This window comes from Malikia spinosa (genome assembly GCF_002980625.1).
GTDB lineage: Bacteria > Pseudomonadota > Gammaproteobacteria > Burkholderiales > Burkholderiaceae_C > Malikia > Malikia spinosa.
Genome location: NZ_PVLR01000024.1, coordinates 1 through 55,969 on the forward strand (window position 1 = coordinate 1; position 55,969 = coordinate 55,969).

53 protein-coding genes, 4 tRNA genes and 1 riboswitch (1 of these 58 cut by a window edge) are annotated in these 55,969 nt (G+C 65.7%); of the genes, 11 read left to right on the top strand and 46 right to left on the bottom strand.

From position 1 onward, the window contains the following. The 11 genes from C6P61_RS18055 to thiO all read right to left on the bottom strand — a co-directional run. Nucleotides 1–203, bottom strand: a 203-nt coding sequence (locus C6P61_RS18055; protein WP_211296954.1) for a hypothetical protein, incomplete at its 3' end; no start/stop codon positions are given. A 4-nt stretch (nt 204–207) separates the two neighbouring features. Next, nucleotides 208–283: transfer RNA gene (locus C6P61_RS09080), tRNA-Gly, on the bottom strand. A 486-nt stretch (nt 284–769) separates the two neighbouring features. Continuing rightward, a complete protein-coding gene (locus C6P61_RS09085) occupies nt 770–1,855 on the bottom strand; it encodes an HNH endonuclease (RefSeq protein WP_105729616.1) in 1,086 nt (361 codons plus the stop codon). Between the two features lie 92 nt (nt 1,856–1,947). Further along, nucleotides 1,948–2,283, bottom strand: a complete 336-nt coding sequence (locus tag C6P61_RS09090; protein WP_146115013.1) for a hypothetical protein — start codon at nt 2,281–2,283, stop codon at nt 1,948–1,950. Between the two features lie 410 nt (nt 2,284–2,693). Beyond that, nucleotides 2,694–2,769, bottom strand: a tRNA-Gly gene (locus C6P61_RS09095). 9 nt (nt 2,770–2,778) lie between these two features. Then, a tRNA-Asn gene (locus tag C6P61_RS09100) sits at nt 2,779–2,854 on the bottom strand. 47 nt (nt 2,855–2,901) lie between these two features. Then, nucleotides 2,902–2,977: transfer RNA gene (locus C6P61_RS09105), tRNA-Asn, on the bottom strand. A 46-nt stretch (nt 2,978–3,023) separates the two neighbouring features. Then, on the bottom strand, nt 3,024–3,944 hold the full coding sequence (locus C6P61_RS09110) for a thiamine phosphate synthase (RefSeq protein WP_105729618.1): 921 nt from the start codon (nt 3,942–3,944) through the stop codon (nt 3,024–3,026). A gap of 7 nt (nt 3,945–3,951) precedes the next feature. Then, nucleotides 3,952–4,758: a thiazole synthase gene (locus C6P61_RS09115; protein WP_105729619.1), complete on the bottom strand. Its 807-nt coding sequence runs from the start codon at nt 4,756–4,758 to the stop codon at nt 3,952–3,954. A 50-nt stretch (nt 4,759–4,808) separates the two neighbouring features. Continuing rightward, complete coding sequence (gene thiS, locus C6P61_RS09120; protein WP_105729620.1) at nt 4,809–5,006, bottom strand: sulfur carrier protein ThiS; 198 nt, start codon at nt 5,004–5,006, stop codon at nt 4,809–4,811. Between the two features lie 8 nt (nt 5,007–5,014). Continuing rightward, nucleotides 5,015–6,136, bottom strand: a complete 1,122-nt coding sequence (thiO, locus tag C6P61_RS09125; RefSeq protein ID WP_105729621.1) for a glycine oxidase ThiO — start codon at nt 6,134–6,136, stop codon at nt 5,015–5,017. A 61-nt stretch (nt 6,137–6,197) separates the two neighbouring features. Here thiO and thiD point away from each other — a divergent pair, with 61 nt between their 5' ends. After that, nucleotides 6,198–7,052, top strand: coding sequence for a bifunctional hydroxymethylpyrimidine kinase/phosphomethylpyrimidine kinase (thiD, locus tag C6P61_RS09130; protein ID WP_105729622.1), 855 nt, complete (start codon nt 6,198–6,200; stop codon nt 7,050–7,052). A gap of 14 nt (nt 7,053–7,066) precedes the next feature. On the opposite strand, the gene C6P61_RS09135 is transcribed toward thiD, so the two are convergent. The 17 genes from C6P61_RS09135 to C6P61_RS09215 form a co-directional block, all read right to left on the bottom strand. Continuing rightward, a complete protein-coding gene (locus tag C6P61_RS09135; RefSeq protein ID WP_105729623.1) occupies nt 7,067–7,840 on the bottom strand; it encodes an SDR family oxidoreductase in 774 nt (257 codons plus the stop codon). Then, on the bottom strand, nt 7,837–8,874 hold the full coding sequence (locus tag C6P61_RS09140; protein ID WP_105729624.1) for an ABC transporter substrate-binding protein: 1,038 nt from the start codon (nt 8,872–8,874) through the stop codon (nt 7,837–7,839). The genes C6P61_RS09135 and C6P61_RS09140 overlap by 4 nt, the downstream gene beginning before the upstream one ends. A 38-nt stretch (nt 8,875–8,912) precedes the next feature. Next, nucleotides 8,913–9,653 (bottom strand): ABC transporter permease, encoded by a 741-nt coding sequence (locus tag C6P61_RS09145; RefSeq protein WP_105729625.1) that lies wholly within the window; start codon nt 9,651–9,653, stop codon nt 8,913–8,915. Beyond that, a complete protein-coding gene (locus tag C6P61_RS09150; protein ID WP_105729626.1) occupies nt 9,650–10,408 on the bottom strand; it encodes an ABC transporter ATP-binding protein in 759 nt (252 codons plus the stop codon). Before C6P61_RS09150 ends, C6P61_RS09145 begins: the two co-directional genes overlap by 4 nt. After that, complete coding sequence (locus C6P61_RS09155) at nt 10,398–11,858, bottom strand: acyl-CoA reductase (protein ID WP_105729627.1); 1,461 nt, start codon at nt 11,856–11,858, stop codon at nt 10,398–10,400. Before C6P61_RS09155 ends, C6P61_RS09150 begins: the two co-directional genes overlap by 11 nt. After that, nucleotides 11,855–12,931, bottom strand: coding sequence for a LuxE/PaaK family acyltransferase (locus tag C6P61_RS09160; RefSeq protein WP_105729628.1), 1,077 nt, complete (start codon nt 12,929–12,931; stop codon nt 11,855–11,857). Before C6P61_RS09160 ends, C6P61_RS09155 begins: the two co-directional genes overlap by 4 nt. A 55-nt stretch (nt 12,932–12,986) precedes the next feature. Continuing rightward, a riboswitch (TPP riboswitch) is annotated at nt 12,987–13,089 on the bottom strand. Between the two features lie 26 nt (nt 13,090–13,115). Beyond that, nucleotides 13,116–14,168, bottom strand: coding sequence for an NAD(P)/FAD-dependent oxidoreductase (locus C6P61_RS09165; RefSeq protein ID WP_105729629.1), 1,053 nt, complete (start codon nt 14,166–14,168; stop codon nt 13,116–13,118). 12 nt (nt 14,169–14,180) lie between these two features. Continuing rightward, nucleotides 14,181–14,510 (bottom strand): ferredoxin FdxA, encoded by a 330-nt coding sequence (gene fdxA, locus C6P61_RS09170; RefSeq protein ID WP_105729630.1) that lies wholly within the window; start codon nt 14,508–14,510, stop codon nt 14,181–14,183. Nucleotides 14,511–14,655: 145 nt separating this feature from the next. Continuing rightward, nucleotides 14,656–15,957 (bottom strand): sulfate adenylyltransferase subunit 1, encoded by a 1,302-nt coding sequence (locus C6P61_RS09175; RefSeq protein ID WP_105729631.1) that lies wholly within the window; start codon nt 15,955–15,957, stop codon nt 14,656–14,658. Nucleotides 15,958–15,989: 32 nt separating this feature from the next. Further along, nucleotides 15,990–16,898 carry a sulfate adenylyltransferase subunit CysD gene (cysD, locus tag C6P61_RS09180; protein WP_105729632.1) on the bottom strand — a complete coding sequence of 303 codons (909 nt, stop codon included), beginning with the start codon at nt 16,896–16,898 and terminating at the stop codon, nt 15,990–15,992. A 135-nt stretch (nt 16,899–17,033) separates the two neighbouring features. Further along, nucleotides 17,034–17,807, bottom strand: a complete 774-nt coding sequence (locus C6P61_RS09185) for a phosphoadenylyl-sulfate reductase (RefSeq protein WP_105729633.1) — start codon at nt 17,805–17,807, stop codon at nt 17,034–17,036. Between the two features lie 11 nt (nt 17,808–17,818). Continuing rightward, the gene (locus C6P61_RS09190) at nt 17,819–18,199 is read right to left on the bottom strand and encodes a DUF934 domain-containing protein (RefSeq protein WP_105729634.1); all 381 of its coding nucleotides are present in this window, start codon (nt 18,197–18,199) and stop codon (nt 17,819–17,821) included. 29 nt (nt 18,200–18,228) lie between these two features. Further along, nucleotides 18,229–20,019: a nitrite/sulfite reductase gene (locus tag C6P61_RS09195; protein WP_105729635.1), complete on the bottom strand. Its 1,791-nt coding sequence runs from the start codon at nt 20,017–20,019 to the stop codon at nt 18,229–18,231. A 24-nt stretch (nt 20,020–20,043) separates the two neighbouring features. Then, a complete protein-coding gene (locus C6P61_RS09200; protein WP_105729636.1) occupies nt 20,044–20,859 on the bottom strand; it encodes a sulfite exporter TauE/SafE family protein in 816 nt (271 codons plus the stop codon). Nucleotides 20,860–21,040: 181 nt separating this feature from the next. Then, nucleotides 21,041–21,517: an Lrp/AsnC family transcriptional regulator gene (locus C6P61_RS09205; RefSeq protein WP_105729637.1), complete on the bottom strand. Its 477-nt coding sequence runs from the start codon at nt 21,515–21,517 to the stop codon at nt 21,041–21,043. Between the two features lie 287 nt (nt 21,518–21,804). Continuing rightward, nucleotides 21,805–23,703, bottom strand: coding sequence for an FAD-dependent 5-carboxymethylaminomethyl-2-thiouridine(34) oxidoreductase MnmC1 (mnmC1, locus tag C6P61_RS09210; protein ID WP_105729638.1), 1,899 nt, complete (start codon nt 23,701–23,703; stop codon nt 21,805–21,807). Between the two features lie 7 nt (nt 23,704–23,710). After that, nucleotides 23,711–23,986, bottom strand: coding sequence for an oxidative damage protection protein (locus C6P61_RS09215; protein WP_105729639.1), 276 nt, complete (start codon nt 23,984–23,986; stop codon nt 23,711–23,713). A gap of 303 nt (nt 23,987–24,289) precedes the next feature. On the opposite strand from C6P61_RS09215, the gene C6P61_RS09220 reads away from it, so the two are divergent. Together C6P61_RS09220 and C6P61_RS09225 are read left to right on the top strand one after the other, a co-directional pair. Further along, nucleotides 24,290–25,066: a ferredoxin--NADP reductase gene (locus tag C6P61_RS09220; protein WP_105729640.1), complete on the top strand. Its 777-nt coding sequence runs from the start codon at nt 24,290–24,292 to the stop codon at nt 25,064–25,066. 98 nt (nt 25,067–25,164) lie between these two features. Next, nucleotides 25,165–25,662: a disulfide bond formation protein B gene (locus C6P61_RS09225; RefSeq protein WP_244908852.1), complete on the top strand. Its 498-nt coding sequence runs from the start codon at nt 25,165–25,167 to the stop codon at nt 25,660–25,662. An 86-nt stretch (nt 25,663–25,748) separates the two neighbouring features. On the opposite strand, the gene C6P61_RS09230 is transcribed toward C6P61_RS09225, so the two are convergent. The 6 genes from C6P61_RS09230 to C6P61_RS09250 all read right to left on the bottom strand — a co-directional run bounded on the left by C6P61_RS09230 (nt 25,749) and on the right by C6P61_RS09250 (nt 31,001). Further along, complete coding sequence (locus C6P61_RS09230; protein ID WP_211296955.1) at nt 25,749–26,210, bottom strand: HNH endonuclease family protein; 462 nt, start codon at nt 26,208–26,210, stop codon at nt 25,749–25,751. A 188-nt stretch (nt 26,211–26,398) separates the two neighbouring features. Beyond that, entirely contained in the window at nt 26,399–27,691 is a 1,293-nt protein-coding gene (locus tag C6P61_RS09235) for an AAA family ATPase (RefSeq protein ID WP_105729643.1), read from the bottom strand. Beyond that, on the bottom strand, nt 27,685–27,852 hold the full coding sequence (locus C6P61_RS17950; protein ID WP_170067355.1) for a hypothetical protein: 168 nt from the start codon (nt 27,850–27,852) through the stop codon (nt 27,685–27,687). The genes C6P61_RS09235 and C6P61_RS17950 overlap by 7 nt, the downstream gene beginning before the upstream one ends. 225 nt (nt 27,853–28,077) lie before the next feature. Next, entirely contained in the window at nt 28,078–29,268 is a 1,191-nt protein-coding gene (gene ppk2, locus C6P61_RS09240; RefSeq protein ID WP_105729784.1) for a polyphosphate kinase 2, read from the bottom strand. A gap of 61 nt (nt 29,269–29,329) precedes the next feature. Next, entirely contained in the window at nt 29,330–29,941 is a 612-nt protein-coding gene (locus C6P61_RS09245; RefSeq protein WP_105729644.1) for a LysE family translocator, read from the bottom strand. Between the two features lie 4 nt (nt 29,942–29,945). Continuing rightward, on the bottom strand, nt 29,946–31,001 hold the full coding sequence (locus tag C6P61_RS09250; RefSeq protein ID WP_105729645.1) for a quinone-dependent dihydroorotate dehydrogenase: 1,056 nt from the start codon (nt 30,999–31,001) through the stop codon (nt 29,946–29,948). A 65-nt stretch (nt 31,002–31,066) separates the two neighbouring features. Between C6P61_RS09250 and rpiA the strand changes: the two genes are divergently transcribed. Further along, complete coding sequence (gene rpiA / locus C6P61_RS09255; protein ID WP_105729646.1) at nt 31,067–31,753, top strand: ribose-5-phosphate isomerase RpiA; 687 nt, start codon at nt 31,067–31,069, stop codon at nt 31,751–31,753. 77 nt (nt 31,754–31,830) lie between these two features. Then, on the top strand, nt 31,831–32,421 hold the full coding sequence (locus tag C6P61_RS09260) for a rhomboid family intramembrane serine protease (RefSeq protein WP_170067357.1): 591 nt from the start codon (nt 31,831–31,833) through the stop codon (nt 32,419–32,421). Here the strand turns inward: C6P61_RS09260 and C6P61_RS09265 are convergent. The 7 genes from C6P61_RS09265 to C6P61_RS09295 form a co-directional block, all read right to left on the bottom strand. Beyond that, complete coding sequence (locus C6P61_RS09265) at nt 32,332–34,065, bottom strand: S8 family peptidase (protein ID WP_105729647.1); 1,734 nt, start codon at nt 34,063–34,065, stop codon at nt 32,332–32,334. The genes C6P61_RS09260 and C6P61_RS09265 overlap by 90 nt on opposite strands. 88 nt (nt 34,066–34,153) lie before the next feature. After that, entirely contained in the window at nt 34,154–36,235 is a 2,082-nt protein-coding gene (locus C6P61_RS09270) for a M3 family metallopeptidase (RefSeq protein WP_105729648.1), read from the bottom strand. A 263-nt stretch (nt 36,236–36,498) separates the two neighbouring features. Beyond that, nucleotides 36,499–37,191, bottom strand: coding sequence for a M48 family metallopeptidase (locus tag C6P61_RS09275; protein ID WP_105729649.1), 693 nt, complete (start codon nt 37,189–37,191; stop codon nt 36,499–36,501). Then, nucleotides 37,191–40,508 carry a type I restriction endonuclease subunit R gene (locus tag C6P61_RS09280; protein ID WP_105729650.1) on the bottom strand — a complete coding sequence of 1,106 codons (3,318 nt, stop codon included), beginning with the start codon at nt 40,506–40,508 and terminating at the stop codon, nt 37,191–37,193. The genes C6P61_RS09275 and C6P61_RS09280 overlap by 1 nt, the downstream gene beginning before the upstream one ends. Before the next feature lie 96 nt (nt 40,509–40,604). After that, nucleotides 40,605–42,269, bottom strand: coding sequence for a DNA glycosylase AlkZ-like family protein (locus C6P61_RS09285; protein WP_105729651.1), 1,665 nt, complete (start codon nt 42,267–42,269; stop codon nt 40,605–40,607). Next, entirely contained in the window at nt 42,266–43,579 is a 1,314-nt protein-coding gene (locus C6P61_RS09290) for a restriction endonuclease subunit S (RefSeq protein WP_105729652.1), read from the bottom strand. Before C6P61_RS09290 ends, C6P61_RS09285 begins: the two co-directional genes overlap by 4 nt. Continuing rightward, nucleotides 43,572–46,076: a type I restriction-modification system subunit M gene (locus tag C6P61_RS09295; protein WP_105729653.1), complete on the bottom strand. Its 2,505-nt coding sequence runs from the start codon at nt 46,074–46,076 to the stop codon at nt 43,572–43,574. The genes C6P61_RS09290 and C6P61_RS09295 overlap by 8 nt, the downstream gene beginning before the upstream one ends. A gap of 173 nt (nt 46,077–46,249) precedes the next feature. On the opposite strand from C6P61_RS09295, the gene C6P61_RS09300 reads away from it, so the two are divergent. Further along, nucleotides 46,250–46,777 (top strand): HD domain-containing protein, encoded by a 528-nt coding sequence (locus C6P61_RS09300; RefSeq protein WP_105729786.1) that lies wholly within the window; start codon nt 46,250–46,252, stop codon nt 46,775–46,777. Nucleotides 46,778–46,895: 118 nt separating this feature from the next. On the opposite strand, the gene yhbY is transcribed toward C6P61_RS09300, so the two are convergent. After that, nucleotides 46,896–47,372, bottom strand: coding sequence for a ribosome assembly RNA-binding protein YhbY (gene yhbY / locus C6P61_RS09305; RefSeq protein ID WP_105729654.1), 477 nt, complete (start codon nt 47,370–47,372; stop codon nt 46,896–46,898). A gap of 105 nt (nt 47,373–47,477) precedes the next feature. On the opposite strand from yhbY, the gene C6P61_RS09310 reads away from it, so the two are divergent. The 3 genes from C6P61_RS09310 to folP all read left to right on the top strand — a co-directional run bounded on the left by C6P61_RS09310 (nt 47,478) and on the right by folP (nt 51,152). After that, nucleotides 47,478–48,146, top strand: coding sequence for an RlmE family RNA methyltransferase (locus C6P61_RS09310; protein ID WP_105729655.1), 669 nt, complete (start codon nt 47,478–47,480; stop codon nt 48,144–48,146). 127 nt (nt 48,147–48,273) lie between these two features. Further along, entirely contained in the window at nt 48,274–50,187 is a 1,914-nt protein-coding gene (gene ftsH / locus C6P61_RS09315; RefSeq protein ID WP_105729656.1) for an ATP-dependent zinc metalloprotease FtsH, read from the top strand. Between the two features lie 89 nt (nt 50,188–50,276). Further along, on the top strand, nt 50,277–51,152 hold the full coding sequence (gene folP / locus C6P61_RS09320; protein WP_105729787.1) for a dihydropteroate synthase: 876 nt from the start codon (nt 50,277–50,279) through the stop codon (nt 51,150–51,152). A gap of 77 nt (nt 51,153–51,229) precedes the next feature. Here folP and C6P61_RS09325 read toward each other — a convergent pair whose 3' ends face one another. Further along, complete coding sequence (locus C6P61_RS09325) at nt 51,230–51,736, bottom strand: arsenate reductase ArsC (RefSeq protein ID WP_105729657.1); 507 nt, start codon at nt 51,734–51,736, stop codon at nt 51,230–51,232. 14 nt (nt 51,737–51,750) lie between these two features. After that, nucleotides 51,751–52,677 (bottom strand): polyphosphate kinase 2, encoded by a 927-nt coding sequence (gene ppk2, locus C6P61_RS09330; protein WP_105729658.1) that lies wholly within the window; start codon nt 52,675–52,677, stop codon nt 51,751–51,753. Nucleotides 52,678–52,819: 142 nt separating this feature from the next. On the opposite strand from ppk2 (C6P61_RS09330), the gene C6P61_RS09335 reads away from it, so the two are divergent. Then, complete coding sequence (locus C6P61_RS09335) at nt 52,820–53,437, top strand: ParA family protein (RefSeq protein ID WP_105729659.1); 618 nt, start codon at nt 52,820–52,822, stop codon at nt 53,435–53,437. A gap of 4 nt (nt 53,438–53,441) precedes the next feature. Here C6P61_RS09335 and C6P61_RS09340 read toward each other — a convergent pair whose 3' ends face one another. Next, nucleotides 53,442–54,572, bottom strand: a complete 1,131-nt coding sequence (locus tag C6P61_RS09340) for a glycerophosphodiester phosphodiesterase (protein ID WP_105729660.1) — start codon at nt 54,570–54,572, stop codon at nt 53,442–53,444. A 206-nt stretch (nt 54,573–54,778) separates the two neighbouring features. Here C6P61_RS09340 and C6P61_RS09345 point away from each other — a divergent pair, with 206 nt between their 5' ends. Then, nucleotides 54,779–55,771 carry a hypothetical protein gene (locus tag C6P61_RS09345; protein ID WP_105729661.1) on the top strand — a complete coding sequence of 331 codons (993 nt, stop codon included), beginning with the start codon at nt 54,779–54,781 and terminating at the stop codon, nt 55,769–55,771. Between the two features lie 84 nt (nt 55,772–55,855). Here the strand turns inward: C6P61_RS09345 and C6P61_RS09350 are convergent, their stop codons facing one another. Next, on the bottom strand, nt 55,856–55,969 hold the 3' portion of the coding sequence (locus C6P61_RS09350; RefSeq protein ID WP_105729662.1) for a GNAT family N-acetyltransferase. It continues 366 nt past the right edge of the window; only the last 114 of its 480 coding nucleotides appear in the window; its start codon lies off the right edge, out of view; the stop codon is at nt 55,856–55,858.

The following is a 55,969-nucleotide window of genomic DNA, read 5'->3' on the forward strand; positions in this document are numbered from 1 at the left end:
GCCCAAGGCCGTAGTGCTCCTTGGCGCCGGACAAAGTTCATAACACGCTCTAGATAGACCAGGAATCGATAACCGATCAAAGTGCGACCAGAAGCCCGTCGGGTGATGGCCCGCGTCACGTAGCGCGGATCCAGCCGATCGAAGGGATCAAACAGTGCGGCGCACAAACAAAAACGCCCGTCGCGGGTAGCGACGGGCGTCATGTATTGGAGCGGGATAAGAGACTCGAACTCTCGACCTATACCTTGGCAAGGTATCGCTCTACCAACTGAGCTAATCCCGCATCTGAATCTGGCTCCTCGACCTGGGCTCGAACCAGGGACCTACGGATTAACAGTCCGGGTGAAGGCCTGCTTTGCGCTTGGATGACGGGGCGGGAACCGTTGCCGGAGGCCGATTCAGGTCAGGGCGTTGTCCCGATGGCACGTCACCAGATCGTGACCAGTAGCCCGCGATGGCTCAGTCTAGCGCGGTCTCCCGACCGCACCTAGATCATTTGCCTGAAGTGCGGTTCATGATCGTCGTAGCCGCCTTGTTGACGCGCTCCATGCGGTTGGTGGCGCGGGTTTCAAATGCCTTGGCAGATCGAAGCGCGCGCCCATGCTTTTCCTCTTCTAGATCGGATTGCTCAAAAATTCTCACCTGGCCGACCCAACTAGCTCTGGTCGCCACAAAACTAGAACGACTTATCCGGACACGCTCTGCCGTAGACCTTGATCATTTCGGCGCGTATGGCCACCCAGTCGAAAGCCATGGAGTCTCCTTCCGCTCAGTCAGCCTCGGGCTCTGCGTCCGGCACTGCCACGATGTCGGGTTGGTCGATGAGCTGGTCGTAGTTGAAGGTCATGAGAGTGGACTCGCCGCGAACGAGCTCGGTCCCACTCATGTCGAAGTCTTTGTGGCCGGTCCTGCCGTATCGCAGTTGATGCTCGACATTCGCCCAGGTGTTCGGCCACAGGGCTGTGGTGAACTTTCCCACCTCGAGCTGTTTGCGATCTTCAATGTGCATGGGCAGCGCGATTTGGAAGACGTGATTGCTGAGCTGCAAGATGAACTGAATGTAGAGGCAATCGTCGGGGCTCCCCAGCTTGCGCCGTAGCAGCCAGCAGGCTACCCCGTCGTTGGGCACTGGGCCTGGCGCGAATTGGTAGAGGATGCTGAGCGGCCGGTAGGGATAGCTCTCAAACGTGTGGGTCGGCAGAAGAATCCACTTCTTCAAGTGAGCGCACCGATACTCCACGTCGGGAGGCATCACCGCAATTGCCATTTTCACCAAGCATTTGAAGACGCCCATTGGCACGTAGGCTGGCCGGTCGAGCGTGAGTTTGACGGTCTTGGTCGCTTCGTCGAGCTCGTGGCGGACATCGTTGGCTCCCATGAGGATCTTGAGGTCATGGCGCACGGCGCCCGAGCCCGTCTCGGCCGGCGTGGAGGCGACAGTAGCGTCGATACGGAACTTCTTATCGTTGGACTTGATGGAGGGGACGCCTTCCTTACCCTTGATGCGGCCCAAGCTCCGCCAAGGCAGCGTCCACTTGCCGAAGTCGTCTTCGATCCGCTTGGCGAAGTCCCCATTGCAGGTGTCGCACTCCTCGTAATCGAAGAGCCAGTCGTTGCCCACTTGGTCCGGAATGGCATGGGCGAGCTTCTTGAACTTGACCTCCGGCGCGGCCCGCCCGCAGTAGCGGCAAACCTGCTTGGCCTTGTCGCCGAGGTAGACGCGCTCGCTGTCCGGCCGGAAGGCGAACATGTTGGCGATTTTGTACCGAGTATCGAACCATTCAAGGCGCTCGACCATGGCTTTTTTGATGTCTGCACGGAGCTGCACGGCGTTTATTTCGGCAGACTGCGTCATGGCTTCCTCCTTGATCTGGCGTGCGACTGTTCAGCGCGAGCTGCCACTATACTCACAGCGACACCCATGTGCAGCTCATGGTGTCAAACCATCTACCTATACACCCCCATGCCAGGTTTGACACCGACTTGACCGACGGCCATGCGCAAGGCCCGATCGGTTCCCGGCTCCAGCAGCGTGATCTGGTGCGCTCGCCCGGGCAAACGGCTGACGTTGACCAGGCGCAGTTCCTCCAGCCGGACCAGACCATCGTAGAGGGCGTCGCGGCTGACGCCGTCGAGCATCCGGCGCGTCATATGCACGAGAGGCAGGCCACGGCGCGAGCACAGGGTGTAGAGCAGCAGCGCGATGTGAAGCGACTTGCCCGGCAGGATGGCGGCGGCCTGGAGCCAGTCGAGCCGCACAGGCGTCAGGGTGGGAGAGTGCATGGGGGTTGTGGCGCAAGGCGATAGGGAGATATCGGACTGTTGCCGGACCTGCCAGGGACCGGGCATTCGGGGCCGCGTGATGGCCACAGCTCGGAGCGACCGGGTGACGCTGGTCCGGGCGGATGGCGGGGCTGGAGCGGAACCGATCAGGACAGCGAAGCAGGCCACTAAGGCCGCATTGACCGGTTTCTGGTCGGGGGAAGGGCGCGATACCACACGGCGATGTCCCACCCTGGCCGGCAGCGGACCTGGGATGGACCAGGAGGAGACAAAAGACCAGATCGTGACCAGCAACCACCCGCACGATGGCCCCCGCGTCACGCTGCGCGAATAGGGCCAATAGGACGACGTGAAGGTGCGGGACGGACAAACAAAAACGCCCGTCGCTTTGGGCGACGGGCGTCATGTATTGGAGCGGGATAAGAGACTCGAACTCTCGACCTATACCTTGGCAAGGTATCGCTCTACCAACTGAGCTAATCCCGCATCTGAATCTGGCTCCTCGACCTGGGCTCGAACCAGGGACCTACGGATTAACAGTCCGGCGCTCTACCGACTGAGCTATCGAGGAATCTACCCGTGATGAGGGTGTCATCACAGGCATCAGTATCAAATTGTTGGCTCCTCGACCTGGGCTCGAACCAGGGACCTACGGATTAACAGTCCGGCGCTCTACCGACTGAGCTATCGAGGAACAGCCTTGAATTATAGCCAGGTTTTTGCGGTTGTTGCAGCGCGGCTCAAATTTTCTGCAGTGCCTCCCAGCGCTGCAGCAGCGCGGCGGCGCTGGCCTCGGGTTGTTCGGCGCCGGTGATGGCGCGCACGACCGCGACCGAGCCGACGCCGCTGGCGGCGATCTCAGGCAGCTGTTCGGCGCTGATGCCACCGATCGCGACCAGGCTGCGCGTGCGCATCAGCCGCGCGTAGGCCTGCAGCCGGCCCGTGCCCTGCGGCGGCGTGACCATGGCTTTCAGCGTGGTCGGGAACACCGCGCCCAGCGCCAGGTAGCTCGGGTTGACCGCGTCGGCGCGCAGCATTTCAGCGTAGCCGTGCGTGCTGAGTCCCAGCCGCAGGCCGGCGTCGCGGATCTCGCCCAGTTCGGCCGCCGACAGTTGGTCGAGGTCTTCCTGGCCCAGGTGCACGCCGTAGGCGCCAGCCGCGATGGCTTCGCGCCAGTGGTCGTTGATGAACAGCAGGCTGGCCGTTCCCTGCACGGCGGCGACCGCGGTGCGGATCTCGGCGCGCACGGCGGCGCCATCTTGCGACTTGAAGCGCAGCTGCACCGTCGGCAGGCCGGCGCGTGCTATGCGGCCGACCCATTCGGCGCTGGGCAGCACCGCGTAGAGGCCGAGCTCGTGCGGGCAGGGGGCAAAGGCCGGACCCGCCACTCCCTGGCCTGGTTGTTCGGCGATGCCGAAATCCAGCGGGTCGCAGGGCCAGCACTCAGTGGCGAAGCGGCCGGTGCGTTCGCTCTGGCGTTGCCAGGCGCTTGCCACTACCTCGGCATCGGTCGGGATGAAGCCGAGCCGGCGCGCGGCGGCGTAGCAGACCGCGTAGGGGCTGGCGTCGGCAGGAACAGCCTGCCGATCGGCGTTGCTGTCCAGGCCGAGCGCGGCGTGGTGCCGCAAGATCTGCTGCATCAGTTCGAGGGGGGTACTCATGGCGGACTCAGGGCTGGTGCCAGAAGGGGGTGCCGAGCACCGGGGTGCTGGGCTGGGCGGCGTCCTGCGCGGTCATCGCACCGGCCAGGAAGGCGCTGCGGCCGGCCTGCACCGCGTCGGCAAAGGCGCCGGCCATGGTGACGGGTTCCTGCGCTAGCGCGACCGCGGTGTTGAGCAGCACGGCGTCATAGCCCCATTCCATCACCTGGCAGGCGTGCGAGGGCAGGCCCAGGCCGGCATCGACGATCAGCGGTACGTCGAGGCGCTCGCGCAGCGTGCGCAGCGCATAGGGGTTGATCGGGCCGCGGCCGGTGCCGATCGGCGCCGCCCAGGGCATGACGGCCTGGCAGCCGATGTCGACCAGGCGCTGGCACAGCACCAGGTCGTCGGTGCTGTAGGGCAGCACCTTGAAGCCGGACTTGATCAGGCGCTCGGCGGCCTCGACCAGGTTCAGCGTGTCGGGCTGCAGCGTGTAGTCGTCGCCGATCAGCTCGAGCTTGATCCAGTCGGTCTCGAACACCTCGCGCGCCATTTCGGCGGTGGTGATGGCTTCCTGCAGGCTGTGGCAGCCGGCGGTGTTGGGCAGCACCGGCACGCCCATCTTCTTGAGCAGCGGCCAGAAGCCCTGGCTGGCGTCGAGGCCGCTGGCACCCTGGCGCCGCAGCGAGGCGGTCAGCATGCAGGGCTGGCTGCGCGCCACGGCGGCTTCAAGCACGGCAGGCGAGGGGTAGCGCGAGGTGCCCAGCAGCAGTCGGCTGATGAAGGTCTCGCCGTAGAGGACCAGCGGGTCTTGGATGGAGGCGGCTGTGGTCATGGTCTTGATCGGGGTTTGGGGTAGGCCGGGGCTGTGGCCGCAGGGGGTACTCAGCCGCCAGTCACGGGGGCGATGATTTCGATCTTGTCGCCTTCGGCCAGCGCCGTCTGGGCGTACTGGCCGCGCGGCACGAAGCGCAGGTTGAGCGCGGCGGCGAACGGGCCGCTGGCGGCAATGGCTTGCACCGCGTCGGCCAGGGTGGCGTGGTCGGGCAGCTGGTGGACCTGGTTGTTGATGAGGACTTGCATGTTGGGGCTCAGGCCGGGGTGGCGGCCAGGGTGGTGAAGCGCAGCTGCAGCTGTTCGGCCAGTTCGGTGCTGCCTTGCTGCATCCATTCGAGCACGGCGTCGAGCATGGCCGGCGAGATCATGAAGCCATGCCGGTACAGGCCGTTGACCTGCAGCACGCGCGGCGCGACCTCATGCACCGCCGGCAGATTGTCGGGCAGGGTTGGGCGGCAATGTGCGCAGAGCTCCAGGATACGCCCCTCGCCAAAGCCGGGGTGGACCGCGTAGGCGGCGCTGAGCAGCTCGAGCGTCGAGCGCACGCTGGCCGGGCTCATGTCGTCGCTCTCGATCTCGGTGGCGCCGATCACGAACACATGGTTTTCCTTCGGCGCGATGTAGATCGGATAGCGCGGGTGCAGCAGCCGGGTCGGGCGCTGCAGCGTGACATCGGGCGCGTGCAGGCGCACGACTTCGCCGCGCACGCCGCGCAGGGCTTGCGGTGCCTGCCAGTCGGCGCGCGCGCCCAGGCCGCGGCAGTCGAGCACCCAGCCGCCCTGGTCGGACTGGATGTCCTGCGCCTGTTCCAGCGTCAGCGCGGTATTCCATTCGATGCTGATGCCGCGCGCGGCCAGTGAATCGACCAGTGCGGCCAGCAGCTGACGGTTGTCGAGCTGGCCTTCCTCGGGCAAGTACAGGCCTTGGTGGAAGCGCTGCGCCAGCGTGGGTTCGAGCTCGGCCAAGCCGCGGCCGTCCAGCGTCCGCGGCTTGGGCAGCTCGGGCAGGGCGCGGCCGGTCTGGGCCAGCAGGCCCGAGAAGCGCTGCGCCTCTGGCGCGTCCTGGCGGTGCCAGACGATCAGCGTGCCGTTGCGCTGGAAGTAGACCGGGCGCGTGAGGCCTTTGATCAGCTGCGGCCAGCGCGTCAGCGCGTACTGGCCCATCGCGACCACGCTCGGCTCGGTGATGGCGGATTCGGCCAGCGGCGCCAGCATGGCGGCGGCGACCCAGGCCGCGGCACCGCTGCCGTCGGGCTGGCCGGCATCGACGAGGCGGACCGGGTGGCCGGCCTGCGCCAGCGACAGCGCGAGCAGACGGCCCATCAGGCCGGCGCCGAGCACCAGCACGGGCAGTTGCGATTGGACGGATTCAGGCATGGCGACACTCCTTCTGGACCAGAGAACAGGCAGCGCCCGGGCGCTGCGGGATAATTTTGCGATGAGCCAAGATTCCACTCTTCATTACGCACGCGTCCTGACCATTGCCGGCAGCGATTCCGGTGGCGGCGCCGGCATCCAGGCCGATCTCAAGACCTTCGCCGCGCTGGGCTGCTACGGCATGAGCGCGATCACGGCGCTGACGGCGCAGAACACGGTCGGCGTGCGCGCGATCCACGGCGTGCCGGCCGCCTTCCTGAAGGAGCAGATCGCCGCCGTGATCGAGGACATCGGCGTCGATGCGGTCAAGATCGGCATGCTGCACGCGCCCGAGATCGTCGAGGTGGTGGCCTGGGCCATCGATCACTACCAGCTGCAGCAGGTGGTGCTGGACCCGGTGATGGTCGCGACCAGTGGCGACGCGCTGATCCGGCACGAGACCATTGCCTCGCTGGTGTCCGAGCTGTTCCCGCGCGCCACGCTGGTCACGCCCAACCTGGACGAGGCCGCGCTGCTGCTGGGCCGTCCGGTGCGCGAGGTGGCCGACCTCGACGCCGCCTGCGCTGATCTGCTCGGCCTGGGTGCCAAAGGCGTTCTGCTCAAGGGCGGCCATCTGGGCGGAGAACAACTCACCGACCTGCTGGCGCGGGCCGACCAGCCCGCCGACCAATGGCTGCGCCTGAGCGGTCCGCGCATCGCCACCCGCAACTCGCATGGCACCGGCTGCACCCTGTCCTCGGCGATTGCTGCCCACTTGGCGCTGGGCCTGGAGCTGGCCGAGGCCGTCCAGGCGGCGCATGCCTATATCCGTGGCGCGATCGCCGCTGGCGCCCAGGTGCGCACCGGCCAGGGCCATGGACCGCTGAACCACGGCTATGCCCCGCTGCCGATGCGGCTGCTGCGCGCACAGGACTGAGTCGCGCTGTCGCTTCATGACATCACCAGGCCGCCGTCGACGATCAGGGTCTGGCCGGTCATGAAGCGGCTCCAGTCCGAGGCCAGGAACAGCACCGGGCCGGTCACGTCCTCCGGCGTGGCGATGCGGCCCAGCGGGGTGCGCGCGATGATCTGCTCCTTGACCGCCTCGCGAGTGGCGCGGCTGGACTCGGTCGGGCTGACCAGTCCGGGTGCCACGCAGTTGACCCGGATGCCCAGGCTGCCGAGCTCGCTGGCGAGCTGGCGGCTGAAGCCCATCAGCGCCGCCTTGGCCGTGGCGTAGTCGTGGTAGGGCAGGCTGGGCTGCTGCACCAGGTCGGTCACGAGGTTGACGATGCTGCCCTGCAGCCGCTGGCGCATGGCCGGCAGCACGGCCTGGCACAGCTGATAGCTGGCCTGGACCGCGCCGTCGAACTGGCTCTGGTAGGCGTCCCAGGGGGTTTCCCAGAAGCGGGCGCGGGTTTCCGGGTCGAAGCGATACGGCGCGAAGGCGTTGTTGACCAGCACATCGATGCGTCCGGTCAGCGCCAGCACCTCGTCGACCATGGCGCGCACGGCGGCGGGGTCGCGCACATCGGCGGCAATCGCCCAGGCCGGCACACCGTGCGACTCGCAGCGCGCCACCACTTCGCGCGCGGCATCGGCACGCTCGCGGTAGTTGACCACCACCATCGCGCCTTCGCGCGCGAAGGCCTCGGCGATCGCGGCGCCGATGCCCCGGCTGGCGCCGGTCACCAGCACCACCTGCTGCTCGAACGCCCGCTTCATGGCTTGATCGGCAGCAGGTCGGCTCCGACGATGCTGGACACCGCGATCTCGCGCGACAGCACGCCCAGCTCGCGGTAGACCTGCAGCCCGCGCTGCAGCATGGCGCTGTCGAGGCTGCCCAGGCCCTTCTTTTGCGTCAGCGCCGAGATGCTCGACGCATTGCGCAGCTTGATCACTTCCAGGTTGATAGCCTCGTTCTGGCCGTCAATGGCGACGCGGGTCGCCAGGCGGGCGGCTTCCTCGGGGGTGCGCATCATCCATTGCGCGCTGTCGCGAAAACCCGTCAGGAAGCGGCGCAGCAGCGCCTTTTGCTGCTGGTAGGTGTCCTCGCGCACCACCAGCAGGTCGCTGCTGAGGTTGAGCTGCTGGCGCACTTCCATCACGTTGACCTCGCCCAGGCCGCGCTGGCGTCCCACCAGCAGGCCGGTGTCGGTGGCGGCGGTGGCATCGACCTGGCCCTGCATCAGCGGTGCGAAGTTCAGCAGCCCGGTGGGCACCAGCGTGATGTCGGCTTCGCTCAGTCCTGCCGAATGCAGCAGCACCTGCAGGTTCTGCCGCGTGCCACTCGACAGGCTGTAGACGCCGACGCGCTTGCCCTTGAGGTCAGCCGGCTTGGTGATGCCGCGCGACTTGAGCGACACCACGTTGAAGACGTTCTGCGGATAGACGTCGTAGATCGCGCGCAGCTTTTCGCCCTTGTCGAGCGCGGCAAACAGCGAGCCCGGATCGGTGAAGGCGACATCGGCCTGGCCGCTCAACAGGTTGCGCAGCGCGTCGCCGCCGCCGGCGCCCGGCAGATAGCTGAATTCGATGCCCTGGGCGCGGAAGAAGCCCTTGTCGGCTTCGACCAGCAGATTCGTGATCTCCGAGATCGGCTTGCTCCAGCCGGCCAGCACCACCTTGTCGAGCGGCTGGCCCTGGGCCTGCGCCAGGTTGACCAGGTCGCCCAGCGGGCCGAAGCCGCTGACCAGTCCGCCCACGGCCAGATAACGTGCCAGACCTTGGGCCAGATCGCGTCGTGAAAGCTTGTGCATCAGAGTATTCCTTGGGTTGAAAAACCAGTGTGTGTCAGTCAATGCCAGCGTCGCTCCAGCGCACCGAGCAGGGCGTAGGAAGTGATTCCCAGCCCCGCGATCAGTGCCAGCGCGGCGAACATCAGCGCGGTGTCCATCGAGCCCTGGGCGCCGATGATGACCGCCCCCAGGCCATGGCTGGCGCTGATGAATTCGCTGACCACGGCGCCGACCCAGGCCAACACCAGCGCCACGCGCAGGCCGGCAGCCAGGGTGTGGCGGCCGGCTGGCAGCTGCAGCCGCCACAGGGTCTGCCAGCGGCTCGCGCCCAGCGCCCGGAACAGTTCGAGCTGGCGCGCATCGGTCTGATCCAGCGCGCTCAGCGTGTTCTCGAGCAGCGGGAAGAAGCAGATCAGCGCCGTCATCACCACCGTCGGCAGCAGGCCGAAGCCGAACCAGACGATGAACAGCGGCGCCAGCGCCAGCTTCGGCGTCACCTGGCTCAGCACCAGATAGGGAGTGAGCCAGCGGCGCAGGCGCCGGCTTTGTCCGAGCAAGAGGCCGCAGCCAAAGCCCAGCGCGGCGCCCGCGGCCAGCCCGAGGCCGACCGACAGCAGGGTCTGGGCCAGATGCGGCCACCAGTAGCCAGTCGCAAAACCCTGCCCGAGCGCGCGCGCGATCTGCGACGGCGCCGGCAGCACCAGCGCCGACAGCTGCCACCAGCCAGTCGAGAGCTCCCAGGCCAGCAGCAGGCCCAGGCCAAGCGCGGCCGATATGCCAGCATCAAGCAGGCGCTTCATCGCGTGCGCTCCAGTTGCCGGCGCAGGTGGGCGCATTGGGCATGGAAGCTGTCCGCGTCGCGCCAATCGGCGCTGCGCGGGCGTTCGGCGCCAACCTGCAACTGGGCCTGCAGTCGGCCGCGGTCCAGCAGGCTGACCTGGTCGCCCAGGAAGGCCGCTTCGCTCAGGTCATGGGTTACGAACAATACCGTGCTGCCCTGTTCGGCGCAGACCGCCAGCAGGTCCTGCTGCAGTTCCTCGCGCGTCAGCGCGTCGAGCGCGGCAAACGGCTCGTCCATGCACAACAGCGCGGGCTGCTGCATCCAGGCTCTGGCCACCGCGACCCGGCTTTGCTGGCCGCCCGACAGCTGCGAAGGCCGGCGCTGCGCCTGCTCCGCCAGCCCCAGTCGCTGCAGCCAGTGCTGGGCCAGTTCGCGGTCTGCTTGGGTCACGCGCTGCTTTAGCGAAATCGGCAGCAGCACGTTGTCGAGCACGCTGAGCCAGTCGAGCAGGGTCGGGCGCTGGAACACGAAGGCGACTTCGCGCAGCGGGCCGCGCACCGGTTCGCCGCGCCACAGCACCCGGCCGCTGCTCGGCAGCAGCAGGCCGGCGGCGAGCTTGAGCAGGCTGGTCTTGCCGCAGCCGCTGCGGCCCAGCAGGCAGTGGAATTGCCCGGCCGCCAGCTGCAGGTCGATGCCGTGCAGCACCGGCTGCCCGTCCGCATAGGCAAAGCCGATCTGCTCAAGGCGCAACAGGGGCGTCGCTTCAGATTTCATAGTCAGTCAGGCGTTCGGCCAGCGCTTCGGCCGAGGCTTCCAGATCGACCAGCGTCACCAGGTCGAGCAGGCTCGGGCGGCCGTCGTTGTGCCAGCCCGGCGCCGGCTGCGCCATCTGGCCGATGGCGCTCAGGCGGGTGACCCCCACCGCGGCCAGCTGGCCGGCCAGCGCCTGCAGCTGCTCCGGCGCCAGCGCCAGGCCCGCGCTTTGCAGATAGCGCCGCTGCGGCGCCAGACAGGCCGGCAACTGGTCCAGGCTGTCGAGCGCCACCACCTGCACGCAGCGGTGCAGCGGGCCGGGCGCGATCGGCGTCGGCCGGTCGCGGTAGACCACGTTCCAGCTGTGTTCCGGGTGGCCCAGCAGTTGCACGCTGGCGTCGTCGAATGCCGCCCATTCCAGGCTGCTGCGCCATTGCGCGATCTGCGCCGCTTCCGCCAGTCCGGGCTGCGGGCGTGGGAATTTGGCTTGCAGCTGCTGCAGCCCGGCCGCCAGCCGTTGGGCGAATTCCTGCGGCGTGACCTGGCCGCCGCGCTCGACGTAGAACACCTGCGGCGAGTAGCAGCCCTGCTGCTCGTGCCGGACCAGGTCATCGGCGGCCAGCCGGGCGATGGCTGGCGCACGGCCCGCGCTGAGCGCGCAGCGGCCGACGACACCAAAGCTCAGCTTGTGGCCGTGCGGCAGGAAGCGCACGCCGGGCGGCATCTGCGCCTGCAGGTCGCGCAAGGCCGCATCGCCGCCATAGGCCAGCACGGTATCAGCCTGTTGCCAGACGGCGCGCGGGGTCTGGCTGTCCTGCCGGTCCCACCACAGCACCGCGACGGCGGCGCCCAGGCGCGGCTCCAGCCGGGCCAGCGTCTGGGCGAACACCGTGGCAAACACCGGCTCGCCGGCCGAGACCTTGCCGATGTTACCGGCCTTGGCCAGCAGGCCGCAGACCAGGCTCCACAGTGGCAGGCCCGGCACGTTGCCGGCCCAGACATGGGCCAGCAGATCGGGCCCTTCGGCATGGGTCCAGCCACCGGTCACGCGCGGCTCGAAGCCGTCGAGCAGCGCCGGATTGCCGAGGTCCTCGACCAGGAAACGCTGCAGCTGCAGCGCGCGGAAAGTCCGCAGCGTGGGGCCCAGGTTGACCCGGATCATCTCGGGCGAGAAGCCGGTGCTCAGCGGCAGCCAGCGCAGCAGCAACTGATGTTCAGGCGATGCCGGGTCGAGCAGCTGCTGGATCACGCGGTCGATCGCCTGCACGATGTCGCGCACCGGCAGCGCGCGCAGGCCCTGGCGTCCCTGCCCGCGCACCTGATCGCACAGCGCCTGCAGCTGATCGGGCGTCAGCGCCGGCACCTCGAAGGCATGGCCAGCGGGCAGCTGCGGCGCCGGCAGCTCGCGCCAGACCAGGTGATCGGCATCGAGCCCTGGCAGATGGCCGACCCGGAAGACTCCCAGCGTCATGCGCGCGCGGCCTGGACGAAGGACTCGACCGCCAGCGAGCAGCCCTTGGCCTCGGCGCCTTCGGCACGTCCCAGCAACTGGAAGCCGTCAGGTCCGACGATGCCGACATCCTCGGTCAGGATGCTGAGCACTGAGTTCCAGTTGGCCAGATCGGTGTGCACCAGGATGCCGCGCTCGCCGTCGGGCACCGACTGGCCGGTGAGCGGGTCGATGGCACGGGTGCGCATCCAGTGCGGGCCGCGCTTGACCGAGGGCAGCACGGCATTGCCGCGGTCGTAGCACTGGGTGCTGAGCTCGGTCATGCCGTACATGTTGAGGCAACGCTCGCGCGACACGCCGAACACCTCGGACAGCTGGGCGTAGAAGGGCTCCATCGGGATCTCGCGCGAGCGACCCTTGAAGCCGCCGGTGTCGAGCAGCCAGCTGCCCGCCGGCAGCCGGAAGTCCTCGTTCAGGCCTGCCAGTGCATCCATCAGGTGCACGAAGCTGTAGCTGGCGCCCAGCAGCGCGACCGGCTGCTGGTCCCGGCGGGCGCCGCGCAGGAATTCCAGCAGGCCGGCCTCATCCATGCCTTCGAGATTCCAGTAATGGCCGCTGCCGGGTCGACCGAAGTCCTGCCGGCAGAGTTCGAGGTAATGCGCCAGCGAGGAGTTCGGCAGCGCGGTCTCGTCCGGGAACAGGATGGCCATGCGGATCGGGGTCGGCCCGGCACAGTCGGCAAAGTGGCGGCGCATCGAGGCGTCATAGACCCGCAGGTCGGGGTGGTAATGGCGCCCCTTGTGCTCGTCGCCGCCGGTGGTGCCGCTGGTCATGAAGACGCGCTCGCAGGCCTGGATCGGGGTGCAGCTCAGCGTGAGCTGCTTGAAGCCGTTGACCGGCACCGCCGGGATGTCCTGCCAGCGGCGCACCGTGGCCGGGGTGCGGCCGCGCGACTGGCAGAAGCGCGCATAGGCCGGGTTGTGGCGCACCTGGTGCGCGAACAGGCGCAGGGCCATGACATTGAAGGCCGCGTCGTCCGTGTCGGGCAAGGCGATGAAGTCCAGCAGGTCCTGGATCAGGTGGGTCGTTGCCATGGCAGCTTTCGAGAGCGGGGCTGCCAGGCCCGGCGCGGCGTCATGAAGGCGACCGCAGATCCGGGACCAGCTTCCCTGCGCGAGGATTACCTCAATCAGGTTCAAAGGGACTTTCTCAGCCGGCGCCCCGATGGATGCCAACACCCCCAGCTTCAGGTCCTGAGCAAGCAGGACGCTGAATATTCTACGTCCGGGCCGATGACCCTGCCACGCCCAGCAGCTCGTGCAGGCGCGGGCTGGTGGTGGTGTACTGCAGCAGCTGGCGCTGCTCGGGGCGCAGATAGGCCGCCAGCGCGAAGGCCGCCAGGGTCGCCTCGTGGAAGCCGCACAGCAGCAGCTTGCGCTTTCCAGGATAGTGGCAGATATCCCCGACCGCGTGGATGCCAGCCAGGGCGGTGGCCTGGGTCGCCGGATCGACTGTGAGCAGTTTGCGCTCCATGGCCAGCCCCCAGTCTGCTATCGGACCCAGCTTGGGGCTCAGGCCCAGGCGCGGCAGCAGCGCATCGACGGCCAGCGTTTCGCTGCTGTCGTCGCCGGTGGCGATCTGCAGCGCCACTAGCCGGCTGCCCTCTGCCGCCGTCTCGATGCCGACCGGCTGGCCGACCTTGAGTGTGATCACGCCACGGGCCACGGCCTGCTGCAGCGCCTGTTCCAGCGCGGCTTCGGCCTTGAACCTGCTATTGCGGTGCAGCAACGTGACGCTGGCGCAATGCCCGCTGTCGGCCAGCTGCAGCGCGGTTTCGAGCGCAGCGTCCTCGCCACCCATCACGATCACACGCTGACCTTGCAGCCTGATCGCATCGGTCTGGTAGTAGTGGATCTGGCTGCTCTCGAAGGCCGATAGTCCGTCGATGGCGACCCGGCGCGGCACGAAGGCGCCGACGCCGGCGGCGATGATGACCGCGCGCGCCAGGAACACCTGGCCAGAGCTGGTCTGCAGCTGCCAGCCGCCGTCAGCCGTGGGCGCCAGGCTCATGACCTGCTGGCCCAGGTGCAGCGGGACCTTGAACGGTGCGATCTGCTGCTGCAGCCGCTCGGCCAGCTCGCGCCCCGAGCAGACCGGTATGCCCGGCAGGTCGTAGATCGGCTTCTCGCCGTAGAGCTCGACGCACTGGCCGCCGACGTGCGGCAGGGCATCGACGATCTGGCAGGCGATTTCCTGCAGCCCGAGCTGGAAGGCCTGGAACAGCCCGACCGGACCCGCGCCGATGATCAAGGCGTCGGTCATCAGCGGCATCGGGTGTCCGGATCAGCGCTGGAGCAGGTCCAGCTTGCCGGTCTTGTCCTTGAACTGCTCGTGGTCGGGCAGCGGCGCCTTGCGCTTGGTGATGCTCTTCCAGTTCGGCAGCAGGGCCAGCTCGGCGTTGATCTTGGTCATGTGCTGCTGGTCCTTCGGCACGTCTTCTTCGGCGTAGATGGCGCCGACCGGGCACTCGGGGATGCAGACCGCGCAGTCGATGCACTCGTCCGGATCGATGGTCAGGAAGTTCGGGCCTTCGCGGAAGCAGTCGACGGGACATACGTCCACACAGTCGGTGTATTTGCAGGCGATGCAGGCTTCGGTAACAACGTGAGTCATTTGGGGTGGGCTGCCGCGGCAGCGCTGGGAGGTGAATCTATGGAGAAAGCCGGCGCAGCCCCTAGACAGGGCAGGCCGGCGCTGCTCAGACCCGCGATTTTAGGGCCTCGCGGGCCTCATCGCTTGATCAAGGACAAGAAGCCGGTCAGTTGACCAGCACCGCGCCCGAGGTCTTGTGGCTGGCGGTGTCGACCAGGATCAGTGCGCCGAGCACGCGCGAGTCGGCAAACGACTGCGCCGGCAGCGCTTCCTGCAGCAGCAGCTCGACATGGCCGATTGCGTTGGGGTCGAGCCGATCCGCGGCTTCCTCGGCCAGGGTGTTGATCTCGAGCTTGTGCACCACGCGCTTGACCTTGGCCTTGACCCAGCGGTGGCCGTGCAGCGCCCAGTACACGCGACCGGCGACCAGGGGCTCGTCGTCCATCCAGGCGACGGTGGCCGACAGTTCCTTCTGGCCCGGGTAGGGACTGATCGCAGCCGGGGTGTCGAAGTCGTCGTCGGCCACGGCGGTGGCCACCGGGGCCGCCAGGATCCAGTCGCCGCGCGAGACATCCACCTCGCGGTCGAGCGTGACGCCGGCGCTGCGACCGGCTGCCACGGCACCGGGGCGGCGGGCATGGTCGAGCACCTGGGCCACCACGGCCTTCTGGCCGCTCGGGAACACCTGCACCTCGGTGCCCGGTGCGAAGCTGCCGGCGGCGACGCGGCCCCAGAACACGCGGCGGCCCTGGCTGGTCACATGGCTGTCGTGCTGCTTCTCGACCCACTGCACCGGCAGCGCGACCGGCGCCTGCACATCGGTCGGGGTGTTGGGCAGTTTTTCGAGGATCTGCAGCAGGGTCGGACCTTCGTAGCCGCACCAGCCGGGGTTGGTGAAGTCGACCACGTTCCAGCCCTTGAGCGCCGACACCGGCACGATGGCGGTCACGGGAATGCCGGCTTCGGCCGCGAAGGCCTGCAGTGCGCCGCTGATGTTCTGGAACGCCAGTGCGGCATCATCGACCGCGTCGAGCTTGTTGACCGCGAACACGATGCTGGGCACGCGCAGCAGCTTGCACAGCAGCGAGTGGCGGCGTGTCTGCGGCAGCAGCTTGAGGCCGGCATCGGCCCAGTCGAGCTTGATCGAATCGACCAGCACCACGGCGGCGTCGGCGCTCGACGCGGCGGTGACCATGTTGCGGGTGTACTGCTCGTGGCCCGGCGCGTCGCCGATGATGAACTTGCGGTCCTCGGTGCTGAAGTAGCGGTAGGCCACGTCGATCGTGATGCCCTGTTCGCGCTCGGCCGACAGGCCGTCGGTCAGCAGTGCCAGGTCGGTCTCGCCGCCGCGTTGCACGCCGGCCAGGTGATCCTGCAGCACGGCCTTGCTGTCGACCAGCAGGCGACCGATCAGCGTGCTCTTGCCGTCGTCGACCGAGCCGCAGGTGATGAATTTGAGTGCGTCCATGTGTCTAGTCTCGTTGCGGGTCTGACGGGGGCTTAGAAATAGCCTTCGCGCTTGCGCTTTTCCATCGACGCATCGCTGGTCTTGTCGTCCATCCGGGTCGCGCCGCGCTCGCTCAGGTCGGCGGCCAGGGTCTCGATCACGATCTCGCCCGGGGTGGCGGCGGTGCTCGCGACCGGGCAGGTGCAGGTGATGTCGCCCACGGTGCGGAAGCGCACGTCGCGCAGCACGACCTGCTCGCCTTCCTTCGGGAGCGTCAGCGGCGTGACGGGCACCAGCAGGCCCTTGCGCTCGACGATCTCGCGCTGGTGCGTGTAGTAGAGGCTGGGCAGGCCGATCTGCTCGCGCTCGATGTACTGCCAGACGTCCATCTCGGTCCAGTTGCTGATCGGGAACACGCGGAAATGCTCGCCGGGCTGCAGCCGGGTGTTGAACAGCGTCCACAGCTCAGGCCGCTGCGCCTTGGGCTGCCACTGGCCGAAGCTGTCGCGGTGGCTGAAGATGCGCTCCTTGGCGCGCGCCTTTTCCTCGTCGCGGCGCGCGCCGCCCATCAGCGCGTCGAAGCGGAATTCCTCAATCGCTTCCAGCAGCGTGACCGACTGGTGCGCGTTGCGGCTTTCCTCGGGGTGGGAGAGGCGCACGGTGCCGCGCGCCATCGAGTCCTCCACGCTGCGCACGATCAGCTCGGCGCCGAGTTCCTGGGCGCGGAAGTCGCGGAAATCGGTCACTTCCTTGAAGTTGTGGCCGGTGTCGATCATCAGCAGCGGGTACGGGATGCGGCCGATGCCGAACGCCTTCTCGGCGCACTTGAGCATCACGAGCGAGTCCTTGCCGCCCGAGAACAGCATGGCGGGACGCTCGAAGGTGGCGGCAACCTCGCGCAGGATGAAGATGGTTTCTTCTTCCAGCGCGTCGAGGTGCGAATTGTTGAGTTGGTGGCTCATGTTGGTTTCTTAGTCAGCCGAGGACAGAGCTGAAGGTCTGTCCCCGAGTTCATTTATAAGTTGAGCAGTTGGGGTTCGGTGCGGGACGCTGTGTAGTCAGTTGGGGACAGAGCTAAAGATCTGTCCCCAAAGTCATTAGCTTGCCCTTACGTGCAAGCCGCATTCCTTGGCGGACTCGTCTTCCCACCACCAGCGGCCGGCGCGGAATTCCTCGCCCAGGCTGATCGCGCGGGTGCAGGGCACGCAGCCGATGCTCGGGAAGAACTGGTCGTGCAGCGGGTTGTAGTCGACCTGGTTCTGCGCGATGTAATGCCAGACATCGCCCCAGCTCCAGTCGGCCAGCGGGTTGAACTTGGTCAGGCCCTTGCTCGCGACTTCGGATTCATCGATCAGCGGCACCTCGGCGCGGGCGTTCGACTGCTCGCGGCGCAGGCCGGTGATCCAGGCCTTCTGGCCCGCGAGCGCGCGCGCCAGCGGCTCCATCTTGCGGATGCCGCAGCATTCCTTGCGCAGCGCGATGCTGTCGTAGATCGAGTTCTGGCCCTTGTGGCGCACGAACTCGATCACGGCCTCGTGCTGAGGGCGGTAGATCTGGATCGGTGCGCGCGAATGCGCCTCGGTGCGCTCGAGCAGCTCCAGCGTCTCGGCATGCAGTCGGCCGGTTTCGAGCACGAACACCGGGATGTCGAGCGCCAGCGCGTTGATCAGATGCGTGATCACCACATCCTCGGCGCCCAGGCTCGAGGCCTGCTTGATCGGCTGGAACTCGGCTGCGGCGCGACGCAGCAGCGCCTGCGTGGTCGCGAGCTTGTCGGCATAGTCGGCCGAGGGCTTGGCGTGCAGCTCGGTGGCCGACAGGCGCTGCGGCTTGAAGGCGGAGCTTGCGCCCAGGCTGGTGGTGTCGCTCATGTCGTCTTCCTTCAGGCCGTCTTGGCGAAGCGCGGTTGCAGATCGGTCGCATCGCCCTGGTAGAAGCCGCTGTAATGCTGCAGCAGCTTTTTCCCCACGGCCGGGTCCTGGTCGGCGCGCAGCACGGCCTCGGAAAAGCCGCAGCGCTGCATCTGCACCAGCTGGTCGACCAGCACGTCGCCGGTGGCGCGGATCACGCCGGCAAAGCCGAGCCGGCGGCGCAGCTCGAAGGCCTGGCTGAAGGCTCGGCCGTCAGCGAATTTCGGGAAGACCAAGTCGATGCGTTGCACCCCGGCCAGGTCCAGTGTCTGCACATCGACGTCATTGGCCACGCTCAGCACAGCGTCGGCTGCGGCTTCGGTGGCGAGGTCTTGGGCGTTCAGCAGTTTCATGTTCTCGTTCTCGTCGGTTCGGCGGTCGATCAGGCCTCGGTGCGCGCGGTGGCCACGCGCACGGCATTGGCGGCGGCCTTGTAGGGCTCGGCGCCGACGCGCTGGTAGGTGGCCAGGAAGGTCTCGCCGGCCTGGCGCTGTGCGACATGGGTCTCGAGCAGGGCTTCGATCACGTCGGGCACTTCGTTGTGGGCAAACGACGGGCCGATCACCTTGCCGGGGGTCGGCTTGCCGCTCAGCTCCGAGCCGTCCGAGCCGCCCAGCGTGACCTGGTACCACTCCTTGCCGTCCTTGTCGACGCCCAGGATGCCGATATGGCCGCTGTGGTGGTGGCCGCAGCTGTTGATGCAGCCGCTGATGTGCAGGTCGATCTCGCCCAGGTCTTCCAGTTCGTCGAGGTCCTGGTAGCGCTCGGTGATGGCATCGGCCAGCGGCAGCGAGCGCGCATTGGCCAGGTCGCAGAAGTCACCGCCCGGGCAGGCGATCATGTCGGTCAGCAGGCGCACGTTGGCCTTGGCCAGGCCCAGGCGCTTGGCTTCGCGCCAGACCGCGGGCAGCTGGTCGGCACGGACCCAGGGCAGCACCAGGTTCTGGTCATGGGTCACGCGCAGTTCGCCGGCGCTGAAGGCGTCGGCCAGCTCGGCCACCGCGTCGAGCTGCTCGGCGGTCGCGTCGCCCGGCGACTGGCCGACGCGCTTGAACGACAGCGTGACCGCGCGCAAGGCCGGGTTGCGCTGCGGCTGCACGTTGCGCGCCAGCCAGCGCTGGAATTCGGCTTCTTCCTCGGTCGAAACCGGCTCGGCTGCGGGAGCGGAGAAGTCAAGCTTGGGCTCGACGAAGCAGGCGTGCACGCGCGCCAGTTCGGCTTCGGTGATGGTGTGCGGGCCGCCGTCCTGCTCCAGGATGCGGCGGAACTCGGTCTCGACCTCGTCGAAATAGCGCTGGCCCTCGGCCTTGACCAGGATCTTGATGCGCGCCTTGTACAGGTTGTCGCGCCGGCCCCACAGGTTGTAGACCCGGATCACGGCTTCCAGGTAGTTGAGCAGCTGGTTCCAGGGCAGGAAGTCGCGGATGGTGCTGGCGATCACCGGGGTGCGGCCCATGCCGCCGCCGACCAGCACCTCGAAGCCGAGTTCGCCGGCCTCGTTCCTCTTGAGCTTGAGGCCGACGTCATGCCAGGCGGTCGCGGCGCGGTCCTCGGTCGCGCCGACGATGGCGCACTTGAACTTGCGCGGCAGGAAGCCGAACTCGGGGTGCAGCGTGCTCCACTGGCGCAGGATCTCGCCGAACGGGCGCGGGTCGGCGATCTCGTCGACCGCCACGCCGGCCAGCGCGTCGCTGGTGGTGTTGCGGATGCAGTTGCCGCTGGTCTGGATGCCGTGCAGGCCGACCGTGGCCAGCAGGTCCATCACGTCGGCGGCCTGGGTCAGCGGAATCCAGTTGAACTGGACGTTCTGGCGCGTCGTGAAATGGGCGTAGCCGGTCAGCAGTCGGCTGCCGATCGCCTTGCCGTCGCGCAGCTGGATGTCGCCGAGCTTGTTCTGCGCCGCGACCGCGCCCTGGAACACCTCGTGGCTGGGCTGGTCGTATTCGCGCGCGATCCGGCCCAGCACGCGCAGCTGCCTGGTGCTGAGCTCGCCATAGGGCACGGCGACGCGCAGCATCGGTGCGTGACGCTGGATGTACCAGCCGTTTTGCAGCCGCAGCGGCTTGAATTCATCGCCACCCAGGGTGCCGGCGTGGAAGCGATCGAGCTGGTCGCGGAACTGCTCGGCGCGCTGGCGCACGAACTGGCGGTCAAATTCGGTGTACTGGTACATACGGGTTCAGGTTCAATAAACGGTTCAGACGGCGATCAGCTTGGTGCCGGCATAGGCCAGCAGCAGCGCCAGCAGCGAGCGCACCACGCGCTCCGGGGTCTTGTGGATCAGTTGCGCGCCAATCCAGATGCCGGGCAGCGAGCCCGCCAGCAGCTTGAGCAGCAGCTCCCAGTCGACCGAGCCCAGCGAGGCGTGCCCCAGCCCGGCGACCAGCGTCAGCGGCACGGCATAGGCGATGTCGGCCGCAATGATACGCGGCAGCGGCAGCAGCGGAAACAGCACCAGCAGCACCGTCACGCCGATGGCGCCGGCACCGACCGAGGTGATGGTGACCAGGGTGCCGATCAGGGCGCCAAACAGCACCGGCAAGCTCCAGTGGCGTGCGCGCATCGCGGCATCGGTTTCGCCGACAGGCGTCACGCTGCCCTGCTGGTCCATCACGCGCAGCGGCGGCTTGCGCATGCGCATGGCCTTGAACAGGGTGGCCGCGGCGGTCAGCAGCAGCGCGCAGCCCAGGGTGGTGGTCATGAGCTTTTGCACCTCTGCGCCGGCGGGCCCGACCGAATGCAGCACATAGAGCGTGACCAGTGACGCCGGAATGCTGCCCGAGCAGAGCTGGCCCACCACCCTCCAGGGCACCAGGCGCTTTTTCATCAGGCTGACGGTGCCGCCGGCCTTGGTGAAGGCCGCGAACAGCAGGTCGGTGCCGACCGCCATGTAGGGCTTGATGCCAAAGAAGAAAATCAGGATCGGGGTCATCAGCGAGCCGCCGCCGACGCCGGTCAAGCCGACGATCAGACCCACTGCAAAACCCGCGATGACAAAACCAATATCGTGCATGGGTCGCCACTGTAGAGGTGGCGCTAATAATCCCAAACGATTTTTTTCTTGTTTCTACATATATAGAAAGTAATAAGCTGTCGCGCAGGCTGGGCCAAGCTGAGCTGAGCTGAGCTCCAGCCCCCTCTACCTGGCGCAAGCGGTCCGCGCCGGTGCCGTCCCGGCCTTTCAGCGGAATCGCTTACCTTGCACCACTCGTCACCGAAAGTGCCGTCTTGCTGACCACCCGCCTCAGCACGAAACTGGAATGCACGCCGGTCACCCCCTCGATGCGGGTGAGCTTGTTGAGCAGCAGCGCCTGGTAATGGTCCATGTCACGCACCACCACCTTGAGCTGGTAGTCGGCCGACTGGCCGGTGATCAACAGGCATTCCAGCACCTCGGGCAGCAGGCCGACCTCGGCCTCGAAGTTGGCAAAGCGCTCCGGCGTGTGCCGGTCCATCGAGATGTGGATCAGCGCCATCAGTGACAGACCGAGTTTCTTCGCATCCAGCTGGGCGTAGTAGCCGCTGATCAAGCCTGACTCTTCAAGCGCACGCACCCGGCGCAGGCAGGGCGAGGGCGACAGGCCGATGCGATCGGCCAGGTCCTGGTTGTTGATGCGGCCATCTGCCTGCAGGATTTCCAGGATCTGCTGGTCGTAGCGATCGATATTCATTTTTATGCCAAAAATCTATTCTTTGAAGGCATATTATGCCAATTAACCAGATATTTGAAGCAAAAACGCAATCTTCTGCCCTAGCTGTCGGCCTATACTGAAGGCATCTGTCATCCACAGCACCCAGCAATCTGGTCACAAGCCAGCGTTGTACAGTGAGGCTTCACAAGGGCCTGTTTTGCGAGCCATCCACCGGGCAAACCCATGCCTGCGTGGTTGGACTCCAGCGCATAGATAATCACCAGCAATCAGCCGCCAGCCCCGGGGTTCAGCCCGAGGTTGAGCGATCAGGCCGGCACGGCCCGTGGTCCGCCGCGCAGCCCATTCCCTGTCATGACAAAGCGCGACGCCAGCAGCGACTGCGCCAGCTTGCGCTCGACCGGCCAGGGCTCGCCATGCAGCAGCGCTGCCAGCAACTCCCCACACAACACCGACAGCGTCAGGCCGCGCGCGCCCATGCCGGCGCAGACATGCAGGCCCGGCCAGGCCTGCGCGTCGAGCGGGCCGACTGCCGGCACCCGGTCCGGCAGCGTGCAGCGCAGGCCGGCCCAGGCACCCGCCTGCTCGAAGGCCGGTGCCAGCGCGGCTCCCAGCGCGGGCAGCAGCCGCAGCAGCTTGTCGCGGTTGGCGAACTGGTCCTCGGGCTTTAGCAAGGCCTCGGTAACCGAGCGCTCGAAGGTCGAGCCCGCGATCCAGGCGGCGCGGCCGTCCGGTCCGGGCGTTCCGCTCATGAAGCAGCCGTGGCCGTTGACCGGCGCAGCGGGCAGCAAGGCCCTGGTCCCGGCCGGCAGGTCTGCCAGCGCGCCCCAGCTGATCTGGCCGCGCAACGGATTGAGTGGCGGCGTCGCCAAGCCGCTGGCCTGCAGCAGCGCACGGCTGTCATAGGCAGCAGCGATCACGATCTGTTCGGCGCGGGCCAGTTCGATGCCGGCCTCGTCGAGCAGTCGCCAGCTACCTTCGGCCAGCGCTTGCACCGACGCCACGCGGCAGCCGCCACGCCAGCGAATCGCCGGGTGGTCGAGCTGGGCTCGTACCAGGCAGGCCGGGCGCAGCCAGCTCGCCAGCCCATGCCAGAGCGCGGCCGTGCCGGGCGCGAGGCCGGCATCTGCCAGTTGCTGGGCATTCGCGACCCGGCTCGATGCCAGGCCGGATTGCTGCCAGATCTCAGTGCGCGGCAGGCTGTGCTTGCCTTCGACCTGATGCTCGAGCACGCCGCTGGGCGCCCACTGTTCGCCTTGTTGCAGCAGCTCGGCAGCGCGCTGCCGGGTCAGCCGCATGCCGGCACGCGTCAGGCGCGACAGCGCGCCGTCGTCGGGCGAGACATGGGGCGCGACCAGCCCAGCGGGCAGGGCGGAGGCGCCTGCGGCCGGTTCATCGGCCTGGTCCAGCAGCTCGACCGTCCAGCCGCGCTGGGCCAGGCTCCAGGCCACGGCCGAACCCGACAGGCCGCCGCCAACCACCACCGCGTGCCGGCCGGCCGCAGCCGCACGCTGGCGCAGCGCCGACCGGGGCTGCCAGTGCGGCGCATAGCGGGCCTGCAGCCCGGCATCTGCCGCTGAATCAGGTTCAAGATGAGGTTTTGCAATTTCGAAGCCGGCCGCGACCAGCTCGGCTTGCAGGGCGCGGCTGGCATGGCTGCCGTCCAGGCGGCTGCCTGGCAGGCACAGCCGCGCCAGCATCCGGGCCTGGTCACGCTCCTGGCCGGTCGCCTCCGAGCGGGAATCGATGGCGTCGATGCCGTCGGCGGCAGCGGGTGAATCCGGTGAGTCGACAGCCGGCTCAGGCGCTGTCAGCCAGATCTGGTCGACCGCCGCATCCAGTGTCGGCAGCCAGTCCCGCGCCTGGCCCACGCACAGCGTCAGCAGCACCCGCTCGTGCTCGAAGACGAAGCGGTGCACGCCCGGCAGCAAGGCCTGCCATTGCGCAGCGAGTTGTTGCGCCAAGGCCGACAGCCCGGGTTCGTGGGCAGCCACTTGCAGCAGCTCGGCCAGCCTGACCGGCTCCGGGTCGACCGCGGTATAGAACAGCTGGCCGGGCCGGTGCGCGTCGGCGCGCCAGTCGCGCCAGCGGCGCAGGAAGTTCAGCCCGGCACCGAAGCTGGTCTCGAGCTCATGCCAGACCGCTCGGTTGGCCCAGGCCGACAGGCCGGTCTGCTGCGCGTCGGTTTCGGCTTGGGCGGCGGACATGGGGGCTTCAGCCCTCGGTCGGCGGGACGTAGCCGGCAGCCTGGTCGGCGCCTTCGCCGAAGAAATGCTTTTCCATCTGGCGTGCCAGATACTGGCGCGCGCGGGCGTCAGCCAGGTTCAGGCGGTTCTCGTTGACCAGCATGGTCTGGTGCTTGAGCCAGTCGGCCCAGGCCTGCTTGCTCACGCTTTGCCAGATGCGCTTGCCCATCTCGCCCGGGTAGGGCGGAAAATCCAGGCCTTCAGCCTCTACGCCGAGCTTGATGCATTGAACGGTGCGCGCCATCTTGTTGTCCTTCTTTAGAAGTTCAGGTTATGAAAGTATGAAATTTTATTGTTTCTTCTGGCCGTCAAGCACGGGCACAATCCGTCCCGCTGACCAAGCGTGAGACTGTAGCAAGCTTTGCATGCCGTATCCGGTGCGGGCTTGATCTTCCTCAAGCAGGGGGGATAATTGCCTACCCGCTACACTACGGGCCTTCGCTGCCTGGCAGCGTCTGACCTATTTCCATCCGGCCCTGCAGACGGTTATCGACTGTCCGGGCACAGGCACGGCCGACCCGGCCCTGTCTGGCATACAGCTAACACCATGAGCGCATTCCTCGAAGAGACCGTTCTGACCGTTCACCACTGGACCGATCGTCTGTTCAGCTTCACCACCACCCGCGACCAGGCGCTGCGCTTCTCGAACGGTCATTTCACGATGATCGGCCTGCGCAAGGAAGACGGCAAGCCGCTGCTGCGCGCCTACAGCATCGCCAGCGCCAACTACGAGGAACACCTCGAGTTCCTGAGCATCAAGGTGCCCGACGGCCCGCTGACCAGCCGCCTGCAGCATATCCAGCCGGGCGACAAGATCGTAGTCGGCCGCAAGCCCACCGGCACCCTGCTGCTCGACTACCTGCTGCCGGCCAAGAACCTGTACCTGATCGGTACCGGCACCGGCCTGGCGCCGTGGATGAGCATCATCCGCGACCCCGAAACCTACGAGCGCTACGAGAAGGTCATCCTGATGCACGGCGTGCGCGAGGTCAAGGAACTGGCCTACCGCGACTACATCACGCAGGAACTGCCGAAGAACGAATTCCTCGGCGAGATGGTCAGCCAGCAGCTGATCTACTACCCGACCGTGACGCGCGAGCCGTTCGAGCGCCAGGGCCGCATCCCCGACCTGATCACCAGCGGCCAGGTCGCGCGCGAGACCGGCCTGCCGGACCTGAACCCGCTGACCGACCGCGTCATGATCTGCGGCAGCCCCGAGATGCTCAAGTCCCTGAAGGAACTGTGCGAGCAGCGCGGCTTCAAGGAAGGCAACACCAGCACGCCGGGCGACTTCGTGATCGAACGCGCCTTCGTCGAGCAGTAAACCTGCCCGCGCGAGCATGAGAAAAAGGACGGCCTGGTGGTCGTCCTTTTTTGTTGGATACTAGGGTTTCCGCTTAGGTGCAACCAATGGGTCCAGTCTTGCAAGCCTTACTTTCACTTTTTGATCAGCCGCGCCGCCTGCTGGCGCTGATTGCCGCCGCCTGCATCGCCTTGCTGGCCTTCGGCCTCTATCTGCAGCATGCGGTTGGGCTTGAGCCCTGCCCGATGTGCATCGTGCAGCGCTACCTGTTCGTGCTGGTGGCGCTGGTCGCTGCCATCGGTGCCGTGCTGCCCGCCGCTACTGCGCGCTGGAGCGGCGCCCTGATGGCGCTGCTGTCGCTCACGGGTGCCGGCGTCGCGGCGCGCCAGAGCTGGCTGCAGTGGTTCCCGCCCGAGATCACGGCCTGCGGTCGCGACCTGTTCGGCATGATCGAGTCGTTCCCGCTGCGGCGCGTGATCCCGATGCTGTTTCGCGGCAGCGGCGACTGCAGCGCGGTCGACTGGACCTTCCTCGGGTTGACGATCGCCAATTGGTCGTTCCTGAACTTCCTGCTGGTCGCCGCGCTCGGGATCGGACTGCTGCTGAGACGGCGCTGAGCGAGGGCCGAGCATTCTTGGATAGCAGGAACATTGCCCAGCCACCCGGCATCGCTGGGCTTGTAGCTCTCGTAGTGCTGCATACGTCACCTCCTTTCAGAGCGATCAGCCAACTCAATTTGACTTGCCAGAAATGGTGCGCGCTGTTGCAAGCGGCCGAAGCTGATCTCGCCTCGGTAGTAATCCTCGGCGTATTCCTCGCGCAGCTTCAGGCATTCGTAGTCATTGAGCTTGAGGCGGTCGATCGTGGCTTGTAACTTCTCATGGATATCCGCTGGCAGCCCTGGCGCCGGGATCACCTGATACCCGACCAGTTCTATGCGAAAAAAGTCTGCTTCGATCGCGAACGGATCGAGCACGTCTTGATACGCGTTCTTGCGGCTGTTCATCAGCGAACATGCCAGCCGGTAGTTGCGCCACTCGTAGATTTCGCGCCAATCGACCGACTTCGGTAGCATGTGGTCCACCGAAGCGGCGCCCGTCACGCGCTCGATGTAAAAGCTCATGTAAGCGCAGACGCGGTCATAGCCTTCGAGCAGCTCGGGCAAGGCCGCTGTCCAGAAGGGTGGAAACTTGTCAGCCGGTATTTCATCCGGTGAGGTTGCTATCACCTCCCTCGGCCGACCTCGACGCCTTGGCAAGCCGGGGCTGCCTGTCATCTCGGCAATTGCCCGCAAGCCTGGCTGTCTGACCTTGCTGTCGAAGTCCGCCGGTTCTGGGGCTGGCACCACCCGTATCATGCCCAGCCCGCCAGTTGGTTACGGAACCGGCTCCAGCGAATCCAGAACGCGTCCACATCGCTTAGGCTGGCCCGAAGCTTGACGTCGATATCCTGCAATTGCTGCCGTTGCTCGTCGCTCAGTACTTGGTTTGACATCGCTACCGTCCGCAGAAAACCCCGGGCCAGGCCCAGCGCTTCCTCTGCCTGCACCGAAGCCGGCTCCTTCAGGTTGAACACCTCGGACGCCAGCCAGGCATTCACGTCGCCTTTGCGTGACCAGGGGTAGAGCTGCGCCTGTACTTCGCCACCGATCAGGTCGAAGTCCCAGATGCAGTCGCTCATGGGGTCGAAGCTGGGTTCGACCGACGCCAGCACCAGGGGGGAGTGCGTGGCGGCCAGCAGCTGGACGGGGACTTCGCGGGTGCCTGTCAGGGCATCCATCACGTTGAGCAGGGCGGGGACGATGCGCCGCTGCCACTGCGGGTGCAGGTGGCACTCGATCTCGTCGATCAGGAAGATGATTTCGCGTGCCGGATTCACGCGGAAACGCTCGCAGGCCAGTTGATGCTCACGCCAGGTCCAGACCAGCAGGTAGGCCAGTGCGGCAATCCTGCGCATGCCGGCCGAGGCGTGGATCAAGGGCACGTCCTGCCCATAGGGCATGTGAAGTGACGGCAGGTCCTTGACGCTGTCGCCCACGCGCATCGGGGTGCCAGGCCTAATCTTCTCGACGCCCGATGGCGACAAGGCGTCCAGCACCTTGACCAGGTCGTCGAAGGCCGGCTTGCCCGCTTCCTGCCACAGCACCCAGTCATGCAGCAGTCCGTTGCACAACTGGGTTTTGCCATCGCTGGCCAGCAAGCCGTTCCAGACCTCTTCGGGGCTGAAGTCGAAGCTGCGGGGGCGGTTCGGCATGGCAGCTTCCCCCTTGTCGCCTTTCCAGTAGTTGCGCGCAGGGTCCCAGACCGAGAAGCTGCCATCGACGCCGGCATAGATCACCACGCCGGGGATGGCTTGACGCCCCTGGCTGATCGACCACTGCTGGGCTTCGTGGTCGAACAGGCGTTCACCCGCATAGTCGCCGGTGCTGCCCGTGTAGCTGTAGCGGATGCTGGAATCGTCCGCGTCCTGGCGTGGCGCGGCCATGACGCCGCGGGCCCATGTCCGCGTCAGCGCCCACCAGGCAATGTCGAGCACGAAGCTCTTGCCCAGGCCGTTGTCGCCGGTCAGGAAGTTCAGGCGGGGCTTGAAGTCGATGGTCAGCTGCCGGGCCGGGCCGACGCCTTTCAGTGCGAGCTGGTTCAACATGCCTTGCCTCCCACGAAGCTCACCAGTTGCTTGAGCAGCCCATCGGTTTCAGCCTCCAGTGCCAGGATCTCGGCCGTGATTTCCTCCAGACTGCGCAGCGTCTTGTGCTGGTAGAAATACCTGTTGAAGCTGATGGTCTTGTGGTGTACTGAGTGATCCATTGATTTTCTGTTCTTCACTGGGCACAGGCCAGTGTCTTGCATCATTGATGCAAAGTAGTAGTTATGGATTGGTTATATTGCCAATATACTGCTTTTTGCGATCAGTTGACGGCAAATTCCCCCTTGGCTCATAAGTAGCCAAGGGGGAATTTGATGAAGTTTAAGCGGTTAGAACACCGTCACCAACGGCTGGTGGCGATGACGGTGCGCGCGAAGCGCAACGACTCAGAGCAGCGCGCCGCTCTTCTCGCCGCGCTCGTAGACCACATGCGCGCGGCCGACGATCAGCGGGTCGAGCTTGCCGATCGCCTTCAGGTCCTTGTTGCCGTAGTTGAGCTTGTGCAGCACATAGCGCATCGCGCTCAGGCGCGCGCGCTTCTTGCAGTCGCTCTTGATCACGGTCCAGGGCGCGTCGGCGGTATCAGTCTCGAAGAACATCGCTTCCTTGGCGCGCGTGTAGTCGTCCCACTTGTCCAGGCTCGCCAGGTCGACCGGGCTCAGCTTCCAATGCTTGAGCGGATGGACCTCGCGCTCCTTGAAGCGACGCAGCTGCTCGGCTTGGCTGACCGAGAACCAGAACTTGATCAGGTGCACGCCGCTGCGCACCAGATGGCGCTCGAAATCGGGCGCCTGGCGCATGAATTCCTGGTATTCAGCGTCCGAACAGAAGCCCATCACGCGCTCGACACCGGCGCGGTTGTACCAGCTGCGGTCGAACAGCACGATCTCGCCCGCGGTCGGCAGATGCTGGACATAGCGCTGGAAATACCACTGGCCGCGCTCGACCTCGCTGGGCTTCTCGAGCGCGACCACATGCGCGCCGCGCGGGTTCAGGTGCTCCATGAAGCGCTTGATGGTGCCGCCCTTGCCAGCAGCGTCGCGGCCCTCGAACAGGATCACGACCCGCTGGCCGGTTTCCTTGACCCAGGCCTGCAGCTTGAGCAGTTCGACCTGCAGCTGGTATTTCTGCGCCTCGTAGCTCGAGCGCCGCATCAGATGCTTGTAGGGGTAGCCGCCGTCGCGCCAGTCGGCGGCGAGCTCGTCGTCCGGGTGGCCCTTGACCGGTACCGGCTCCTCGAGCAGGGCCTGGCGCAGCACGGCCAGATCATCGGCCGAGCTGCCCTCGATCATCGCGCGCAGCGCGGCGGCACGCTGTGGCGCCGCGAGCTCCTGGTTGCCGAGCAGGTCCAGCACGGCTGCCAGTTGCTTGCCTTGCGCGGCCGTGGTCGCCTCCTGCGGGACATGCCGCGCCAGCGCCGCACCGTCGAGTCTGGGTGCGATGTCGCCGCGTTTGACGGCGCGCGACTTGTTGCTGGTCTTGCCGCCAGTCTTGCCGGCACGAACGGTCTTTTCAGGCGTCGGAATCGGCTTGCTGTCGATGTCTTCGGGGGCGTTGGGGTTCAGGGTCTGGCTCATGTAGCAGCTGTTGAAGGTAATCAGCAAATTGTGTCACCTCTTCATGGCCCTGTCACAATTCCTAGCTGATCAGTCGGATGCCCAGTCCGACAAAGACCAGTGCGGCGCTGCGATTCAGCAGCTGCTGCGCCCGTGCCGAGCGCAGCAGCAGGCTCAGTCCGCCCGCGAGCCAGGCGAAACTGCCGAACACGATCAGCGTCGCCAGCATGAACAGTGCACCCAGGCGGGCGATCTGCCAGGGCACGGGACCGGCGCCTTCCTGCACGAACTGCGGCAGCAGCGCCAGGAAGAAGATCGCGACCTTGGGGTTGCTGAGGTTCATCAGCACGCCGCGGCCGTACAGGCGCCAAGGCTGCAGGCGCAGTGGTTCGTCCCCGGCCTGCAGCGTCGCCGGTGCCCGCCAGGCGCCCCAGGCCAGATAGAGCAGGTAGGCTGCTCCCGCGAGCTTGAGCGCGCTAAAGGCCGCGGGCGAGCTCGCCAGCAGCGCGGCCAGCCCGAGCGCGACCGCCGCCGTATGCGCCAGCAAGCCGGTGCACAACCCTAGCGTCACCAGCAGGCCGGCGCGCCGGCCTTGCGTGGCCGACTGCATCAGCACGAACAGGTTGTCCGGTCCCGGGCTCAGGCCCAGCAGCAGCGCAATCCCGAAAAAGCCCAGTTGTGCCTCGGCGGTCATGGCTTCAGGCGCGGCCGTTCTTGAGCGCGAGCGCGGCTTCTGTCACCAGTGCCGGGCCGCTGTAGATCAGGCCGCTGTAGATCTGCACCACATCGGCACCGGCCTCGATCTTGCTGAGTGCATCGGCGCCGCTCATGATGCCGCCGACGCCGATGATCGGGTAGTCCTTGCCGAGGCGCGCGCGCAGCTGGCGGATCACGGCGTTGCTGGCTTCGAGCACCGGCGCGCCCGACAGGCCGCCGGTCTCCTCGGCATGCTCCAGGCCCTTGACTGCCTCGCGGCTCAGCGTGGTGTTGGTCGCGACCACACCGTCCATGCCGTGGCGTTTCAGCGTGTCGGCGATCACCGCGATCTGCGCCTGGTCGAGGTCGGGCGCGATCTTGACGAACACCGGCTTGTAGGCGCCCAGCTGGTCCGCCAGTTCGGCCCGCTTGGCCGCCAGCGCGCCGAGCAGCTGGTCCAGCGCCTCGTCGCTTTGCAGCTCGCGCAGGTTCTTGGTGTTGGGGCTCGAGATGTTGACCGTCACATAGTCGGCATGCGGGTAGACGCCTTCGAGGCAGATCAGGTAATCGTCGGTCGCGCGCTCGATCGGCGTCGCGGCGTTCTTGCCGATGTTCAGGCCCAGCAGCATGCCGCCTTGCTTCGGTTGCTGGCGCAGCTGCGAGCGCTTGACGTTGGCGATGAAGGCGTCAAGGCCCTCGTTGTTGAAGCCCAGGCGGTTGATCAGCGCGTTCTTCTCGGGGATGCGGAACATGCGCGGCTTGGGGTTGCCGGGCTGGCCCTTGGGCGTCACGGTGCCGACCTCGACGAAGCCGAAGCCCAGGGCGCCCCAGGCGTCGATGCAGCGCGCGTTCTTGTCCAGGCCGGCGGCCAGCCCGACCCGGTTCGGGAATTCCAGCCCGGCCAGCCGGACCGGGTCGCTGACCTGCTGCTGGCGCGCCAGGCACATCAGCGGCGTGTTCTGGAGCTGGGCCAGCTTGTCCAGCGTCAGTTCATGGGCCGCCTCCGGGTCCATCTTAAACAGGAAAGGGCGGGCAAGCGAGTAGGGCAGCAGGGACATTGGATAATCACCGGTCATGACGGGCCAGACGCGGCCCAATCCTCAAATTGTCCCAGATTGCACTCATGACCCACTCCCCACTGACCCAAGACGAACTCAAGACCCTGGTCGGCCAGGCTGCGCTGCGCTATGTCGTGCCCGGCGAGATCGTCGGCGTCGGCACCGGCTCGACCGTCAACAAGTTCATCGATGCGCTGGCGACGATCAAGGACAGCATCAAGGGTGCGGTCTCGAGCTCCGAGGCCTCGACCGCGCGCCTGCAGGCGCTCGGCATCCCGGTCTTCGACAGCAACGAGGTCGAGCAGCTGGCGGTCTACATCGACGGTGCCGACGAGATCGACGGCCAGGGTCACATGGTCAAGGGCGGCGGCGCGGCGCTGACGCGCGAGAAGATCGTCGCGGCCCAGTCCAAGCTGTTCGTCTGCATCGCCGACGAGTCCAAGCTGGTCGAGCAGCTCGGCCAGTTCCCGCTGCCGGTCGAGGTGATCCCGATGGCCGCGCAGCGCATCGCGCGCCAGTTCGCCGCGCTTGGCGGTCGCGCCACGCTGCGCCTGAAGGACGGCGCGCCGCTGGTGACCGACAACGGCCAGCATATCCTCGACGTGACCGGGCTGCGCATCGCCGATCCGCTGGCCTTCGAGGCCGAGGTCAACAACTGGCCCGGCGTCGTGACGGTCGGGGTGTTTGCCTTCCAGAAGGCCGGCGTCTGCCTGCTCGGCACCCGCGACGGCGTCAAGACGCTGGAGTACTGAGCCTGCATCGGGCCCGGTCCGGACGCGGGGGCCTTTCAAGCCTGCCGCCGCTGGCGCTGCAGGCGCCACTGCTGCTGGTGCTGCAGCTCTGGCAGGGTCTGCCCGCCGCGTGGCGCTTCGAGCGTGTGCGTTTCGAGCAGGGCGCCTGGTGGCAGTTGCTGTCGGCCCAGTGGGTCCATCTGAGTCTGCCGCATGCGCTGGCCAATGCCGCCGTGCTGTTGCTGATCGCCTGGCTGCTGCGGCCCTGGCTGTCGACGGCCATCCAGTGCGGCTTGCTGGCTGGCGCCGTGGCCGGCGTGGCCGCCGTGATCGCGCTTGACCCCGGCTGCGCCTATTACGCCGGCTTTTCGGGCGCCCTGCATGGCTGGTTCGGTGGCGCGGCGGTCTGGCTCGCCGGTCGGCGTTCCAGCCCGGGCTTGGCTGCCCTGCGACCGACTTCGGCCGCGCCGGATGAAACCGCTGACACCGGCCCGCCGCCAGCCTGGCCCTGGATCATGCTGGCCCTGCTGGTGCTCAAGGTCGGACTCGAGTCGGCCGGCCTGCTGCCATCGGCCTGGAGCTTTATGGTCTACTGGCCGTCACATGCGGCCGGCCTGGCCGGTGGGCTGCTGGCAGCCTGCCTGATGCGGGCCGGAGCCCGGCTGATGCCGCCGGCGCGTAGCGCCTGACAACAGGACGGCTGAGAGCAGCAGCAGCCATTCCGGCCATCCCGCCGCACCACCGCCGCCGCCGCCAGTCTGGTCGGTGCCGCTGTTGTCGGGCGGCACGACCGGTGCCGGGTTGGCCTGCAGCCAGCGCACGGCCGCTTCCGCATCGAGCATGCCGGCGCCACAGACCGCGTTGGTCTGGCAATGGCTATTGGTCGGATAGGCGCGCGCCGAGTTGGTCAGGATGATCCGGACCTGGTCCGGGCTCAGGTTCGGTTGCATGCCGAGCAGCAACGCTGCCAGTCCCGACACATGGGCCGCCGCGATGCTGGTGCCGCGCACTTCCTCGTAGCTGTCGGACAGCGGCGAGGTCAGGCCGCTGTTGCCCAGGCTGGTGATTGAGTCGCCATCGTTGGCCAGCTGGTTGATGCCGAAGCCGCCACCCGGTGCGCTGAGCGTGGTGCTGGCGCTGCTGTTGGCATAGTAGGCCAGGTCGCCGCGTCGGGTATGGGCCGTGACCGCGATCACGCCCCGGCAATTGGCGGGTTGGCTCAGTGCCTTGTCGGCCTGGTTATCGTCCTGGTTGCCGGTCGCTGCGACCACGACGGCACCCTGGGCCCGCACCCGATCGACCGCTTCCTGGAACGCCGCGCTGCAACTGCCCGCGGCCGCCATGCTCAGGTTGATCACGCGCGCGGGGTAGGGGTTGACCGGCGGTGCGCGCATCGAATCGGGCAGGCTGGGCAATTCCAGCCCGACCGCCCAGTAGACCCCGGTGATGGCGTCGGACAGATAGCCGCCACATTTGCCGAACACGCGCACCGGCAACAGCCGCGCGCCTGGTGCCATGCCCGCTATCCCGAGGCCGTTGCCCGTCACGGCCGCGATCGTGCCGGCCATCATCGTGCCGTGCCAGCTGCTCGGACTGAGCGCGCAGCCGTAAAACTCGGCGGTTTCGCTGTCGCGCACGCTGATCCAGTCGCCGGGATCGCTCGCGTCGCTGTCCCATTGCGCATCGAGGTCGTTGGCAATGCTGGCGTCGCTGATGAAGTCATAGCCCGGCAGCAGCCTGGAGGCTAGGTCGGCATGGGGCCTCAGCCCGGTATCGACCACTGCCACCACCACGCCCTGTCCGGGCGCGACCTCGCCGCGCGCCACATCCCAGGCCCCGGGCAGATTGGCGCTGCCCTCGCGTCCCGGTCCCGGCGGCTGCAGGTTCCACTGGCGCGAGCCGTAGAGCGGGTCGTTCGGTATCAATTGAGGCTTGATGCGCGGGTCGATCTCGGCGTATTCGACCAGCGGGTCACGCTGCAGCTGTTCGATCAGCTGCTGCATCTCGCTCGGGCTCAGCCCGCGATCGGTCAGCACCACATGCAGCTGGGCGCTGATCGAGCGCTGCAGCACCAGTTGTACCGCGGGCCGCCCCGGCGCGCCGGAGAGCAAGCGCTGCGACAGGTTGCTGATGGCCAGTTGTGCTGTCCTGGCTGGCAACGTGGCGTCGACCCCGGAAGCGCCCGGCTTGAACTTGACCAGCAGGCGCCGCTGGGTCGCGGCCTCGGACGCCTGGTGCGCCGTCAGCAACGGGGTGTTGCCAGCCTGGGGCAAGGATTCGGCCGCCTGCAGGCCGGCCGGCGCCAGCGCGCCAGCCTGGATCGTCAGCGCCAATAGGCAAGAGGCAATCCGCCTGTTTGTGGCAATAGCCTGCATCGATGATCCTTCCAGCAGGGGCTTGGCTAGCCCCTGGACCAGAATCTTAGTCCGCCATGCCCTGGTGGCGCAAGAGCGCGTCAAGCGCCGGCTCGCGACCGCGGAAGGCCTTGAACGAGTCCATGGCCGGCCGGCTGCCGCCGACCTCGAGCAGTTCGCGCCGGAAGCGCCGGCCGGTCTCGATGTCGAGCGTGCTGCCGCCGTTGGCCGGAGCCGCTTCCTCGAACGCTGCATAGGCATCGGCGCTCAGCACCTCGGCCCATTTGTAGCTGTAGTAGCCCGCCGCGTAGCCGCCGGCGAAGATATGGCTGAAGGTGTGCGGCGTGCGGCTGTAGGCCGGCGGCTGGATCAGCGCGACCTCGTCGCGTACCTGCTGCTGCAGCGCCATGAAGTCGCCGTCTGCCGCCGCGCCGCTGTGCAGCAGCATGTCGAACAGCGAGAACTCGATCTGGCGCAGCGTCTGCAGGCCGCTCTGGAAGTTCTTCGCTGCCAGCATCTTGTCGAACAGCTCCCTGGGCAGCGGCGCGCCGGTCTCGACATGGGCCGTCATGCCCGACAGCACATCCCATTCCCAGCAGAAGTTCTCCATGAACTGGCTCGGCAGCTCGACCGCGTCCCATTCGACGCCGCTGATGCCCGACACATCATGTTCCTGGATCTGGGTCAGCAGGTGATGCAGGCCGTGGCCGAACTCGTGGAACAGCGTGATGACATCGTCATGGGTCAGCAGCGCCGGCTTGTCACCGACGGCTTCCGAGAAGTTGCAGACCAGCTGCGCGACCGGCGTCTGCAGGCGGGCGTCGTCGGGGCGCAGCCAGCGCGCGCGCACGTCATCCATCCAGGCGCCGCCGCGCTTGCCCGAGCGCGCACCCGGGTCAAGGTAGAACTGGCCGATCAGCTGGCCGGCGCGCTCGAGCCGGAAGAACTTGACGCCCGGATGCCAGACCGGTGCCTGGTCGGCGCGGATCTGGACCTCGAACAGGGTCTCGACGATCTTGAACAGGCCTTCGAGCACCTTGGGCGCGGTGAAGTAGGGCTTGACGTCTTGCTCGCTGTAGGCGTAGCGCGCCTGGCGCAGCTGCTCGCCGATGTAGGGCCAGTCCCAGGCCTGCGGATCGGCCAGGCCGAGCGTGTCGGCCGCGAAGGTGCGCATGTCGGCCAGGTCGCGCTCGGCGTAGGGGCGGGCCTTCTGGCCCAGCTCGCGCAGGAAGGCGATGACTTGCTCGGCCGACTCGGCCATCTTGGGCACCAGCGACACGGCGGCGAAATGCGGATAGCCCAGCAGCGTGGCTTCCTCCTGGCGCAACGCCAGCAGCTCGCGGATGATGGCGCTGTTGTCGAACTTGACCGCATCGCCCTCGGCCTGCTCGCTGGCGCGGGTGCCGTAGGCGCGGTAGAGCTTCTCGCGCAGCGCCCGGTTGCGGCCGAACTGCATCAGCGGCAGGTAGCAAGGCAGCTTGAGCGTGAGCTTGTGGCCTTCCTTGCCTTCAGCTTCGGCGGCCGCGCGGGTGGCCGCCAGCGTGTCGGCCGGCACGCCGTCGAGCTCGTCGGTGCTGGCGTAGTAGGTCCAGGCATCGGTCGCATCGAGCGCGTTCTCGCTGAACTTCTGGCCCAGCTCGGCCTGGCGCTCCTGGATCGCGGCAAAGCGCTCCTTGGCCTCACCCTGCAGCTCGGCGCCGCCCAGCACGAAGCCGCGCAGCGCGTTGGTGCGGGCCTGGGTCTGCTCGGCATTGAGTCGGGCTGGGTCCATTGCCTTGTACTTGGCATAGAGCCGCTCGTCGGCGCCGAGTCGGGTCCAGAACTCGGTCACCTTGGGCAGCGCGGCGTTGTAGGCTGCGCGCAGCTCGGGCGTGTCGGCCACGCTGTTGAGGTGGCTGACCGCGCCCCAGGCGCGACCCAGGCGCTCGGTGGCGACATCGAGCACCAGCGCCATCGCCTGCCAGTCGGCCGCGAAGTCGGCCGCCGTCACCTGCTCGAGTGCCGCAGCGGCGGCCTGCAGCAGCGAGTCGATGGCCGGCTCGACCTGCTCGGGCCGGATGGCGTCGAACAGCGGCAGATCAGTAAAGTCGAGCAGTGGATTGGCGGCGTCGAGCAAGGCGGCGGATTCGGGGGCGGTGGTGGCGTTCATGGTCGGTATCTGGGGCGCAGCAAAAGAAAATGCAAGCACTGGCTTGCCTCAGCCATCAAGAATATCAGGTGCTTGTCACTTGGCTGGCACGGGGTCACGCAGCCAGCCCCGCGTTGATCGGTGTTCCTCAAGCGGTCATCGACCTGCAAAGCGCTTCGAAGGCTTTCACCCGGGTGCTGCAGCGAGTCCGAAGAGCCGCTGGCTGCTGAGCGCCGCCTCGACCCCATCGGGAAAAAGTCCTGTTGAATAGTCCGCCATCGTTTTCAGATCCCTTCGACATCGATGCCATGCTCGGCCAGCCAGACCTTGCGCTGGGCGTAATCCGGCATGGCGCGCTCGACGCGCAGCCAGAACGCAGGGGTGTGGTGCGGTTCGTGCAGGTGGGCGATTTCATGCACCACCACGTACTCGGCGATGCGCGCGGGCAACAGGATCGTCTTCCAGTGGAAGTACAGCCAGTTGCCCTTGCCACACGAGCCCCAGCGGTAGCCCAGGTCCTGTAACTTCACTCCGGCTGGCTCCACTTCCATTCGGCTCTGGTATTCGGCGACGCGGCCGGACAGCCAGGCCTTGGCACGTTCGCTGTACCAGTGGATGAAGTGATCACGGGCTGCTGGCAGCGCATCGCGACGCAGGCAGAAGCGGCCGGCCACTAATTTCAGAGGCATATCCTGCTCGTCGATCAGCTTGAGCCGATGGCTACGCCCGAGGTACAGAAAGCCTTCGCCCCCGACGAACTCCTTGCGCGGTACCGTACGCTGGAGGCGGTCTTTCGCGGCAAGCTTGGTGTAGATCCAGAAGCGCTTTTCTTCGACGAAAGCGCGCAACTGATCATCGCCCACCTGCGGCGGGGCAAACAACACCAGCTCGCCATCACGCTCGACCGTGATCTGCATCGTCCTGCGCCGCGCGCTGCGCTGCACCGTGAACTGTAGATCGCCTACCACCATCATCATCAGACCTGCATCAGCTTGTCGTGCGAGGCGCGGGCCTGCTCCATCAGCTTGTCTGCCAGCACGCCTGCTTTGTCAGCATTCACCAACGGAGGTCGCAGGCGCATCAGGTGGTCGAACAGCTGTCCGTTCAGGTCATCTTGCGCCGCTCGCTTGTGAGGGCTCCAGATATTGCGGTTGCTCTGCAGCTCCTGCGTCAGCAGGTCTACCAACTCGACGGTCACGTCCTTTAGCCGCAGCAGTTCACCAGGCTGAGGCGTCTGGCCCGCACTCACCACATCGAGCACGGTGCGCAGGAAAGGCGCGCAATGTGCGGGCAGATCGCTCGGCGCTTCGTCAGTGCCAGCCTGGTCGCTGCGCAATTCGTCGATGATCTTCTGCAACTGGGCGATCAACTCGTTCCACTGTTCGCCCAAGGTTTTCAGGATCTCATTCAGCCGCTCGGACAGCTTGCGGTACAGCACCGGGTCTTCCTCCGTGTGCTTGCGGATGTGCGAGCGGATCGCATGCTCCATCTCGGATGCCTTGGCTCGGTCGTTTGCTGCGCGGGCGACGTGCGTGTCGAACTCGGCATCGGTCAGATGGATCGGCGGGATCTTGGGGTCGATGCCCAGCGAGATCACGTGGTCGTCGATCAGCTTGCGTACCTTGGCGCCGACGTCCTTGCCCAGGACAGGGGTGTCCTTGTAGCGGTTGCGCGCCCGGGCGTGGATGTAGGCCAGTTTCTTCGCATCACCCGAGTAGGGCAGTCCTTCGGGGCGCGGCAGCACCGTATCCAGCGACCCCAGGAAAGCCTTGAGCTTGACCGCGAACTCGGCACGCAGCTTCTCGCTGCCCAGCGCTTCGACGCAGGCCTCCGTGTCGTCCAGCGACTCGATGCCCTGCTGGCGGAACAGGTCCACCACTCGCAGATGCCGGTCACGCAACACTGGAATCTCATCCTTCAGGCTGGTAAGCGTACCTTCCACGTCCTCGTCGGCGTAGGCGGCCAGCGCTTCTTTCAGGTGCTGCGCCACGCCGAAGTAATCCACCACGATGCCGCAGCGCTTGCCAAAGCCGGTCCGGTTGACACGGGCAATGGCCTGCAGCAGCTCCGCCTCGCGGATCGGGCGATCCAGGTACATCACGCCTTCGATCGGTGCGTCGAAACCGGTCAGCAGCATCGATTTCACCACCAGGAAGGCCAGCGGATCGGTCTTGTTGGGGTCGGCATGGAACAGCGGCTTCTTGAAGCGCTTGATCAGCGCCTCGTGTGCCGTGCCGTCGGTCCAGGTCTTCCAGGCTGGATCGTCGTTGTTGCTGCCCGAGATGATGGGAGCGAACTCGAGGCGTGCCAGCGTGTCGCGGTAGCGCCAGGCCTGCACCACCGCCTGCACCTTGGGAGGACGCTTGCACAAGGCTTCGTCGTCCATGGCCTTGTCTTGCGGACTGAGCGCCTCCGCATCGACCAGCAACTCGTCGCGCGCGGTCTTGAGCGCTTCAAAGTAGCAGATCGCGGCCAACCGGCTGTACGCCACCACCTGCGCCTTGTAGCCATTGGGCAGGATGTTGGTCACGAAGTGCCGGATGATGTCGCGCGCCTTGTCGGCAATCAGCGATGGCGCGTCGAAGATGTGGCTCTTGGTGGCGTATTTCTGCTTGATCGTTTCCAGCTCGTCCGGGCTGTATTGGCGGAACAGGTCCTCGAACAGCTCGTCCAGGCTGGCGCCGTCCTTGACTGCACCGTTGGCCGTGCGCCCTTCGTAGAGGACCGGCACCGTGGCGCCGTCAGCCTCGGCTTCCTTGATGGTGTAGCAGTCGATGAACTCGCCGAAGATTTCATGAGTGCGCTTCTTCTCGCCCATGATGATCGGCGTGCCGGTGAAGCCGATGCGTGCGCAGTTGGGCAGCCCGGCTAGCAGGTTGGCGTGCAGATCGCCTGCCTGGGTGCGGTGGGCTTCGTCCACCAACACCAGGATGCAGTCGTCCTCGTTCAGCAGCTCGTACTTCCTGCTGGTCTTGTAGCTGCCACTGGCGGTCTCGGCCTTGGGCAAGTCGTCTGCCGTCAGCGGGGCATCGCCCACCATGTCGTTGTCGCGGTACTTCTGGATGGTGGCGAAGACCAGGCCTGGCCCCTTGCGGCGGGCCAGCGCCTTCACGCCCGTCGTGCTGTCCGCTACCTCCACCACCTCGCCGGTGAGCGTCGCAGTGACCGAGAGCTGACTTTGCAAGTCCTTGCGGTCGGTGACCACGATGACCTTGAAGCGCCGCAGCTGGGCATCTGCACGCATCTTGCGCACCAGGAACACCATCGTGAGCGACTTGCCCGAGCCCTGGGTGTGCCAGATGATGCCGCCGCGCTGGTCGTGCTCGCCGTGTTGCAGCCGGGTCTGGCCGGTCTTGAGCCTTGCGATGGCACGGTTCACCGCCCGGTATTGCTGGTAACGGCACACCGACTTGATGGTCTGGCCGCCCACCTGCATGAAGAGCTGGAAGTTCTTCACTACGTCGAGCAGATGCGACGGTTTCAGCAGGCCAGCGATCAGGCGCTCCTGTTCCGACAGACCGGATTTGCCCAGGCCTTGTGCCACTTCGATCTCGCTGCCGGAGCCATGCGGGCCGACTACCGTTTTCCACTGCGCGAAGTGCTCCAGGCCCGCGCCCACGCAACCGACCCGTGCCTCGTCGAAACTGGTCGCCACCAGCAGCTGGTTGGTAGCGAACAGGGCCTCGTTGCCCTCGTTGTCATCCACCTCGAAGGCGGCCTTGCGCTGGTTGCTGTAACGACGCAGCTGGTCCACCGCGTCGGCCAGCGGCTCTGGGATAGCAGGGCTCTTGCATTCCACTACCACCAGGGGGATGCCGTTCACCAGCAGCACCAGGTCGGGCACGATAAAGGCCTTGGCACTGTTGAACCCGGGCGGGCAGTCGACGCGGTACTGGTTGACCACCGTGAAGCGGTTGTTGGATGGAGTTTCCCAGTCGATGTAGCGGATGGTCTGGCCGCGGCCGCCGTCCCAGCCCGGCAGGCCTTCGACGGTCAGGCCCTTGATCAGCAGCTCGGTAGCCTTCTGGTTGGCCTCCATCAGCTTATGTGTGCCCAGTCGGGTAATGGCTGCCACCGCTTCGGACAAGCGAGCATCGTCCAGCCAGGGCTGACCGTGCGGGCCGGGGTTCAGGGCACGCAGTTGCTGGCGCAAGGCATGCTCCTGCAGCACCTCGGCAAAACTGGTGCGGCCCGTGATTGACGGGTCGTCCAGACTACCCTCGATGTGTTGCCAGCCCTGCGCCAGCAGCTGCGCCACGAAAGGTTTTTCGACGTCGTCAAGCTCCCAGCCCATGTCTTTTCCCTTAATCTGCCAGAACCATTTCCGACATAACTTCAAACTCGCACGCCATAACTTCCATAAACTCCCATAACGCACCATAACTATGCGTCATGGTGCATCGGGGCCGGTGGTGTAGTAGCTGCCTCGACGCGTGCCATGTTGGGTCAACCGCCCATCCCCCTTCAATCGGGAGAGCAACGCCTTGGTCTGGTTCTCGCCCAGGCGACACAGCTCCATCACGTCCGCCCGTTTGATTTGCCCGTGCTGGCGCACATAGTTCAGCACTAGCTGCTCGTTCTGCAGGTCCGTGAAGCCGGCCTGTCGGGTGTAGGCAGCCTTGTCGCCCTGGCGCTGGTACACGGCAGCCGACAGCGTGTAACTGCGCCCCCGCGCGTTGCCGTGCGCTTCCACCAACCCGGCCTCGGTCAGTGCCTCCAGCGTGCGCTTGGCACTGGCTGCGTCGCGCTGGATGCGGCTGGCCAGCTCCTCTGCAGTCACCCGCTTGAGTTCGCGCACGGCAGCCAGCGCAATCAGGCTGTCGATCGGCAACTCGGCACTCCTGCGCCGTTCCTCTTCTACCACCAGTCGGCGGAAGTCCAGATCGGCTGGCTCGGTGGGCAGGCGTACTACCACGCTGTGGGAATCCGTGCGCGAATAGTCGGGGCTGGGGCGGCCGAACTTGAGCATGCCCCGGAAGATCGTGTCCACGCCTCGCCCCGAGCGCTCCACCACACCAACCCGCTTCATCGCATCTGCCAGAGTGCGGTTGCGCGGGCGCGGTTCGGTCACCAGCAGGTTGGCCAGCGTCACGCCGTCCATCAGCCCGCCGGGGTTGCTCACCACCAGCGCCTCGTCCTCCAGCCGCACATGGACGGCGCCCAGGCGGTGGTAGTCGCGGTGGATCAGGGCATTGGCAACCGCTTCGCGGAAGGCCGCCATGTCCACCATCGGCACCGGAACGCGGAACAGGCCGACCTGGATCTCCTCCTCCGGGTTGTAGGGGCGGAAGTTGGTCTCAAGCCAGTCGAGCGCCTTGAGCAGCGGAAAACGGCGGAATTCGTTGAAGCGCACCGCCTGCTGCGCCAGCACTTGGAACGCAAATTCGTGGGTCGGCACCCGCTCGCGTAACGCGCCCTCGCGGCCCACCAGCAGCAGACCGGTCAGCGTCGGCACGCGGGTGCCGTCCTGCAGGCGGGCGGTCAGGCCCAGCGCGCCGTCCAGTGCCTCGTCGTCCAGTTCCAGCAGCACCCGGTCGCCACCGTACTGCTGCACGGCCTGGCGCAGGCGCTCGCGCTCAAGCGGGTCCAGGTCGGCCAGCGTGGTGCCCGCCACTGGCTGTCCCGACACGTCGATCAACCCGAAGCTGGAGGCGCGGCTGATCCGCTCGTGGGGCAGCATGGGTACACACTCGGGGCTGCCATCGGACTTGAGGCGGCGGCGCAGATAGACGCCGTTGTTGGTGGCCACCTCGCCTTGGGCCTTGGGCACCTCGATGCGGGCGACGCACACTCCCGCAGCCTCGACCGAGGACACCCGAACCGTGAGTGAGGGAGAGGTCCGCGCCGCGACCATCCCGGCCAGACCCGCCAGCATCTGGTGATCAACATGCAGTCCAGTAGGGCGGCCGTCATCTTCCACGCCCAGCCACAGCTCGCCACCTTCGGCGTTGGCCAGGCAGACGATGGCCTCGACCAGTTCGCGGTCCGGCAGCTTTTTCAGGTCGCTCTTGAATTCGACGGTGAGCGATTCGGCGCTGGGCAAGGCGTCGGTCATGGGGCGGCGGCCTCAAGCAAGGGCGTGACGCGGACGCGGCCGGTGAGGAGGTCGTCCATCAGGCCAGCTTTGAGTTCGCGCAGCTTTGCGACTTCGATAGCGGCGTTCTGGATGCGTTTGTCGATCTCGTCCAGCCGCTCAGCGATGAGGTCCTGCTCACGGCGCTCAGGCCGCACTGTTAAAAGTCCGCGAACGGTCGGTAGATTCAGGCCAGCCTTGGCCCCGGCGTCGTTCAACTGACTGATGTATATCTGAGCGACCGGGCAGGCCAAGTAATGGCCAACGAATCTCGGGTTGACAGCACTAAAACTTGGCCGAACTACGGCGATGTGCTGATTGATGTATGCCTCGCCCATTCCCTCAGGAATAACCCCCACGATACCTAGATCCGCGGTGATCGAAATCAGAATATCACCTGGTTCTAGTCGGGTCCGCTGCCCGTCAGCATTGCGTGGCGGTCGTACGTAAATCGTGGAGTCGAAGCGGAAATTGATGTGTTCGCGTGTCAGGTTGCCAATGCGAACGAACAGTGCGCCACTCTCGGAATAGTAGCGCGCCCAGTCTCTCGAACCGCTGGTCACTGTGGAGGACACCGATTCCAAGGTGGCGGTGTCCCAATCCTGCGGAATCCACCCCAGAGGCGACTCCTTGTAGAGATGGGGAGCTTCGGCCTGGGGCGGGCGCAGTTCGCCGTTGGCATCGATGCCGCGCGTCAGCAGATCGTGAAGCAGGCCTTGCTTGACTGCTTTGAGCTTGGCGATGATCGACTCGGTTTCAAAGATGGCCGTGTCAAGGGTGTCGAGGATCTGGGCGATCTGTGCCTGCTCGGTCAGCCCCGGATAGCTAATCGGTAACGCCAGCAGCTTGGACTTTGGCAAGTTCTTCATGCTGCCGCTGGTGCCCGTCGCATGAACCTCAACATGGCGGCGATATGCGGCTGACTGCAGAACGAAAGACATCCAGCGCATGCTGATCTTCGTGCTGTCTTTGGGCTTCAGTTGCCAGAGTCGATCCGGCAAAAACAGTGACGGATGCGCCTCGCGTACATAGCAGGATTCGCCGACGAGTGCCGGCGTATTCATGCGGCTCACCAGAATTGAATCACCCTGTACCGGTTCGGCGACGAGACGACGCTCATGCTCAACGACAGTCTTGTTCTGGTCCGGTAAGAACTGGCCGCCACTGACGGCGCTGGTCTTGAGGACGCCGATTTCGCCAGACCCATGTGGACGGTCCTCAGCGTTGACACTCACTCCAGCATTGAGGGCAGCGATTGAGTCGGCAAGCTGGCCATCGAACCAATCAGACATACCCCAACCCCTTCAAGAATCCCTGCAACGCCTGTGTCGCGGCATCCCGCCTGCCCTCGATTTCTGTCAGCGTCACGCGGTACTTGTCCCACCAATTCTCGAACGCGGCGACGATGGCTTTGCGCTGGGCAGTGATGTAGCGCTCGACGATCGCGCGCATGTCGTCGTGCAGGATGGTCAGCAGCAGATCGGCGGCGGCTTCTGGCGTCAGCCCTTCCACAGCGGTGCCGATGTGCTGCTTGAAGCTGTCGTGCTTGGCCTTGAGTTGTTTCTTGACTGTGGCGAGTTCCTTCTTCCAGGTTTTGAGCTGTGCCTCTTCCACGACGTTCTCGTTGTCCTCGTCCCCGCCTGCGACCTCGGCGTCCGCTTCCGTACTGTCCTCACCCTCATCATCCTTGGGGCTTGCGGCCTTTATCTTGCTGTCTAACTCGGCCTTCTTTGCCTCAAGCTCACTGATGGCCTCGACGAAGTCGCTCATCAGGAACTTGACCAGCTTGTGCTCCAGAGGGCGCTCTTTGCTGGACTTGTCTTCCAGCGCAGTGACGATGCTGGTGCGCCATGCATCCATCACGCCCTTGGCATCGCGCGCCATCAGGGTGAGGAAGTCGTACTTGGTCTGGTACCAGAAGCCGGCGACGATGCCGCGCACCTGGAAGGGGTCGAGCATGCCGATCGCTTCCAGCGACTCGCTGAAGCTGGCCAGCAGGTCGTTGCGCAGGGCGACCAGGCTGGATGCGTTGTCCATTTGACCGGCCAGCGCTGTGATGCGTGCGCTGTGCTGCTGCCACCACTGTTCGAACGCTGAACGGATGGCGGCTTCCTTGACGACCAGCCCGGCATTGCCTTCGATGGCAGGCTTGAGATCCTGGCGCCTGGTCAGTTCGGGCCGGAAGTCCAGGTACTTCGCATCACGCTCGATGAGCAGGTCCAGCGGGCTCAGGCCGTGGGCTTTGAACAGCGTGGCCTTGGCATCCACTTCTGCTTTGGGCACGCCGCCCACCAGATGGGCACGCACGTCGTGCGGCTCGGGCGGCGGGGCGTTGTCGGCGTAGCGGCGGATGTTGAGGTTGTAGTCGTTGGCTTTCAGCGTGGCGTTGTCCACGATGGCCGAGAAGCCCGGCACCGCCTGGAACTCGTCGAAGGTGGTGACGATCTTCTCGATGTGCTCGGGCAGCAGGTAGTTCTGCGCCCGGCCTTCGAAGAACTCGCGGTCGGCGTTGATGAACAGCACCTTGCCCTGGCGTTCGGCGGGCTTGCCGCTGACACGGCTGGCGCCGTTGGCCACCTGCTGGCGCAGCACCAGGATGCAGGCGGGGATGCCAGTGCCGTAGAACAGGTTGGGCGCGACGCCGATCACGGCTTCCAGCAGGTCGTCTTCGATGATGCCGGCGCGAATGGTCTTCTCCTCACCACCCCGGAACAGGACACCATGCGGCAAGACGGTGGCCACCATGCCGCCGTCGCGGGTGACGGCCAGCATGTGCTGCAAAAACATCAAGTCGGCCTTCTTGGCGCCCAGCGGCACCTGACCGTAGCGGAAACGCTCGGGAAACTTCGGCGCCCAGGCAGGTGTGCCGTCGGCGTTCTGTTCGGTGTTGCCCCAGTGGATCGAGAACGGCGGGTTGGTGAGCACCCGGTCGAAGTGCATCAACTCGCCGCCTTCGACATGCTGCGGCTCGGCCAGGGTGTCGTCGTTCTGCAGGTTGGCGGTACTGATACCGTGCAGCAGCATGTTCATCTTGGCGATGGACCAGACGGTGCCGTTGAACTCCTGCCCGAACAGGTTGGCCTTGCGGCCGTTTTCGCCGTGCTCGTCGATGTATTCCTTGGCCGCAATCAGCATGCCGCCAGAGCCACAGCAGGGGTCGTAGATGTCATGGGCCAGGGTTGGCTTGATCAGCCGGACCATCATCCGCACTACTGAGCGCGGGGTATAGAACTCGCCGCCCTTTTTGCCGGCCGAGTCGGCGAACTCGCCGATCAGGTACTCATAGGCTGCACCGAGCAGGTCGGGGAACTCGAAGTCCTCGTTGCGCAGGCGGTAGATGCCGAAGTGGGTGATCAACTGGCGCAGCTTGATGTCGGGTATCTTGCTCTGGCCGACCTTGCGGGTGAAGTCGATGTGCTCCAGCACGTCGTACAGGCTGGTGTTCTCGCCCTCGATGCCTGTGAGTGCCTTGTTCAGGTAGTCGCCAACGTTCTGGTGAGCGTCGTTGAGCAGCGTCTGGTAGCGCGACTGCGGCGGAACCCAGAAGTAGCCGTCCCGCTTGTACCAGCGCGGGTTCGCCGCCGAGACGATGGCCTCGAGTTCGGTCTTGCCTGCCTCGCGCTCGAGACGCATGACTTCCTCTTGGCGTTGCTCGAAGACGTCGGAGCAGCGCTTGAGGAACAGCATGCCGAAGATGTATTCCTTGAACTCGGCGGCGTCCATCTTGCCGCGCAGGATGTCGGCGGCTTTGAACAGGTGGCGCTCCAGTTGGGGCAGAGTCAATGGCATATGAAGTATCTGATTCGATCCAATTGTGTTCAAAAAACAAAGCGCGACAGCCGGCGTTCTTCATTTTTTGTGTCTGGCGCTTGCAAGCTGAAGTGCAGCAAAATCGCGCCATTGCCCCACGAGCGCAATATATCCAGCAGAAGGACCGACAGATGCATCCAAACCCGGCCATCATCGGCCTGTTCGTCAAGGCCGTGGCCTTCGCGGCCGACAAGCACCGGAACCAGCGCCGCAAGGATGCTGACGCCTCGCCCTACATCAACCATCCGATCGCGCTCTCCAGCGTGCTGGCCAACGAGGGCGGTGTCGCTGATGTGGCCGTACTGTGTGCGGCGGTGCTGCACGACACGATCGAGGACACCGAGACCTCATCGGCAGAGCTGGCAGCCATCTTCGGTCCGCAGGTTACCGCGATTGTCCTGGAAGTGACCGACGACAAGTCGCTGGATAAGCCTGTGCGCAAGCAGCGCCAGATCGAGCATGCCCCGCATATCTCGCGGGAGGCCAAGCTCGTGAAGCTGGCCGACAAGATCTGCAACCTGCGCGATATCCTGGCCTCGCCGCCCGCCGATTGGTCGGCAGAGCGCAAGCAGGGCTACTTCAGCTGGGCTGCCCAGGTGGTTGCCGGTGTCCGCGGCGTCCATCCCGGGCTTGAAGCCGTGTTCGACGGACTGCTGGCCCGCCAGGCCGAGCTTCGCTGACTGCATTGGCGCGTCAGTCCGCGTCGCGCTGGCGCCAGGCTTCGCAGGGTATTTCGACGCAAAGTGATCCATCCTGCGCATCGCAAGATGGATGAAAAAACTCAATGAAATGAGTGAGTTACTTCTGGTGCGCCTTCTTGCTGCTCTTCTGGGTCACCTTCTTGGCGCGCTTGACCAGGCCGCCGAAGGTCAGGCGCTCGTTGCCGAGCACGCGAACCTGCTTGACCTCGGGGCGCTGGCCGCCCTTGGAGCTGTACTTGAGGACCTTGACATCGCGCGGGCCCGGCATGCGGTCCTCGTCGATGGTGCGTTCCTTCTCGGGGATCGGGCGCCACAGCACCAGCAGCTTGCCGATATGCTGGATCGCCGCGGCGTCGAGTTCCTCGGCCAGTTGCTCGAGGTAGGCGGTGCGCTGGTCGCGGTCGTCCGAGAACACGCGCACCTTGATCAGGCCATGGGCCTTGAGTGCGGCGTCGACTTCCTTCTTGACGGCTTCGGTCAGGCCATCGCCGCCGATCAGCACGACCGGGTCGAGATGGTGGGCGTCCGAGCGGAAGGGTTTGCGCTGGGCAGGAGTCAGAATAATTTGAGGCATGATGCGATTATCCCGGATCGCGCGCGCTCGGTGGGGACTTCTGCTGCGTGCTCGATCAGTGGACCGCCGGCAAGATGGTGGCCGACGTGTGACAATCGAGGCTGAATGAAAGTAAAAACGCAGAGCAAGAAGGTCAACAAGGCCTGGCTGAACCAACATGTCAACGATCCCTGGGTCAAACTGGCCGTCAGAGAGGGTTACCGCGCGCGCGCGGCCTACAAGCTCAAGGAAATTGACGAAACCTTCCATCTGATCCGGCCCGGCCACTGTGTGGTCGACCTGGGCTGCGCGCCGGGGGCCTGGAGCCAGTACCTGCGCCGGCGCCTGTCGCCGACCGGTGCCGCTGTCGGCGAGCTCAACGGCATGATCATCGGCCTCGACCTGCTGCCGATGGAGCCGATCGAGGGCGTGCAGTTCATCCAGGGCGACTTCCGCGAGGAAGCGGTGCTGGCCGAGCTCGAGGCCAAGCTGCAGCTGCCCGACGGCAGCCATCGCCTGGTCGATACCGTGGTGTCGGACATGGCGCCCAACCTGTCGGGCATCGATTCGGTCGATGCCGCGCGCATTGCGCTGCTGATCGAGCTGGCGGTCGATTTCTCCAAGGCTCACCTCAAGCCCGACGGCGCGCTGGTGGTCAAGATCTTCCACGGCGGCGCCTACCAGGACATGGTCAAGCTGTTCAAGGACAGCTTCAAGCTGGTCAAGCCGATCAAGCCCAAGTCCTCGCGCGACAAGTCTTCTGAAACCTTTTTGGTCGGAATCGGTCTCAAGTGAGCGAGCATCAATTTTTTCTATCCACGGCATCTGTAGGGTTCTAGACCCTGGCTGTCAGCCCGGCGCTTGAAACCCCTAGAATGGCGCCAATCTATCAGTACATCGCGTTTTCGTTCGGGAGTCCGTTTTGAACAACCCCTGGTTTTCCAAAGTTGGTGTCTGGCTGGTCGTAGCCATGGTGCTGTTTACCGTCTTCAAGCAGTTCGATGGCAGGACCAGCGCTGGCGCCGGCTACATGGGCTATTCCGAGTTCCTCGACGAGGTCCAGGCTCAGCGCATCAAGAAGGCGACGATCCAGGAGTCTCCCAACGGCACCGAGATCGTTGCCGAGACGATGGACGGCAAGCGCGTGCGCACCACGGCGACCTACCTCGACCGCGGTCTGGTCGGTGACCTGCGCGCCAACAACATCGACTTCGACGTACGTCCGCGCGAAGAAGGTTCGCTGCTGATGACGCTGCTGGTGAGCTGGGGTCCGATGCTGCTGCTGATCGGGGTCTGGGTCTACTTCATGCGCCAGATGCAGGGCGGCGGCAAGGGCGGTGCTTTCAGCTTCGGCAAGAGCAAGGCGCGCATGCTCGACGAGAGCACCAACACCGTGACCTTCGCCGATGTCGCCGGTTGCGACGAGGCCAAGGAAGAGGTCAAGGAAGTGGTCGACTTCCTGAAGGACCCGACCAAGTTCCAGAAGCTCGGCGGTCGCATTCCGCGCGGCCTGCTGCTGGTCGGCCCCCCGGGCACCGGCAAGACCTTGCTGGCCAAGTCGATCGCTGGCGAAGCCAAGGTGCCGTTCTTCAGCATCTCGGGCTCCGACTTCGTCGAGATGTTCGTCGGCGTCGGCGCGGCCCGCGTGCGCGACATGTTCGAGAACGCCAAGAAGAACGCCCCCTGCATCATCTTCATCGACGAGATCGACGCGGTCGGTCGTCAGCGTGGTGCTGGTGTCGGCGGTGGCAATGACGAGCGCGAGCAGACCCTCAACCAGATGCTGGTCGAGATGGACGGCTTCGAGACCAACCTGGGCGTGATCGTGATCGCCGCGACCAACCGTCCCGACATCCTCGACGCCGCGCTGCTGCGTCCGGGCCGTTTCGACCGCCAGGTCTATGTCACGCTGCCCGACATCCGCGGCCGCGAGCAGATCCTCAACGTCCACATGCGCAAGGTCCCGCTCGGTACCGACGTCAATGCCGGCATCATCGCCCGCGGCACGCCCGGCATGAGCGGCGCCGACCTGGCCAACCTGTGCAACGAGGCCGCCCTGATGGCCGCGCGTCGCAGCGCCCGCGTGGTCGAGATGCAGGACTTCGAGAAGGCCAAGGACAAGATCATCATGGGCCCCGAGCGCAAGTCGATGGTCATGCCCGAGGAAGAGCGTCGCAACACCGCCTACCACGAGGCCGGTCACGCGCTGATCGGCAAGCTGCTGCCCAAGTGCGACCCGGTGCACAAGGTCACCATCATCCCGCGCGGCCGTGCGCTGGGCGTGACCATGAGCCTACCCGAGAAGGACCGCTACAGCTATGACCGCGAGTTCATGCTGAACCAGATCAGCATGCTGTTCGGTGGCCGCATCGCCGAAGAGGTGTTCATGCACCAGATGACCACCGGCGCTTCCAACGACTTCGAGCGTGCGACCCAGATCGCGCGCGACATGGTGATGCGCTACGGCATGAGCGAGGCGCTGGGCCCGATGGTCTACGCCGAGAACGAGGGCGAGGTGTTCCTGGGCCGTTCGGTCACCAAGACCACGCACATGAGCGAGGACACCATGCGCAAGGTCGATACCGAGGTGCGCCGCATCATCGACGAGCAGTACAGCCAGGCCCGTCATCTGATCGAGGAGCACAGCGACAAGATGCATGCGATGGCCAAGGCCCTGCTCGAGTGGGAGACCATCGAGATCGACCAGATTGACGACATCATGGCCGGCAAGCCGCCGCGCCCGCCCAAGGACTTCGTGCCGCGCAATCCGCCGGCCGGTGGCAGCGATGGCGGCCCGCCGTCGGTCAAGGCCGACCCGACACCGACGGTGGCCTGAAATAGCCAGCCAAGATCATGACCGGGGCCTGGCCCCGGTTTTTTCATTCCTGTTTCCCTGCTTGCCGCGCCCGCATGGCGCTCTCCGACATGACCGCCGAACTGCACCAAGCCCCTGTCTGGAAAACCACCCGCTTCGAGATCGACCTGGGTCAGCCCCAGGTCATGGGCATCGTCAACGTCACGCCCGATTCGTTCTCGGACGGTGGCCGGCACGATGACCCGGCGCGCGCGCTGGCCCATGCCGAGCAGTTGCTGAAAGACGGCGCGACCATTCTCGACATCGGCGGCGAGTCGACCCGTCCGGGCGCGCCGCCGGTGTCGCTGCAAGACGAGCTCGACCGCGTGCTGCCGGTGTTGCGCCTGGCGCTCAAGCTCGGCGTGCCGCTGTCGATCGATACCTACAAGCCCGAGGTGATGCAGGCCTGCCTGGACCTGGGCGCCGACATCATCAACGATGTCTGGGCGCTGCAGCGGCCGTTCGAGAGCGGGCAGGGCAGCGGCGTCGAGGTGGTCGCAGCTCACCCTGATTGCGGTGTCTGCCTGATGCACATGCACCTGGAGCCCCGCAGCATGCAGGTCGCGCCGATGACGGGTGATGTGGTGCCGCAGGTGGTGGACTTCCTGCGCCAGCGCGCCGAGCGACTGCGGGCCCAGGGCGTGGCGCCTGAACGCCTCGTGCTTGACTACGGCATCGGCTTTGGCAAGACGGTGGCGCAGAACTTCGCGCTGCTGGCGCGCCAGCCGGAGCTGCTGGCGTTGGGCTACCCGCTGCTATCGGGCTGGTCGCGCAAGTCCTCGCTCGGCAGCGTGACGGGCCACGAGGTGCCGCGCGAGCGCGTGGCGGCCAGCGTGGCCGCGCATCTGCTCGCGATCGAGCGCGGCGCCCGCATCGTGCGCGTGCATGACGTGCGCGAGACGGTCGACGCGATCAAGGTCTGGCAGGCGATGCTGGCGCAGGCCTGAGCTGAGCCGCGCCATCTGAACCATGTAAAAGGCCGCCTGGCATTGCCGGCGGCCTCGGAGCTGCTGCGCTGCAGGGTTCAGTGCTGCGCTGCAACTTCCCGGGCGTGGCTTTCGAGCACCAGCCGGTCCAGGCTGGCCAGCGGCAGGTTCATGAACAGTTCAAGTCGCTGGTGCATGCGGTGCATGATCTGCTTGAACATCTCGAGCAGCGCATCGCGGTCGCCCTGGACCTGCATCGGATCGGGGAAGGACCAGTGCGCGGTGGCCGGATGACCGGGCCAGACCGGGCAGGTCTCGCCATGGGCATCGTCGCAGACCGTGATGACCAGGTCCATCTGCGGCGCGTCGGGGCCGGTGAACTCGTCCCAGCTCTTGCTGTGCAGGCCGGTCGTGTCCACGCCTGCGCTTTGCAGCGCTTCAAGCGTCAAGGGGTGCGGCTGCTGGTCACGAGCGGGCTCGGTACCGGCCGAAAAGGCGCGAAAACGTGCGCCGCCGACATGGTTCAGGATGGCTTCGGCCAGCAGGCTGCGCGCCGCGTTGTGGCTGCACAGGAACAGGACATTGATGGGCGGGTGATCGATCATGGGCGTGATTATCATCAATAAATTGCCGGCACGATCATGGAGTCAGGCACGGGGTGGCGGATGTAGTCGGGGTTGCGCTCACGCTTGGGCAGCACGACTTCCGGCTTCTCGATCTCGTGGTAATCGAACTGGGTCAGCAGGTGATGGATGCAGTTCAGGCGAGCCTTTTTCTTGTCGTCGGCCGCGACGATCCACCAGCGCGCTTCCTCGATGTGGGTGCGCTCGAGCATGGTTTCCTTGACCTGGGTGTAGTCCTCCCAGCGCCGGCGCGACTCGAGGTCCATCGGGCTGAGCTTCCACTGCTTGAGCGGATCGTGGATCCGGCCCAGGAAGCGCAGGTGCTGTTCGTCGTCGCTGATCGAGAACCAGTACTTGATGACCCGGATGCCGGAGCGCACCAGCATGCGCTCGAACTCGGGCACCGAGCGGTAGAACTCCTCGTATTCGTCATCGGTGCAAAAGCCCATCACCTTCTCGACGCCGGCGCGGTTGTACCAGCTGCGGTCGAACAAGACCATCTCGCCGGCCGCCGGCAGATGGGCGACATAGCGCTGGAAATACCACTGGGTGCGTTCGCGGTCGTTGGGCGCCGGCAGCGCGACGGTGCGGCAGACGCGCGGGTTCAGGCGCTGGGTGATGCGCTTGATCACGCCGCCCTTGCCGGCAGCGTCCCGGCCTTCGAACAGGATCACGACTTTCTGCTTGCTCGCTGCCACCCAGTCCTGCAGCTTGACGAGTTCGCCCTGCAGCTTGAACAGCTCGCGGAAGTAGGCCATGCGATGAGCCTTGTGCTCGTCGGTGTTGCTGTCGGCCCCGCCGAGGTCGACTCCCAGTGCATCCGGGTTGCGATCCTCGATTTCCAGTTCCAGCTCTTCATCGTAGCTGTCGAGCAAGTCGCGCTCGATGCGCTTGATCAGGTCTTCGTGGTTGGAGGCGGCCATGGCTATCCCAAAATAAATAATCCTGGATCTTAGGCAATGTATATGTCAAACGGGTGACAAAAAGCATGGCGTCCATTGGGGCGGCAACAGGCCTAAGATAATGGCCTCGCGCTGCACAGGCAGCCGCACAAGGAACAGAGTCATGACCGTCATCGTCGTCGCCAATCCCAAGGGTGGGGTGGGCAAGTCCACCCTTGCCACCAACGTGGCGGGCTATCTGGCCCGGCGCGGCCACCAGGTGATGCTCGGCGATGCCGACATCCAGCAGTCTTCGAGCGCCTGGCTCGGGATGCGACCGGCCGATGCGCGACCGATCCAGTCCTGGAATGCTTCGTCGAGCGATGAGCTGCGTCCACCCAAGGGCATCAGCCATGTGGTGATCGACACGCCGGGCGGCCTGCACGGCAAGCAGATCAAGGAGGTGCTCAAGCGTGCCGACAAGCTGCTGATTCCGCTGCAGCCCAGCCCGTTCGACATGCTGGCCACGCGCGCCTTCGTCGATGATCTTCAGGAGCGCCGGCGCGCGGCCGGGCTCGACATCGCCGTGGTCGGTATGCGGGTCGACCAGCGCACCCTGTCGTCCGAGAATCTGCGCGATTTCTGCCAAGGCTTGGGGCTGCCGGTACTGGGCTATCTGCGCGACACCCAGAACTATGTCCGGCTGGCCATGCGCGGCCTGACCCTGTTCGATGTGCCGCCGGGCCAGGTGGCCAAGGACCTCGAGCAGTGGCAGCTGATCTGCGACTGGCTCGAGGCCTGAAGGATCAGCGCAGGGCGTTGAGCGCGGCCACGCCGGTGGCCGGGAAGTCGGTGAATACGCCGTCGACGCCGAGCTTCATGTAGTACTCCATTTCAGCCTTGGGGTCCTTGAAGCCGTAGCCGCTGGCGTCGTTGCGGAAGGTCCAGGTATGGACCAGCAGGCCGCGCGCGTGTGCGTTCTCGATCACGCCGGTGCTGCCGTCAACGCGACGGTCGTTGAGGCTCAGGCTGCTGTCGCCGCTGCGCTCGACGCCGTCGTTGACGGTCTTGACCAGGTAGGGCTTCCAGGGGCCGACGGCGTCGGCATAGGTCTTGATGAAGTCGAGGCCGGCGGGCTTGACCAGGTCACCGAAGCTGCGCGAGTCACCCTTGACCACGAAGTCGTAGGGCTTGTGGTAGGGCGCGACCAGGGACATGCTGCCGTCGTCCTTGACGTCGTCGGCGTCGATCAGCTGCACCAGCTTGATGTCGGTCTTGCTGTTGAGGTACTGCAGGTTCGAGACCTCGAACGACTGGATGAAGACCGGCGCCTTGCCCGTGTTGCCGTAGGCGGCGTGCAGGGTGCTGACCAGCTTGTCCTCGAACCGGTTGGCACCGAACAGGGCGGCGTGGAAGGTCGAGTGCTTGACCTCGGGGTAGATGCCGATGGTGCGGCCGGTCTTGCTCGACTGCTCCTTGGCCAGCGCGATCACCTCGTCGAGGGTCGGGATCTGGAATTGACCGTCATAGGCCTTCGAGCGGCCCGAGCGGGCCTGGATCGCGCGCAGGGTCTTGATCTCGGCCAGCGTGAAGTCGCTGGCGAACCAGTCTTCGGTTTCAACGCCGTCAACCATTTTCTTGGTCTTGCGCGCCGGGAACTTGGCCGCGACGTCGGTCGTGCCGCCGAGCATCGGTTCGTGACGGGCGATCATGACACCGTCCTGGGTCAGCACCAGGTCGGGTTCGATGAAGTCGGCACCCTGCTCGATGGCGAGCTGGTAGGACGCCAGCGTGTGCTCCGGGCGCTCGCCGCTGGCACCGCGGTGACCGATGACCAGAGGGGCTTCGCCCGACAGGGTCTGGAAGGCGGGTTCGCCATCGCCGCAGGCTTGCAGCAGGGCCAGTGACAGGAGCGCGATGGAAGCTTTGAGTTTCATGTTCAAGGTTTCAGTGCAGGGTAGGGAGGAGTCCCCTGCTAGGCAGGGTCGACCGCCATCATTGGCTCGGTACTGTGTCACGGTCACGTCTGTCTGGTGTCATGTGCATGACGCTCGATCCGCGCCCCAGGCCGGAGCCAGCCGGCGGGTTTCATGGGGCTGTCTTGTCAACTTGCTAATATGCGGGAAATTTGGAGCCTGAAACCATGAACAAGCGCTTGATTGCCGGATTTGTCTTTTCGCTCTGTGCGGTGGCTGCACAAGCCCAGTCGTTCTCCTTTGGCCTGTGGGGCGACATGCCTTACAAGAAGGCGGGTGACGAGGCCAAGATGCCGGCCCTGCTGCGCAGCATCAGCGGCTCCGACATTGCCTTCTCGATCTACAACGGCGACATCAAGGACGGCAGTTCCGCTTGCAGCGACGAGGTCTATACCCAGGCGCTGCAGATGTTCGGCCAGATCAGGCAGCCCGTGGTCTATGTGCCTGGCGACAACGAATGGACCGATTGCCACCGCACGAACAATGGCGGCTTCGATCCGCTTGAGCGACTGGCCCATCTGCGCCGGGTCATGATCCCGAGCACGCGCAGCCTCGGCCAGCGTCAGATGGAGCTGACTCGCCAGGGCAAGCTGGGCGAGAAGTTCGTCGAGAACGCCCGTTTCCAGCACCGTGACATCACGTTCCTGACCTTCAACATCCCGGGCTCGAACAACAATCTGGTGCTCGACGAGTATGAATGCAGCGACAAGAGCGCGCGCAGCGCCCGCCAGTGCGAAGCGGCCAATGCCGAGTATGTCGAGCGCGATGCCGCCAACATCACCTGGCTGCGCGAGGGCTTTGCCAAGGCCAGCGCCATGAAGGCGCGCGGTATCGTGGTCGTGATGCAGGCCGATCCGGGCTTTGACCTGCCCGAGACCGGGTCTGTCGACGAAAGCCAGGCCAAGGGTGTCAGCGCCTACCGTCGTTTTGTTGACGCGCTGGTGACTGAAACCCAATACTTTGACGGCCAGGTGCTGCTGGTGCATGGCGACACGCATTTCTTCAAGGTCGACAAGCCGCTCTACAGCCCGGCCAAGCTGCTGCCCAATCTGACCCGTCTGCAGACTTTCGGCAGCCCGTCGATCCACTGGGTGCGGGTCGTGGTCCAACCCAGGACCCGGCATGTCTTCAATATCCAGCCGGTGATCGTCCAGCAATAAGAAAACAGGGGCTCTGGCGAGCCCCTGGTCATGTCATGCGCCGCCAGAGCCGTCAGCGCTGTCAGCGGGAGATGGCGCTACGGTTCACCTGGGCGACTGGCTGATTGCCTTGCCCAGGGACAACATCATCAGCGTGCGTCCGAACTCTTCCGGCTCACCGAGTGGATGGAAGCCGAGCTGGGCAAAGCGCTTGCGGTG

Coding starts and splice junctions, on each gene's coding strand:
- C6P61_RS09085 (WP_105729616.1), bottom strand. CDS start 1,855: ATGACGCAGTCTGCCGAAATAAACGCCGTGCAGCTCCGTGCAGACATC.
- C6P61_RS09090 (WP_146115013.1), bottom strand. CDS start 2,283: ATGCACTCTCCCACCCTGACGCCTGTGCGGCTCGACTGGCTCCAGGCC.
- C6P61_RS09110 (WP_105729618.1), bottom strand. CDS start 3,944: ATGAGTACCCCCCTCGAACTGATGCAGCAGATCTTGCGGCACCACGCC.
- C6P61_RS09115 (WP_105729619.1), bottom strand. CDS start 4,758: ATGACCACAGCCGCCTCCATCCAAGACCCGCTGGTCCTCTACGGCGAG.
- thiS (WP_105729620.1), bottom strand. CDS start 5,006: ATGCAAGTCCTCATCAACAACCAGGTCCACCAGCTGCCCGACCACGCC.
- thiO (WP_105729621.1), bottom strand. CDS start 6,136: ATGCCTGAATCCGTCCAATCGCAACTGCCCGTGCTGGTGCTCGGCGCC.
- thiD (WP_105729622.1), top strand. CDS start 6,198: ATGAGCCAAGATTCCACTCTTCATTACGCACGCGTCCTGACCATTGCC.
- C6P61_RS09135 (WP_105729623.1), bottom strand. CDS start 7,840: ATGAAGCGGGCGTTCGAGCAGCAGGTGGTGCTGGTGACCGGCGCCAGC.
- C6P61_RS09140 (WP_105729624.1), bottom strand. CDS start 8,874: ATGCACAAGCTTTCACGACGCGATCTGGCCCAAGGTCTGGCACGTTAT.
- C6P61_RS09145 (WP_105729625.1), bottom strand. CDS start 9,653: ATGAAGCGCCTGCTTGATGCTGGCATATCGGCCGCGCTTGGCCTGGGC.
- C6P61_RS09150 (WP_105729626.1), bottom strand. CDS start 10,408: ATGAAATCTGAAGCGACGCCCCTGTTGCGCCTTGAGCAGATCGGCTTT.
- C6P61_RS09155 (WP_105729627.1), bottom strand. CDS start 11,858: ATGACGCTGGGAGTCTTCCGGGTCGGCCATCTGCCAGGGCTCGATGCC.
- C6P61_RS09160 (WP_105729628.1), bottom strand. CDS start 12,931: ATGGCAACGACCCACCTGATCCAGGACCTGCTGGACTTCATCGCCTTG.
- C6P61_RS09165 (WP_105729629.1), bottom strand. CDS start 14,168: ATGCCGCTGATGACCGACGCCTTGATCATCGGCGCGGGTCCGGTCGGG.
- fdxA (WP_105729630.1), bottom strand. CDS start 14,510: ATGACTCACGTTGTTACCGAAGCCTGCATCGCCTGCAAATACACCGAC.
- C6P61_RS09175 (WP_105729631.1), bottom strand. CDS start 15,957: ATGGACGCACTCAAATTCATCACCTGCGGCTCGGTCGACGACGGCAAG.
- cysD (WP_105729632.1), bottom strand. CDS start 16,898: ATGAGCCACCAACTCAACAATTCGCACCTCGACGCGCTGGAAGAAGAA.
- C6P61_RS09185 (WP_105729633.1), bottom strand. CDS start 17,807: ATGAGCGACACCACCAGCCTGGGCGCAAGCTCCGCCTTCAAGCCGCAG.
- C6P61_RS09190 (WP_105729634.1), bottom strand. CDS start 18,199: ATGAAACTGCTGAACGCCCAAGACCTCGCCACCGAAGCCGCAGCCGAC.
- C6P61_RS09195 (WP_105729635.1), bottom strand. CDS start 20,019: ATGTACCAGTACACCGAATTTGACCGCCAGTTCGTGCGCCAGCGCGCC.
- C6P61_RS09200 (WP_105729636.1), bottom strand. CDS start 20,859: ATGCACGATATTGGTTTTGTCATCGCGGGTTTTGCAGTGGGTCTGATC.
- C6P61_RS09205 (WP_105729637.1), bottom strand. CDS start 21,517: ATGAATATCGATCGCTACGACCAGCAGATCCTGGAAATCCTGCAGGCA.
- mnmC1 (WP_105729638.1), bottom strand. CDS start 23,703: ATGTCCGCCGCCCAAGCCGAAACCGACGCGCAGCAGACCGGCCTGTCG.
- C6P61_RS09215 (WP_105729639.1), bottom strand. CDS start 23,986: ATGGCGCGCACCGTTCAATGCATCAAGCTCGGCGTAGAGGCTGAAGGC.
- C6P61_RS09220 (WP_105729640.1), top strand. CDS start 24,290: ATGAGCGCATTCCTCGAAGAGACCGTTCTGACCGTTCACCACTGGACC.
- C6P61_RS09235 (WP_105729643.1), bottom strand. CDS start 27,691: ATGTTGAACCAGCTCGCACTGAAAGGCGTCGGCCCGGCCCGGCAGCTG.
- C6P61_RS17950 (WP_170067355.1), bottom strand. CDS start 27,852: ATGGATCACTCAGTACACCACAAGACCATCAGCTTCAACAGGTATTTC.
- ppk2 (WP_105729784.1), bottom strand. CDS start 29,268: ATGAGCCAGACCCTGAACCCCAACGCCCCCGAAGACATCGACAGCAAG.
- C6P61_RS09245 (WP_105729644.1), bottom strand. CDS start 29,941: ATGACCGCCGAGGCACAACTGGGCTTTTTCGGGATTGCGCTGCTGCTG.
- C6P61_RS09250 (WP_105729645.1), bottom strand. CDS start 31,001: ATGTCCCTGCTGCCCTACTCGCTTGCCCGCCCTTTCCTGTTTAAGATG.
- rpiA (WP_105729646.1), top strand. CDS start 31,067: ATGACCCACTCCCCACTGACCCAAGACGAACTCAAGACCCTGGTCGGC.
- C6P61_RS09270 (WP_105729648.1), bottom strand. CDS start 36,235: ATGAACGCCACCACCGCCCCCGAATCCGCCGCCTTGCTCGACGCCGCC.
- C6P61_RS09275 (WP_105729649.1), bottom strand. CDS start 37,191: ATGATGATGGTGGTAGGCGATCTACAGTTCACGGTGCAGCGCAGCGCG.
- C6P61_RS09280 (WP_105729650.1), bottom strand. CDS start 40,508: ATGGGCTGGGAGCTTGACGACGTCGAAAAACCTTTCGTGGCGCAGCTG.
- C6P61_RS09285 (WP_105729651.1), bottom strand. CDS start 42,269: ATGACCGACGCCTTGCCCAGCGCCGAATCGCTCACCGTCGAATTCAAG.
- C6P61_RS09290 (WP_105729652.1), bottom strand. CDS start 43,579: ATGTCTGATTGGTTCGATGGCCAGCTTGCCGACTCAATCGCTGCCCTC.
- C6P61_RS09295 (WP_105729653.1), bottom strand. CDS start 46,076: ATGCCATTGACTCTGCCCCAACTGGAGCGCCACCTGTTCAAAGCCGCC.
- yhbY (WP_105729654.1), bottom strand. CDS start 47,372: ATGCCTCAAATTATTCTGACTCCTGCCCAGCGCAAACCCTTCCGCTCG.
- C6P61_RS09310 (WP_105729655.1), top strand. CDS start 47,478: ATGAAAGTAAAAACGCAGAGCAAGAAGGTCAACAAGGCCTGGCTGAAC.
- folP (WP_105729787.1), top strand. CDS start 50,277: ATGACCGCCGAACTGCACCAAGCCCCTGTCTGGAAAACCACCCGCTTC.
- C6P61_RS09325 (WP_105729657.1), bottom strand. CDS start 51,736: ATGATCGATCACCCGCCCATCAATGTCCTGTTCCTGTGCAGCCACAAC.
- ppk2 (WP_105729658.1), bottom strand. CDS start 52,677: ATGGCCGCCTCCAACCACGAAGACCTGATCAAGCGCATCGAGCGCGAC.
- C6P61_RS09335 (WP_105729659.1), top strand. CDS start 52,820: ATGACCGTCATCGTCGTCGCCAATCCCAAGGGTGGGGTGGGCAAGTCC.
- C6P61_RS09340 (WP_105729660.1), bottom strand. CDS start 54,572: ATGAAACTCAAAGCTTCCATCGCGCTCCTGTCACTGGCCCTGCTGCAA.
- C6P61_RS09345 (WP_105729661.1), top strand. CDS start 54,779: ATGAACAAGCGCTTGATTGCCGGATTTGTCTTTTCGCTCTGTGCGGTG.